The following is a 54297-nucleotide window of genomic DNA, read 5'->3' as shown; positions in this document are numbered from 1 at the left end:
TGGGCGAACCTGTCACCATGGCCGAACATATGCTGCAGGGCGCCACAATCGCAGAACAGAACGGCATGGCCGAAGAGATCATCGTGGGCGCGTTGCTGCACGATATCGGCCATTTCACCTCCGAGTTTGGCACGTATCACCCTGATGATACCGAAGACCGACACCACGAAGATGCCGGGGCCGAAGTATTGGAGCAGTTCTTCCCCTCGGTCATCACCGACTGCTGTCGCTACCACGTCGCGGCCAAGCGGTATCTCTGCGCCACCAAGCCGGAATATTTCAACCGGCTGTCAGCCGCGTCCATCCATACGCTGGAACTGCAAGGCGGCCCGATGAGCGCCGAGGAAGTGGCAGAGTTCGAGGCCAATCCAAACCTGAAAGAGATCATTCAGGTGCGCTATCTGGATGAGGCAGGCAAACGGGCCGATATGGAAACACCGGATTTCACTCATTTCGCGCCGATGGTGCAGCGCATGGTCGACCGTCACCTTAAGACCGATTGACGCAATCATAATCGACCACCGAGGGCAACAAACACTTGTCCTCGCTGGTGCTGCGCAGGGCTACAGTCCCAGAACATCCACCATGTCATACTGACCCGGTGCCTTGCCCTGCCCCCACAGCGCGGCTTTCAGTGCGCCTCGGGCAAAGATTGCGCGGTCGGTTGCCAGATGGCGCAGAACAATACGTTCGCCCGGTGCTGCGAACAAAACGTCATGTTCTCCTACAATGTCACCACCACGAATAGCGTGAAACCCGATATCGCCACGTTTGCGCGCCCCGGTGATTCCGTCGCGGCCCCGATCCGAGACATCGGCCAGCTTGACTCCACGCCCCTCAGCGGCGGCCTCGCCCAGCATCAGCGCGGTGCCCGAAGGGGCGTCGACCTTGTGGTGATGGTGGCCTTCAATGATCTCGATATCGAAATCCTCATCCAGCGCCGCCGCAACCTTTTTAGTCAGTTGCACCAGCAGGTTGACGCCGAGGCTCATGTTGCCCGCCCGCACGATGACTGCGTGGCGCGAGGCAGGTTCCAACGCCGAAATTTGGTCGTCGCTCATGCCGGTGGTACCGATCACGTGGACACAGCGCGCCTGTGCCGCCAATGCTGCGAATTCCAACGTCGCCTCGGGTGCTGTGAAATCGATTACGGCCTGCGCCTGCGCAAAGGCTTCCAACGGGTCATCGGTGACTGTGACACCCAGCGCGGGGCCGCCCATGGCCTCACCTACATCCTGACCGATCCAATCATGGCCCGCGCGCTCGACCACGCCGACCAGACGCGCCTGATCGCTGTCGCTGACGGTCTTGATCAGCATCTGCCCCATACGGCCCGAAGCCCCTGTGATAACGATCCCCGGAATATGGGTCATGGCGGTGTTCCCTTGCTGCAAACTGCTCAAAGCCTCCTACCCGGTTCGCGCCCGCTTGGCAAAGCCCTGCTTTGCGCTTAGATCGGGGTTTATGGCAAAGAACAAATTCCACGATGGCCCCGGCCCGTCCCAACGACAGCTGCGAGTCGGCGAACTGATCCGCCGCACCCTGTCCGAGGTTCTGGCGCGCGGAGATGTCCACGACCCCGACCTGAACCGCATGTCGATTACCGTGGGTGAGGTGCGCACTTCGCCCGATCTGAAGATCGCCACCGCCTATGTGCTTCCACTGGGTGGCAAGGGGCAGGAGGACGTGATCGAACTGCTCGCCCGTAACAAAGGTGAGCTGCGGCGCGTGATCGGTAAGAAACTGAACCTGAAATTTTCACCCGATCTGCGATTCCGTCTGGATGATACGTTTGACCGTCTGGACGACACCCGTCGCATGTTCGAACAGGACGCGGTGCGCCGCGATCTGGACGAGTGATCCGGTCACTGACCATTTTGGGCGCGGTTCTCTGGGCCGTGCAAGCGGGTGCGGTGACCTGTGAGAAGGTCACGCATCAGGACAAGCGCTATACGATCTGCGAGGTAGATGCCGCCAGCGAAGACCTGCGACTGTTTCTAAACGATGAAAACGGCGATCTGCTTGGGCACTTTTCCTCGGTCAACGAAGCGCTCGAACCCGGTGGCAAACGCCTCGTCTTTGCGATGAACGCAGGCATGTATCACGACGACCGGTCGCCCGTGGGCCACTATGTCGAGTATGGTCAGGAACAGATGCGCGTGATTGCCAATCCGGGCCCCGGCAATTTCGGTTTGTTACCCAATGGCGTGTTCTGCATCCGCGACGGGCGTGCCGATGTGTTTGAGACGTTGGAGTTTGTCGAACAGGCCCCGCAGTGTCGTTTTGCGACTCAATCCGGTCCGATGCTGGTGATCGATGGCGAACTGCACCCGCGCTTTCTGCCCGATTCCACCTCGGTCTATGTGCGCAACGGGGTCGGCACCAGCGCAGATGGGACGCGCGCAGTGTTCGCGATCTCTGATGACTACGTCACTTTTCACGAATTCGGCAGCCTGTTCCGGGATGTTCTGGAAACACCAAATGCGCTGTTCTTCGACGGCAATATCTCTCGCATGTATGAACGCGCCAGCAACCGGTCGGATGTCGGGTTCTCGTTGGGCCCGATCGTAGGCGTGGTCGAGGATATGCCTGTAAATTGACAGCGTCTGGGCGATCCGCTAACTCGCGCGCCTCGGCAAGATTCTAGGTGCAAAATGGGACGCAAACGCAAAGGTCGCGATATCTCTGGCTGGCTGGTGGTGGATAAGCCCGCGGGCATGACCTCGACCGCAGTGGTCAACAAGGTGCGCTGGGCGATGGACGCCAAGAAGGCGGGGCATGCAGGGACGCTAGACCCTGAGGCGACTGGGGTTCTGGCCGTGGCTCTGGGTGAGGCGACCAAGACCGTTCCTTACATCACCGATGCTTTGAAAGCCTACACTTTCACCGTGCGTCTGGGTCAGGCGACAAATACAGACGATGCCGAGGGCGAAGTGATTGCACAAAGCGATATGCGCCCCTCGGATGACGAGATCAAACAGGCGCTAAGCCCGTTTCTGGGCGATATCATGCAGGTTCCGCCCAAGTTTTCGGCCGTGAAGATCGATGGCCAGCGCGCCTATAAGCTGGCCCGCGATGGCGAGGATGTCGAACTTAGCGCTCGCCCCCTTTGGGTCGAAGAACTCATACTGGTCGATCGCCCCGACGATGACCATGTGGTGCTTGAGATGACTTGCGGCAAAGGGGGCTACGTCCGCTCCATCGCCCGCGATCTGGGCGAAGCTCTGGGCTGCCACGGCCACGTCAAAGAACTCCGCCGCATCTGGTCCGGCCCGTTTGAGGCACAGGATGGGCTGACCATCAACCAGATCGACGAGATGGCCAAGACCACCGCGCTGGACGACTACCTGCACCCGCTGGAAACCGGCCTGTCGGACCTGCCCGAACTGAAATGCACCCCCGAAGGCGCCACCCGCCTGCGCAACGGTAATCCGGGTATGGTTCTGGCCTCAGACGCAAAATACGGCGATGAGGCCTGGGCCTCGCTCGACGGCAAGGCCGTCGCCGTGGGCATCTACAAATCCGGGGAATTGCACCCAAGTCGGGTGTTCGTCGCCTGAGAGCCGTGCTAGGCGATGGGCATGATCACCCGAACGCATACCAAGGGCGACGCGCCCTCGACCGCCATCTATTCCGATTGCGAGAAGTATCGCTATAGCCTGACCCGTATCTGGGACCCGGCGGGTCGCAAGGCATTGTTTGTCATGCTAAACCCCTCGACCGCGACCGAGGTGCAGAATGATCCCACGGTTGAACGCTGTGAACGCCGCGCGCGCGCTTTAGGCTTTGGGGCGTTTCAAGTGACAAACATCTTTGCTTGGCGCGACACAGACCCGCACAAGATGCGCGCCGCTGTCGATCCGGTAGGCCCCGAGAACGACGCGACCATTCTGGAAGGCGTTCAGTGGGCCGATCAGGTCATCGCCGCCTGGGGCACCCATGGCGCGCATCTGGAGCGCGGACCAACAGTGGAAACCCTGTTGCGGAACACCGGGCACCCTCTATTTCATCTGGGCCTGACGAAAAACGGCCACCCGAAGCATCCGCTGTATATCGCATACACTCAACAGCCCGAAGCCTGGTGACAAAGGGTTAACCACACCTCCAGCTTGGCTTTGACCAGCCGACAGGCCGGATGGGATAGTCCATCCTCGGAGCAGTTTGCTTTCGGAGGGTTCCCATGTTTCTGGCCGGACTAATTGGATTGGCAGCCGTTGGTGGCGCAGCATATGCGATTGGCGATGTTCTGACCTCAGAAGAAGACGAGCGGGACGAAGACGAACCACAGGACAATATTGCCGACGACATCCCCGAAGGTGAGTTTCTGGAGGTCGGCGAAAATGTCGATCCACCCGCGACAGAATACATCCCCGACATTTCAACAGGTACGGTGATTTCCGAACATCTGGGCGATCTCGTGATCGCAGGAACGGATGGCGTGGATGAGATCACCGGGCAGGAGGGGAACGACCAGATCAATGGCTATGCCGGCGATGACCTGATCAACGGCGGATGCGGCAATGACGTTCTGCATGGCGGTGATGGGCAGGACGTGATGTCCGGCGGCCATGGAGAGGATACGCTGCACGGCGAAGACGGTGACGACCTGCTGTTCGGCAATCAGGGCAGCGACTTACTTGCGGGTCATTTCGGGAACGATGAACTGGACGGGGGTGCAGGCGATGATACGCTCTACGGTGGTCAGGGTGAAGACTCTCTGGCGGGCGACAAAGGCGATGACGCGCTGCATGGCGGATATGGCAATGACAGGCTGACAGGGGGCGCGGGCGCCGACACGCTGTTCGGGGGCGATGGCGATGATCTGCTGCTTGGCGGTGACGACGAAGGGTTCGACCAGACCGACTTTCTAAATGGGGGCGACGGGGACGATACCATCGTAGCCCATACATCAGATGTGGCCAATGGGGGCGACGGGGCCGATGACATTGTCCTGAGTTCGGAGGCCGAGGATGTCACCATCATGGGCTTTGAGCCGGGTGAGGATAAACTGTTTATCACCTGGGAAGACGAGACCAATCCCGACATTCAGATCGAACAGGATGAGGGCACTCCCAATCTGACCCGCATCGTTGTCGATGGAGAGGAGGTTGCCCAGGTCTTTGGCGCTGACGGCATCAGCCGTGATGACATTCAGCTGATCACCGAGGCCGAACTGGCCCAATATGGATCGATAGGCTAGGGCCCCAGAAACCCTTTGCCATTCCTTTCAAAAGCGCCTATACGCGCCCATCCGCATCGGAATCGGTGCGGTTTTCTCCATGGGCCTGCGCTGGACGACATCCCGGCCTGCGCCATTAACTCTAACCTTTGAAGGAGACCCCGATGTCGATCACTGCCGCTGAAAAAACACGCGTCATGAAAGAATTCGCAACCAAGGACGGCGACACCGGTTCGCCAGAAGTCCAGGTTGCCATCCTGACCTCGCGCATCAACACTCTGACCGAGCACTTCAAGACACACAAAAAAGACAACCACGGTCGTCGCGGTCTGCTGAAAATGGTTGCCCAGCGCCGTAAGCTCCTGGACTACCTGAAGGGCAAAGAAGAAGCACGTTATCAGGACCTGATCAAAAAGCTGGGCATCCGCCGCTAAGGTTGGATCTCACCGCTTGCAGAATTCAAACGCCCGCCACTTTGGCGGGCGTTCTTGGTTTCCGGCTTAGATCGCCTGCCACTTTTTGTAGGTATCAACCGCCAGCGCGGTGTCGATTACGAACATCGCCACCGCAGCCACCATCGCGACCATCGACAGCCAGAACGATCCGCTGGCCGAAGCCAAAGCCAGTGTCATGCCGCCCACACAGGTGGCAATCGCGGCCGCCTTTTCCAGACCGCTCATATCGGTCAGAACGATACCTGCCAGCTTGGTGAAGCCGACCGATGCTTTGGCCACGCCCAGCATGGTCTTCATCTTGGCGACATCACTGCCTGCTTTGCCAGCCTTTGCGATGGCACCTGCATGGCGGGCAATCGGTTTGCTACATTTGACAGCGATACCGGCACCTGCCTTTGTCACGGTTTTGCTGCCTAGCGCTTGATAGACCCCCAAGGCGGCCATCGCCATGGTGATGATATCGGCAAAGGCCTTTGCTGCCGCGCCGATAAATGTATTCAATGCAGCCTTTTTCTTCTGGCTTTTGCTGGACCCAAGAGGCGCGCCCAGCAGTGGCGTATTGCCTTGCATCAGGATTAGGCTGTCCGCTGTTTCTTCAATCGAGAAAGGCGCATCATCGATCGGGACAGTTGCGGCATCAGCTTCGGAGATCGGGTCCGGCGACAGGAAACGCGCCTTAATCTGTGCCTGCTGTTCTTCGGGAAGCGACCGGATATCGGCCCCCTCGTCAGAGTTATAAAGCTCATGCCACGCGCTTTCCATGATCGCGGCAATATCCGCGTCACTTGGCTCGGCGGTTGGCGCGGCGGTCATCAGCGGCATTTCAGGAGTTTCGTCTATATCAATATCCTCGACCGCATCTTCGGGAAGATTGTCGAGCATATCGACAAATGATTCATCGAACACATCGGGATTGAATGAAATGCCTGAGGCGGAATGAAGCTGCATGAGAAAACCTTTGCTAAACTATGAAACAACAACGCGGGTAGAATAGACGGGTTTTGGATTTTCTCTGTGGTTAACCTCACACATAAAAAACGCCCGCCAAATAGGCGGGCGTTTCATTTTCTCATGGCTTAAGGTGTTTTACATCTTCGCCTTTTCTGATTTCAGTGCCAGCCACAGGCAATAGCACATGATCAGAACCACCAGTGTAAACGGTATGCCCGTAGACACCGCAGCACCCTGCAGGGCGGACAGTCCGCCACCCAGCAACAGCGCGATGGCGACCAGACCTTCGAGCGTGCACCAGAAGACCCGCTGGATCACCGGCGCGTCCATCTTGCCGCCTGCGGTGATCGTGTCGATCACCAGCGAGCCCGAATCCGACGAGGTGACAAAGAACACCACGATCAGGACCAACGCGATGGGCGCGACGATCCCGTAAAGCGGCAGCTCTTTCAGGAAGCCGAACAAGGCACCTTCGGGCGCATAGCTGTCGATCACTGTGGCACGCACTCCTTCGGCTCCACCCGCGTTCAACATGTCGATGGCGGCGCCGCCAAAAGTTGACATCCACAGCGCGCAGACCGCTGTCGGAGCCAGTAGCGCGCACAGGATAAACTCACGCACCGTGCGGCCCTTCGAGATGCGGGCGATGAACATGCCCACAAAGGGTGACCACGCGATCCACCAGGCCCAGTAGAAGGTTGTCCAACCATGGAAGTAACTCGTGTCCTCGCGCCCGAAGGGGTTTGACAACGCGGGTAAATGCGTCACGTAATCCACCATGACGTTGAAGTACCGGGCGATGGCGGTGCCGACGCCGGTCACGACGATCACAAAGATGAACAAGCCAACGGCCATGATCATATTGATCTCGCTCAGCCGTTTGACACCTGCATCCATGCCCATCAGAACCGACCCCAAGGCGATCAGCGTGATCCCGATGATCAACAGAACCGTCACGGTCGGGCTGGGTTCGATGCCAAACACCTCGTTCAGTCCAGCCGCCACCTGTTGCGCGCCCAGACCCAGCGAGGTGGTCAGACCGAACAATGTGGCAAATACCGCCAGCGTGTCGATAAGGTGGCCCCACCAGCCCCAAACGCGCTCGCCTAGGATCGGGTAGAAAGCCGACCGCAGGGTCAGCGGCAGGTCCAGATTATAGGCAAAGATCGCAAGGCTCAGACCAACGGCTGCGTAAACCGCCCAACCTTCCAGGCCCCAATGGTGGATCGTGCCCACAATACCGGCGTATTCATTGCCCGGAACCGCGATGTCGATACCCAATGGCACAGCGTTTCCGCCTTCGGCAAAGTTGTAATAGACCGGTTCCATCACGCCAAAGAACAACAGACCGATGCCAATACCGGCGGCGAACATCATCGCAATCCATCCGGCATAGGAATAGTCAGGTTTGGCATCCTTGCCCCCGATCCGAACCTTGCCAACCGGCAGGACGATCAGAACAAGACAGAACAGGGTGATTGCATCGACTGAAAGCACCAGAAACCAGTCAAACGTACTGGTCAACCAGGGACGCAGCCAGCCAAAAAACGTAGCAGCGGATTCCTGATTGGCCAAAGCGATCAGAACGAACGCAAAGATCAGGATACTTGAGATCAAAAAGACAGGATTGTGGATGTCCAGACCGAAGGGGCGGACATTGTCCTGCCCCAGCTCGTATTCGGTCTCAAAATCATAGATCCGTGGATCCGGATCCAGCATTTTCTTGGTTTGAGCCATTCGACTTTCCCTCAGTTTGCTAGGTGCAAACGCCAAGGTCTTCGGTCGGAGGCGGCATCTGTTTTTGTGTTACCTTGGCGCGTTACCGTCCTCACGACCATAGGTCTTGTAGGCCAAGCCTACACTGTCACTAAATTTACACAAAACTATTCTGCTTTTCGAATGTATCTTTTGTCCTGTGGTATCGGGTTAAGGTGCATCGACAGCACCGCTGGACTTTCGCCCCAATGCTGCGCGTAACCGATCATGCAACGTTAGAAATTCATTGAATTGAACCTCCCCGCCGTCCAGAATCTCGGCCTCCTGAACCTCCATGCTGAAGGTTGCGAGCATCGGAACCTGCCCATCGATGACAAATATCTCGTATTCGGTTGGTGCTATCGCCAAACGACCCGTTAGACGCACATACTCATAGTAGCCGGCCGGGGCCCAGTGATCTGAAAGCAGAAGGCGGATCATCTGATTGGGCGGCGGCGGCGGCAGATGGCTGCACATACCGGGCTGAGGCACCAGATAGGCAACCGCGCGACCCTGTTCATCAGGCGCTACGGGGATCACGTAGCCCGCGATCGAAACGATCTGATCGTCGATCACAGGATTGCCTGTGGTATTGGCAGTCTCACGCCGCTGGATCACCGCCTCGCGCTGAGACATGAGCCAGTCGATATCGATTTGATCAGCGACCAGGGCGGCTTCGGTTTCGATCAACATCTCTTGCCATTGCTGTCGTTCTTCCGCGCTACCGACATCCTGTTGCAAGCGTGCACGCAACCGCAGCGCAAACCTGATGTCATCGGCCTGCTCATCATTCAGATCACGAAACGGATCTTCGAAGACCTGCGCTGCGGGGTCAGGCAAGGCGGACCACTCAATAGGTTGGACGGGCGCTGCCAGTGATGGAACGCCTGAAAGGGCCAATATGATGACGGTAAGAAACAGTCGGCAAAAGGTCATCGCACCCTCAGTTATCAGATATGTATGACCATTTATGCAATCCTACGCCGTTTGCCAATTTGGTCCATCCATTAACGACCACATACTTGCGAAGGTCATTTGTGGCTTAGATCCCCTGAAAGCGCCTTGCCAATCAATCTCCTTTAGGTAGATTGCAATCCAATCAACACTAAAGTTTTTTTAGCCATGCATCAGCTGTTTTCTTAAGGCCGCACTGTGATCCTAATTTTCAACTCACTTTTGCTTTCCATTGGCGTATTTCTACGCATGATTGTTCCCGTTCTTTTAGTCAGCTTGGCATCGATACCGGTCTGGTTCGCCTTGAGTTTGGTCACTCTGGGCATGGCCAGTCATGTTAGTGGACCAATCACCGCTGTGTTCATTAGCTTGTTGGGAATGCGGGTCGCCTTGGCATTCAAAGGGGATAGGCGAAGAACGGATTTCAAAACGCTCGCGTTGTATTCCGTTCTCTATGGTATCTGCTTCACGATCACGTTGGCCGCAATTGCCCTCGTCTCAGCTGTCATCGGCCTGATATTCACCCTGTGGCAATTGGGCGAGCCAATATCCCTTGATGCGCTTAAAGAGGCCGCTGAACGAGCTCCGCTTGGGTTCGCTTTTCTGGCTCTGGGCGGACAACTCGTCTTAGCCTATGTCCTGATCGCAGCGGGCTACTCTGCCATGGCCGTTCCAATGGCAAGCGCGGCACGAGGGGCGGGCCATGGCGCACCGAGCCGAGGGTTCTTTAACGGCTTCGGGCGAAACTTCATTCCCTTGTTCTGCATCTTCCTCGTGGCCATCCTACTACAATTCGCCTTCGAGGCTTTCACCTTTTTGCTTGCCCAAATTCCGCTCTTTTTGTCTATTTTTTCAGTCGTATTGACCGGGGATCTTCCCGACTTCGATCTTCAAGTCATTCTCAAAGGACTTGCCTCATGCGCTGCCCTTCTTTGGGTCAACGCCTTGATGTGGTCCGCATCTGCCTTGGCGTTGCTTAAGTTTGAAGGTAACGACACACCGGGCACACCAGCCACACCAGCGCCCGCAGCAAACGCGGAACCAGCACCAGATATTCGGGCTCTGCGCAAATCGCGCGAACGCTCGTTCTAAGGTCCCCCAAACCAAAATGTCGAATCAGGTCGTGTAGGGCCAATGCCCGCTCACGGATGTGAGAGCCCTTCCCTTCGGCCCCAATCTCCTGTATGCGCGCGCTATCTGAGACGTTGTGCCCTGACCCCGGCACTCGAATGGAAGATAAAGTGGGGTCGGCGGCAATGGGGTCGCCATGCAAACCGGAGACCCGCAGGGGCGGGAGTGCTCCGTTCTAGGATACGCATATGTTTGATGTAACGAAGAAATCAATGCAGTGGGGCGAGGAAACGCTGACACTGGAAACCGGCAAGGTTGCCCGTCAGGCTGATGGCAGCGTGATTGCCACGCTGGGCGAAACCAGCGTCATGGCAAACGTGACCTTTGCGCGGGCGCAAAAACCCGGTCAGGACTTTTTCCCGCTGACCGTCCACTATCAGGAAAAATACTATGCCGCCGGTAAAGTTCCGGGTGGCTTCTTCAAGCGTGAGGCGCGCCCGACCGAGAAAGAGACGCTGACCGCGCGTCTGATCGACCGTCCGATCCGCCCGCTGTTCGTTGACGGCTTCAAGAACGAAGTTCTGGTGATGTGCACCGTGCTGTCCCACGATCTGGTCAACGATCCCGACATCGTTGCAATGATCGCTGCATCCGCTGCCCTGACCATTTCCGGCGCGCCGTTCCGTGGCCCGATCGCTGGTGCCCGTGTTGGGTTTGAGGATGGCGAATACGTCCTGAACCCGACCGTCGACGACATGCAGGACCTGCGCCTGAACCCCGAACAGCGTCTGGATCTGGTTGTTGCCGGTACCAAAGACGCCGTGATGATGGTTGAATCGGAAGCCTACGAACTGTCCGAAGCGGAAATGCTGGGCGCCGTAAACTTTGCTCATGAGCAGATCCAGCCGGTCATCGACCTGATCATCTCGCTGGCCGAAGAAGCCGCGAAAGAGCCGTTTGACTTCCAGGCACCGGATTACTCCGAACTGTCCGCTGCCGTTAAGGCCGCCGGTGAAGAGCAGATGCGCGCCGCTTTCGCGATCACCGACAAGCAAGAGCGCACTGCCGCTGTTGCGGCTGCCCGTGAAGCGATCAAGGAAGCGCTGACCGAAGAGCAGTTGGAAGACGGCAACCTCGGTTCTGCGATGAAAAAGCTGGAAGCCGGCATCCTGCGCGGCGACGTCGTCAAGGGTGGCAAGCGGATCGACGGTCGTTCGACTACGGACATCCGTTCGATCGTTGCAGAAACCTCGATGCTGCCGCGTACGCACGGATCCGCCCTGTTCACACGTGGTGAGACTCAGGCGTTGGCCGTGACCACGCTGGGCACTGGCGACGATGAGCAGTTCATCGACGCGCTGCATGGCAACTTCAAATCGAACTTCCTGCTGCACTACAACTTCCCCCCCTATTCGGTTGGTGAAGTTGGCCGCGTGGGTGGCCCCGGTCGACGTGAGATCGGCCACGGCAAGCTGGCATGGCGCGCCCTGCAGGCGGTTCTGCCTGCGGCGACCGACTTCCCTTACACCATCCGTATCGTGTCGGAGATCACCGAATCCAACGGCTCCAGCTCGATGGCGTCGGTCTGCGGCGGTTCGCTGTCGATGATGGATGCGGGCGTTCCGCTAAAAGCCCCGGTTGCCGGTGTGGCCATGGGTCTGATCCTTGAAGATGACGGCGAATACGCCATCCTGTCGGACATTCTGGGTGACGAAGATCACCTGGGCGACATGGACTTCAAGGTGGCGGGCACCGAAAACGGCATCACATCGCTGCAGATGGACATCAAGGTTGCGGGTATCACGCCCGAGATCATGGAGAAAGCCCTGGCGCAAGCCAAGGACGGCCGGATGCACATCCTGGGCGAGATGGGCAAAGCCCTGTCCGAGACCAACGAATTCTCGGTCCACGCGCCGCGCATCGAGACCATGAACATCCCGACCGACAAGATCCGTGAAGTGATCGGCTCGGGCGGTAAGGTCATCCGTGAAATCGTCGAAGTGTCGGGCGCCAAGGTCGACATCAACGACGACGGCGTCATCAAGATCGCCTCGCCAGACGGGGAATCGATCAAAAAGGCCTATGAGATGATCCACTCGATCGTCGCCGAGCCGGAAGAAGGTCAGGTTTACACCGGAAAAGTGGTCAAGATCGTCGACTTCGGTGCCTTCGTGAACTTCTTTGGCAAACGCGACGGTCTGGTCCACGTGTCCCAGATCGAAAACCGCCGCCTGAACCATCCGTCGGATGTTCTGAAGGAAGGCCAGGAAGTAAAGGTCAAGCTGCTGGGCTTTGACGATCGCGGCAAGGTCCGCTTGTCGATGAAAGTGGTCGATCAGGAAACCGGCGAAGAAGTCGTGCCCGAGAAGAAAGAGAAGAAAGAAGACGCACAGTAAACTGCCCTTCTTTTGATCATCAAAGGCCCCGGTTTCGACCGGGGTCTTTTTGTATGGTCGCTTGTGGTAGCGCTCTTCCCTACAAGTGCTCAGTTCATTCCCGATTTCGGCTTCGAGCCCGAAACGACGGATGCTGCGGACCGCATGAATGTCTGTTTAATGACGCGAGCGTGGAGATTCGCTTTCCTCAAGAGCGTTGCGAACGGTGATCTTAGGTTTTCTTCACCATTGGTGAATAGAACCTGTACCGCACCTGCTCGGAGGCTCCATGCAACACAGTTTCAGCGATTTCCTCAGACATGGCGGCGACGGCCAATATGTGCTCGCTCGGCGCGACGGCCGCATCGTTGGTCGCTGCGGGGGGCTATCGCTCAAATCGAGTTTCCCAAACTACTCTGCTTTACGAGCCGATTTGAACGAACGTCTCGACCAGGTGATTTCCGAAAACACTCGGACGCTTCTGAACGCCCTCACATCGCCTGACACAGTACCAACTGTGTCCGCATCCGATCTGAGGGACGTGTCAGACGCAAAGGCAGAAGCACTTAGCGCGTGGGATGCACGTCTAGAGAGTATTTTCAACGAATACCAAAATCATCCGCAACGATTTCGGCCATTGCGAACAGCAATGGAAGAACGTCTCGTGCGGGCATTTGCAGGACTAATCAACCAGCTCCGGCAGGAAAACCTCGGGATTGAGCAATATATCTGGCGCTCGCAAGATGATGCCAAGGTACGTGATAACCACGCTGCATATGAGGACCGTGTTTTCCGATGGGACAATCCCCCAGAAGGCGGCCATCCGGGCGAGGCACATAATTGTCGGTGCTATGCCGAACCTGTTTTGCCGGGAGTACAGAGCAATGTGGTGCTTGCTGATTTTGCACCCGCTGCAAATGGTGTCCCTGCTCTCGACCCAACTGATGCGATACGCGGCTTGCGCGCTCTGACTGGCGTTGGCGCTGCGCTTCTTGCATCTGATGCCTTGCAAGACTGGACAGAAGCTATGCGTGATCGGCGTGTAGATGCGGCAGGGGCGCAACTCGGGGTCGATGTGGCAACTGTCGAAGGCCGCCTGGCTGCAACCGCATATGCCCTCGTGCAAGAAGGAATCAGTAGCGGCGGTTATCCAGTCTTACCCAAGAACCCCGAATTTGCGCGTATCGGCGCAGAGGCCACAGCGATTTACGAGTTGATGAATCCCGGCACCATTCTGGAAACAGGCATTGGCGGCGACCCCGCTAAGCAGCTCGATTTACAGGATTTTATTGAAGCCGCTGGCGAAGCATTTGCGCAAGGTGAATTAAGGCTTCAGGAAGGCGAATTAGCACAAGGCTGGGTCGAGGTGTTCCCCGAACTGACGGAAGATGAACGCCGCTTAGGGCAACTGCCAGGCTTCACTCCGGAACGTATCGAACAATGGCTTGAAACGTACCCGATTGAAGAGCTTGGTTTGCCTAATCACACCGGATCGCCGATCCCTGATGATCCGGCCGACAACATCATCTCTACTCCGATCCCTGCGGAAACAGGGCCGAACATTGTTGCGGTCAGGCCAGGTGATCCGACACCAATCAATCCCAATTCAGATGAGGCGACACAACGCGGGCATCAGCGAGAAAATGATTCTGCCCAGATTTTGGGGCAAAATGGCTTTGACATCATTCAGAACCCGGCGGTCGACGGGCCAAAAAACCCTGATTATTTGATCAACGGAGAGATTTACGATCACTACGCGCCGTCGACGGACCGCGCGCGAAACATCTGGTCAGAAGTCAAAGACAAAATTGATGAGGGTCAGACTGCAAACATCGTCATCGGCCTTTATGATAGCAATGTAGATGAAGACGCCCTTAGACAGCAGTTTGAGAACTGGCCCATTGAAGGGCTTGGCGATGTGATTATCGTTCGCCGTAACGGAACCATTGGGAGGCTGTGATGGCAATTGAGTACACGATATATACCGATCTGGACATCGAAACGTTGAAGAGTCGTACCGAAGCTGCTGCCAAAGGCACGCAGGACCTTTGGGCGGGCTGGTGGGTTTATGATGATCTAGGGCCGTTTCACGAGGAAATCATGGAGGATTACGGTGACCAGAAAGGGTACAAAACAAAAATGAGATCGCGCCATTTCAAGGGCCGAGATATAGAAGCACGCGCCAGATTAATTGAGTTTTTTGACTCTTTGCCAGGAAGGAAACTCATTTTGAACGGCGACAGCTTCGTCGAATATCGGGAGAGCTAAGAGCAGCCATTGGTGAGGCCGCGGCAAAAGGCGGGTTTGTCCGCTCTGCGTCGAACGCAACACTGGACGATGCGGATTCCCCTCACAGTCCCACCTACGAAACAACCGCACCGCGGATTGGTAAATCAATTGTTAACTCTTATCGCGTGTATTTGCTCAACCTTAAGGTTTGTTTTGTCGTTTCCAGGGATGCCTTTCGATCGTGGCCTCAGTTACCGTATTCGAAATCAGTGCGGACCCGTTCAGCAATCGTAGCGTCGACATCACGCAGGCGTATTCGGTTGAGATCATCGACAATGATGCCTTCCTCCAAGACCCTGACCCAGACAGCGCACAGCTTGATTTGACATCCCTGCCCGGGTTTTCGGGCTCGTCCCAGAACTTCAGCACGTTCGAAAGCTATACGGGCACAGTTAATGGGGCGCCGGTGCGCTTTACCCTGATCCAGTTCAGCAACCCGCGATACATCATCGTCACCTCGGGGCAGGCTGCGCTGGGTGACACAATCTCGGATACCGGCTTTGCTGGAACCGCTCAGTCGGCGGCGTATCAATCCCTGCCCTCCTTCGTGTGTTTCACGTCGGGGTCTCTGATCCTGACACCCAATGGCCTCCGCAAGGTCGAGACGTTGCAACCCGGCGATCCGGCCTGCGTTGCCCAAGGTCAAACCCGCGTCATCCGCTGGATCGGCCGACGTCGCCTAAGCCGCCTCGATTTGCAGGCCAACCCCCATTTATGCCCGGTTCGGATCAAGGCAGACAATTTTGGCCACGGTTGCCCGCGCCGCGATTTGCTGGTCTCTCCACAACACCGGATCGCCGTCACGTCCCCCGTAATGGAGCTGACACATTGCGAACCGCTCATGCTGGCCACAGCGAAAGCGCTGATCAACCAGAACACTATAACGCAGGAAACACCCGAGAACGGTGTTGAATACATCCACATCCTGTTCGACCGGCATGAGCTGGTGAATGTAGAAGGACTGTGGTCTGAATCCTTTTTTCCCGGCGATACAACCGTCAATGCAATGGCTCCTGCAACCAGCCGAGAACTGTTCGAACTGTTTCCGGATCTTTCGAAAGGGGCAGTAGGCTACGGGTCAACAGTGCTGCCTGTGCTGAAAAACTACGAGGCGCGAGCGCTGCAATCCGTTCTCACCGCGCCACAGTTGGAGATGCAGCACCACGCCCAAGAGAAAGCGGCGTAACGCATACGACACCAATTGCCCTGCACCGCGGAATCGACACACCTCCAATCGAGGGATGCAGGAACAACTTGGAACAGGAATTTATTCCCTCACCAGCTCCCAATTTAGAGTGATCCAACGTGAAGGCCCGCTGCCTTTTCTTCTGATCTTGCCCGCTCATATTGCTGCGAGAAACCAATCGGAACAAAGGACAACGATCATGGTCATTCGCGGTATTCTAGCATCGGCAACCCTGGCCCTTGCCGCAACGCATGCCTCAGCTCAAAGCCTGACTGATGGTGCATATATACAGGGGTTTCTGGGCTATAGTCAGCTTCAGGACAGCGACTTCTCGGGCACGATCGGAGGCGCAACACAATCTGTCGATACCGATTTCGATGCAGGATATGGTATTGGTATCGCGATCGGTAAAGAAATTCCGCAATGGTCAAATGACCGGATCGGCACTCGCCTGGAACTGGAACTGTCCTATCGCGACAATGATGTCGATGGCGTAAACTTCTCGGGCAACGGGCCAGCGCCAGAAGGCAATATTTCGGGCGATATCGCGCAAACCTCTTTGTTTGCCAATGTTCTGTTTGATTTCAAACAGTCCGGTAAGGTTACCCCGTTTGCTGGCTTTGGTCTGGGCGCTACCTATTCTGACATCGACTTTGCCTACGGCCCGGGCGTCGCTCTTAATGACAGCGATACCAACTTCGCTGCTCAATTGATCGCGGGTGTGGCCTATGAAATCAACGCGTCCACCGCCTTCACGGTTGATGCCCGTTATTCACGCGCTTTCGATGTGTCGTCGGCCCGCTTGGCCCCCAACGGCGCGCTGACTGGCACGGTCGAAGATGATCTGGATACGTTCAGTGTGAACTTCGGGCTGCGCTACAGTTTCTGATCCGCTAAAGTTCTGCGGCTGCGTGCACCCCAGAGGGCCCGAAGCCACTTGCTTCATCTGGCCACAAATATCCTCGGGGGGAGTCGCGCCACTAGGCGCGACGGGGGGCAGACAGCCCCCCTGACCCGGTCCCGCCTTACGACGGGGCCTTGGTCTTACGCAGATAGGGAAAGATCGTTTCAAACTCACCAAATTTCGCCTTGGCATCTTCGTTTGAAACGCTCGGCGGGATAATCACATCTTCGCCCGGAATCCAGTTGGCAGGCGTCGCCACACCTTTGGCCGACATCTGCAACCCGTCCAGCGCCCGCAGGATCTCGGCAAAGTTCCGGCCCACAGTCATCGGGTAGGTCATTGACAGTTTTAGCTGCTTGTCGGGCCCGATGATAAAAACAGACCGTACTGTGGCACTATCGGCCGGCGTGCGGCCATCGGGCAGGTAGGCTTCGGCAGGCAGCATGTCAAAGGCTTTGGAAACAGCCAGACCATCGTCGGCAATAATCGGAAAGCCGGGATTGGCCTTGCCGTATTCCTCGATATCCTTCTTCCACTTGATGTGGTCTTCGACCCCATCGACCGAGACACCAATCACCTTGGTGTTGCGTGCAGCCCATTCGTCGTTCAGCTGAGCCACGGCCGAGAACTCGGTCGTGCAAACCGGGGTAAAGTCCTTTGGGTGCGAAAACAGGATCGCCCAGCTGTCACCAATCCAATCGTGAAATTGAATGGTGCCCTGATCTGTTTCTGCGGTAAAATTCGGGACCGTGTCGTTGATGCGCAAACCCATGGGGCATCTCCTTCTTTGGTTACTGACCGAGTCGAATGCTGTGAACCTAACCACTTTGCGCCAGAGTTAAACCTTCCGCAAATCCAGCTTTGCTTTTTTCTGAGTAAGTACCCGTAGGAAATTTGATCAAATTCTCCTCTTGTCGCGCGCCGGGGTCGGTGACAGTGTGTGCGCAACCCCAGTTTAGGACATCACGATCCCGGAGGATTCGCCATGATCGAAAAGCGTAATTTCTATATCAACGGTGAATGGGTTGCCCCGTCCCAAGCCCATGATTTTGAGGTGATCAACCCATCGACCGAAGACCCCTGTGCAGTGATTTCACTGGGGTCCGAGGCGGATACTAACGCAGCGGTGGCAGCAGCCAAATCCGCGCTGCCCGGCTGGATGGCCACTCCAGTCGAACAGCGGATCGCGCTGGTCGAAAAACTGATCGAGATTTACCAGACGCGCAGCGAAGATCTGGCCCAAGCCATGTCGCTTGAGATGGGCGCGCCCATCGATATGGCCCGCACACAGCAGGCCGGTGCCGGAACATGGCATCTGCAAAACTTCATCAAAGCCGCCAAAGCCTTTTCGTTTGAACGGCCCCTGGGTGATCACGCGCCAAATGACCGCATCATTTACGAAGCAGTAGGCGTCGCGGCCCTGATCACCCCCTGGAACTGGCCGATGAACCAGATCACGCTCAAGGTGGGGGCAGCTGCAATTGCGGGATGCACCATGGTGCTGAAACCCTCAGAACAAAGCCCGCTGAACGCGATGATCTTTGCCGAAATGATGGATGAGGCAGGTTTCCCACCCGGCGTGTTCAACCTTGTGAACGGTGACGGGGTCGGGGTTGGCTCGCAACTTTCAGCACACCCCGATGTGGATATGGTCAGCTTCACCGGCTCGACCCGTGCCGGGACGGCCATCTCCAAAAATGCGGCAGATACCCTGAAGAAGGTCCATCTGGAATTGGGCGGCAAAGGCGCGAACCTGGTTTTTGCCGATGCGGATGAGAAAGCTATAAAGCGCGGCGTGCTGCATATGATGAACAACACGGGCCAAAGCTGCAACGCCCCCAGCCGAATGCTGGTGCAGCGCCCGATCTACGATCAAGCCGTTGAAACTGCTGCTGAGGTGGCCAATTCCGTATCTGTCGCTAGCGCGGCGGAGGAAGGCCGTCATATCGGGCCTGTGGTGAACGAACTTCAGTGGACCAAGATTCAAGATCTGATCCAGAAAGGTATCGACGAAGGCGCGCGCCTTGTCGCCGGTGGCACCGGGCGGCCCGACGGGCTGAACAAGGGCTACTATGTCCGCCCCACGGTCTTTGCCGACGCCAACAACCAGATGACCATCGCGCGCGAGGAAATCTTTGGCCCGGTTCTGACCATGATCCCCTTCGACACCGAAGAAGAAGCAGTCGAGATAGCAAATGACACACCCTATGGTCTGACCAACTATGTCCAGACACAAGACGGCGGGCGCGCCAACCGCATGGCAAGGGTATTGCGGTCAGGCATGGTTGAGATGAACGGTAAATCGCGCAGCGCTGGGTCGCCGTTCGGCGGCATGAAGCAATCCGGAAACGGGCGCGAGGGCGGCGTCTGGGGGTTGGAAGACTTCCTGGAAGTCAAAGCCGTCGGCGGCTGGGTTGCTGAGTAACTCAACGCGTAATTAGTCATGAAAGGGCGAGGCGCATCCAGTGCCTCGCCCCTTTTTATGCCGGTTGAACAACAAGCTGAGGCTCGCCGTCCGAGGTGCACCGGGTGGATCGGCCATCCCAACCGATCACACCTGTAACGCGCTGCCGGATCGCCGAAAAACTGTCGAACCGCACCACATCCACGGGCGCATCGAATTGCAGGGTCAACCGACGCTGCGCGCCATCGCCCAGAACAGTCAGACCGCGAATTTCGGCGGTGAAGGGCTGACCCAGGTACCGGCCCTTGACCCGGTCACCCACGCGCAGATGCATCCGGTTTCCCGCGATTGCCGTCAGCGTGTTCCAATCCCGTACACCGTGCTGCCGGGCCAGAAGCTCCAGCGCCGCACTGTGCGATACGAAAACCCCAGTGGTTTTCAAAGCCTCCCGCAGGCGTTTCGCTTGTGATTTTAGCTCCGTCACCGGAGCGATTGAGTCAGATCGTGTCATCATGTGCCTCGTTTTCTGTAACGGGCGCGAAATCAGAACGGGGTTCGCATTTCCATCCACGCGCCAGAAAAGGGCAACAGATGTTCATTCAAACGGGTTTCACCAAAGCCAAGGGCCGCGAACGGCAGGAGACCCGAACCTGTCGCGCCTTTTGGCGATGTTTGGATCACTTGTCAATCAGGCGTCAGCTTGCGCGGCTTCATAGGCCAGCATCGCCCGCTTGACGGGCAAGCCCCAGTGATACCCACCAAGGCCGCCTGATTTGCGTAGCGCCCGGTGGCAGGGGATCAGCCAACTTACCGGGTTGCGCCCGACCGCCGTTCCGACTGCACGAACGGCCTGTGGCGAGCCAACCCGCTGCGCAATTTCAGAATAGGTGGTGACTTGACCCGAAGGGATGTGCATCAGCGCCTCCCACACTTTGATCTGCAGGGGTGAGCCGATCAGGTACAATGGCGTCGGCTGCAAACGGTCGCTGACCGACCCAAAGGCGCTCAGAACCCAGGGCCGCAGGTGCATTGGATCCTCGACGAACGCAGCCTGTGGCCAGCGCGACAGCATATCCTCCATCGCCTCTTCCTCGCCAGTCTCGGCCCCGAAGGCCATGCCGCAGATGCCCTTGTCGGTGCCCATGACCAGCGCAGGGCCAAAGGGACTTTCGAACCAGCCCCAATAGATCGTCAGATCCGCGCCTTTGCGGGCGTATTCGCCGGGGCTCATGGATTCCCATTTCAGGAACAGGTCGTGCAGGCGACCGCTGCCAGACAGGCCGACGTTATGGGCGGTCTCCAACGTGGTGAACCGTTCCCGCAGCAACGCCTTGGCGTGGCCCAGTGTCAGATATTGCTGGTACCGCTTCGGCGACACCCCGGTCCAGCGCGAGAACAGGCGCTGGAAATGGGCAGGGCTCATATCCATCTGTTGCGCCAGTTCCTCAAGGCTGAGGCCCTCGCCGCCCTGATCGATCAGCTCGATTGCGCGTCGCATGACGTTGTAGTGATAGCCGCTTTCCGGGGTCTGGATGTTCATGGTTCTCACCTCATTCTGTGGCCTAAACCATAGCGCGCGAGACACGTCCAAGCGACCCGGAACTTGCGCATTGGCTTTGGGCTTGTGTCATTGGCCCTTGGGCGGCATTAAGGCTCGGATGGCAAAGCAACTCGATTACCACACGATCCGCGAGATCTTTACGCGCTTTCAGGAGGCCGACCCGGAACCCAAGGGCGAGCTGGAGCATGTGAACGTCTATACTCTGGTCGTCGCCGTAGCGCTGTCGGCGCAGGCGACTGATGCGGGCGTCAACAAAGCCACGCGTGAGCTGTTCAAGATCGCAGATACTCCGCAAAAGATGTTGGATCTGGGCGAAGAGGGCCTGATCGAGCATATCAAAACCATCGGCCTGTTCCGCCAGAAGGCGAAGAACGTCATCAAGCTCAGCCGCATACTGGTTGAGGACTATGATGGCGAGGTCCCCAACTCCCGCGCCGCGCTGCAATCGCTGCCCGGTGTCGGGCGCAAGACGGCCAATGTGGTGCTTAACATGTGGTGGCGGCAACCGGCGCAAGCGGTGGACACGCATATCTTTCGTGTTGGCAACCGCACTGGTATTTGCCCCGGCAAAGACGTAGACGCTGTCGAACGCGCCATCGAGGACAATGTTCCAGCCGACTTTCAACTCCATGCACATCACTGGCTGATCCTGCACGGGCGCTATCACTGCAAAGCGCGCAAGCCGCAATGCCCGACCTGCATCATCCGTGATCTCTGTCAATTCGAGGACAAGACCCTATGAAAACCTACCAACTGACCGGCATCGGAAATGCCGTTGTGGATGTCATTTCCCAGGCCGATGACAGTTTCCTGGAACTGATGGGCATTGAAAAAGGCATCATGCAACTGATCGAGCAGGAGCGCGGCGAAGTGCTCTATGCCTCGATGGAGGGGCGGGTGCAGACGCCGGGCGGCTCGGTCGCGAACACCATTGCGGGCGCGGGTGCGCTGGGTCTGGATGCAGCCTTTATTGGCCGTGTGCATGATGACGCGCTAGGTCGCTTCTATGCCGATGCGATGAACGAAGACGGCGTGGATTTCGTGAACCCGCCTGTGCCGGGTGGCGAGTTGCCGACCTCACGCTCGATGATATTTGTCTCACCCGATGGTGAGCGGTCGATGAACACCTATTTGGGTATTTCCTCGGAACTGTCGTCTCAGGACGTCTCGGATCAGGTTGCCGGACACAGCCAGATCATGTTCCTTGAGGGGTATCTGTTCGACAAGGAAAAGGGCAAAGCTGCGTTTCTTGAGGCCGCGCGCGCCTGCCACAAGGGCGGAGGCAAGGCCGGTATCGCCATTTCCGATCCTTTCTGCGTCGAGCGTCACCGGGTCGATTTCCTGCTGCTGATCGAGAATGAGCTGGACTTCGTGATCGGCAACGAGGCAGAGATCAAATCTCTGTTTGAAACCGACGATCTGGAAGAAGCGCTGACCAAAACGGCCGAGATTTGCCCGCTGGTCGTGTGCACCCGGTCGGGCGACGGCGTGACCGTGCTGCACGAGGGTCAGCGCGTGGATGTGGCGGTCGAAAAGGTGGTTCCGGTGGATGCAACCGGCGCAGGCGATCAGTTCGCGGCCGGTTTCCTGTTTGGCATGGCCACAGGTCGGGATTTTGAGACCTGCGCCAAGATCGGCAATGTCTGTGCCCGCGAAGTGATCAGCCATATCGGTCCGCGCCCTGAAGCGAATATGGTTGAGCTGCTTAGAAGCGAGGGATTGCTTTAAGCGGTTCTGCTTAGCGACCTTAATAAGGCCGGAGCGCACGCTCCGGCCTTTTCATATGTCCGAAAACAGCGCGAGCCAAATACCCACGAACATGAAGATCCCGCCGATATTCACACAGGTATGCCAAATCGCATAACGAAACGGCATGGTTTTTCGCGCATAGAAAACCGTTCCGATTACATAGCTGGCAGCCCCGGCCACGATACACCACAGGGTCGCCACCGGAACAGTCGTCATATCGGGCATCGCGCTTAATCCAATGGCCCCAAGCCCAAGATAGGAGGCGGTCGACCATTTGGATTTGATGGTTTCATTTGCGATCTTGTTCCAGACCGCCACAATGGTCAGACCCCAGCACAGCCAAAGCAAGGTCATGGTCCACGTCGTACCCGCCTGAACGAAGAAGGGCGTAAACGTTCCGCAGATACTGGGGTAGATTGCTGCATGATCGATCCGGCGCAACACCGGGCGAAGATCATGCCAGGGGGCGAAGTGATAGGCCCAGGACGCCAGGTTCGAGACCAACGCGCACAGAACATAGACCACAACCGCAAGAAACAAAGCCGTCTCAAGTCGGGCATAGGCATTGATCACAAGAACGCTGCCCGCTGACAGGATCAGCAGTAACCCGACCGCATGAACGGCCATGTCTGCACTACGGTGTGCCCGAGCGGTGCTTGGAAAGGTCGTATACGTCATGAGAAGCCCGAAAATGCCATCTCCGCGCTACCCATCAGCCCGGGAAATGTCCAACCTTCCCTAACGTTAGGCCTCACGCAAAGGGTGGGTTCAGGACAGATGCGTCTTGAACGCGCTCAGAACCTGTTCGTAGACATCTCGTTTGAATGGCACGATCTCGTTCACCAGTTGGCTGGGGGCTTGCCATTTCCATTGGGTGAATTCGGGATGATCCGTGGCAATATTGATCTGATCATCGGTCCCGATGAAACGCAGCAGGAACCACTTCTGCTCTTGCCCCCGATAACGGCCTTTCCAGATTTTCGGCACAATCTCGTGCGGCAGATCATAGGGCAGCCAGCCTTCGGTTTCGGCGATGATCTCGACCAGGTCAGCAGACACCCCGGTTTCTTCCCTAAGCTCGCGCAGGGCCGCATCGCGCGGGTCTTCAGCCTTGTCCACCCCACCCTGCGGCATCTGCCATGCGTCTTGTGGGCCGTCGTTTCGCATACCCACAAAAATCCTGCCGTCGGCATTCATCAGCATCAGCCCAACGCAGGGGCGATAGGGCAGTTTGGCAATCTCATCAGGGGTCATATGTGGCCTCGTCACTTGTCCGGCCAACCTCTAACAAGGGTACAAGCGCCCGCAAAGGGGGTGACGTTAGGTTTCGCGTGACAAAGGTGACGTGCAGGTCAATTTAGTTCGCAACTTCGGGAGGGAGAGTTTTGCCATGACTGCGTACCCAAACATGCTGGCCCCGCTGGATCTGGGCTTTACCAGGCTGAAGAACCGCGTGCTGATGGGCTCGATGCATACCGGGCTGGAAGAAACCGGTGACTGGAACCGCGTGGCCGAGTTCTACGCAGACCGGGCGCGCGGCGGTGTAGCATTGATGGTGACAGGCGGCATCGGTCCAAACCTCGAAGGCTCGGTTCTGCCCGGCGCATCGATGATGACTAATGACAAGGAAGTAGCGAACCATTCTATGGTGACGCAGCGCGTGCATGAAGCAGGCGGCAAAATCGCGATGCAAATCCTGCACGCAGGGCGCTATGCCTATGGCCCGAAATGCGTTGCCCCCAGCCCGGTGAAATCCCCGATTTCTCCTTTCCCCCCTCATGAGCTGGACGAAGATGGCATTGAGAAACAGATCAACGACATCGTGAATGCTGCGGTTCTGGCGCAAAAGGCTGGCTATGATGGCGTCGAGATCATGGGGTCCGAGGGGTACTTTCTGAACCAGTTCCTGGTAACGCACACCAATAAGCGCGAGGATCGCTGGGGCGGTTCTTATGAAAACCGTATGCGCCTGCCGATTGAGGTGGTGCGCCGCACGCGCGCGGCTGTGGGCACGGATTTCATCATCATCTACCGCCTGTCGATGATCGATCTGGTACCCGATGGCTCGACGCATGACGAGGTTGTGCAACTGGCGCAAGAGATTGAAAAGGCCGGGGCCACGATCATCAACACCGGCATCGGTTGGCATGAGGCGCGCATACCAACCATTGCAACCAGCGTACCACGCGCGGCGTTTGCTTGGGTGACCAAGAAGCTGATGGGCAAGGTATCGATCCCGGTTATTACCTCGAACCGGATCAACACGCCCGAAGTGGCCGAAGAGGTTCTGGCAACCGGCTGCGCCGACATGGTGTCGCTGGCCCGGCCCATGCTGGCGGATGCGGATTTTGTAAACAAGGCCATCGCGGGGCAGTCGGCGCAAATCGCGCCCTGCATTGCCTGCAATCAGGCCTGTCTGGATCACACATTCAGCGGCAAGCTGACGTCGTGCCTGGTCAACCCGCGCGCCTGCCACGAAACCGAATTGGTGATCGAGGAAGCCGAAGCACCAAAATCCGTCGCAATCGTTGGGGCGGGTCCGGCGGGTTTGTCAACCGCAATGACCGCAGCCCAGCGCGGCCACAGCGTCACCCTGTTCGACCGCGCGCCCGAGGTCGGCGGGCAACTCAACATGGCCAAACAGGTTCCGGGGAAAGAGGAGTTCTGGGGCCTTGTCGATTGGTACCGCACCATGATGGACGATCTGGGCGTAAACGTGGAACTGAACCGCGAGGTCAGCGTGGATGACCTGACCGGCTTTGATGAGGTGGTCATCGCCACCGGCGTCACGCCCCGCGATCCGGAAATCCCCGGTCAGGATCGGGACAACGTGCTCAGCTATATCGACGTGCTGCGCAACAATGCTGATGTCGGAAAATCGGCGGCTGTGATCGGCGCGGGTGGCATCGGGTTTGACGTCTCTGAATTCCTGCTGGAGGACGGGCACAGTGCGACCACCGATCTGCCGCTATGGATGAAGGAATGGGGCGTGACAGACCCTGCCGAACACCGCTCGGGCCTTGCACCCGAAGGACCACAGCCCGAAGCGCCAGCCCGTCAGATCACCCTGCTACAACGCAAGAAACAGGCGCATGGCAAGGGTTTGGGCAAGACCACTGGTTGGATTCACCGCGCGACGCTGAAGATGAAGGATGTCAATTTTGTTGGCGGCGTGAACTACGAGCGGATCGACGAAGATGGCCTGCATGTCAGCTTTGGCGAAGAGCGCGCCGACCCCACGGTGATTGCGGCGGACACGATTGTCCTGTGCGCAGGTCAGGTCTCGGACCGGAGCCTCGCCGATGCACTGATTGATCGCGGGATTACCCCGCATGTAATCGGCGGCGCTGACGTGGCGGCCGAACTGGATGCCAAACGGGCGATCAATCAGGGGACAAGACTGGCGGCAGCGCTTTAGGCGCTGTCAGTCAGATAGGGCAAGCTTGACCCCAAGCGCACCAAAAGTTGTGGCAAAGCAGCGTTTGATCCATGCCATGACCGATGGGCGGTGGACGATATAGTCACGTGCAAACGCAGCACATGCGCCATACACAACAAAAACAACAAACGTCATTACCATAAAGACGGCGGCAAGTTGAACCAGCGCCAGACCCGCATGGGCTGTGTCAGTTGGTACGAACTGAGGCAGGAAGGCTAGAAAGAACAGCGACAGTTTGGGATTCAACACGTTGATCAACGTGCCGGTCACGGCGATCTTAAGGTAGCTTCGGGTGGATTTATTGGCATTCACTTCCATCGCACCGCCGTCGCGGAAAATTCCCCAAGCCATATAGAACAGGTACAACACTCCAAGGTATTTGAGCACCTGAAAGGCCAAAGCGCTTGTATGTAACAGTGCCGCCAGACCAACGATGCTTGCCAAAGCCGCTGGAAGGATACCAATGGTACACCCAACCGCTGCCGCGACGCTGGCGCGGAACCCACGCCCAAGGCCAATCGCCAACGTGTAGATCACACCCGTACCGGGCAATAGCACAACGATCAAAGACGTGAATAGAAACTCAAGCGACATGGAACCCTCCGGCTGGTCTGCGCAGAGTTCATCACTTCTGATGGGATGTAAACAGTGGCCGCGAACGCGCCGCTTATTCCACGGTAATCGTGATCACCTCGGACACCACAGGTGGATTATGCGGCACGTGGCCCGCATCCCCCAGCACCAGTTGCAGCGTATGCTGCCCGGCAGGCAGGTCCAATGTCACCTCAGTCTGGCCGCCGCCAAAATGCATATGATTGTCGTCGGCGGGCAGGCCATAGGCCAACTCATCCGCGCCGTCTTCGCCCTCACCAATCGGTGGGCGGTTGATCAGCAGGTGGTGATGGCCTGTATTCTCAGCCTCAGTTCCTGCAGGCGCGACACCCATTCCGCTGAGGCCAAAGACCACCGTGACCGGAGATTGAACGCTGTCGCCATCCGCAAGATTCACAAAATAGACCTTGGCATCGGGATTCGAAGGGGTCTCACCCCCAGCCCAGACAAAACTTGCGCTCAGACAGAACGCGGCGGTGAATAGAAACGATTTCATTAACTCCTCCCAGGTCACAAAATTGCCATTCTAACCATAGCACAAACGCGAAATTATGTAGAATTCGGTGCTTATCGCCGATGCTGACGGATCGGAAACCACTGTTTCCGCGTTTCTGAACTGCAAACGATCCGATTCAAAACCCTGATATTATCCCATGTCTGCCCCGTTTCCGCCCAGATTCGGAACCAATATCACCTTCGAGAGCAAGACCTGGGGAACGAGTATGGATCGACTGACCGAAATGGAAGCCTTCGCCAACGTGGTGGACCAAGGTGGCTTCACCGATGCGGCCAAGAAGATGGGTATCTCCAAATCGGCAGTGTCGAAACACGTGTCGAGCCTTGAGGCGCGGCTGGGTGCACGGCTGTTGAACCGCACGACGCGCCGGGTTTCACCAACCGAGATCGGGCTGGCCTATTATGACCGCGCGCGCCGCGTTCTGAATGATGCGGGCGAGGCGGATGCGCTGGTCACTTCGATGCAATCGGCACCATCGGGCCTGCTGCGCATCAGCGTTGCGACCGATTTTGGCGTCAATCACCTGTCGCCTGTCCTGTCCGAATTTCTGTCAGCCTATCCCGACATCACCGTGAACATGGTTTTGAATAACCGATATGTTGAGCTGATATCCGAAGGCTTTGACGTGGCGGTCCGCATTGGAGAACTGGAAGACAGCACCCTTCGCGCCCGCAAGCTAACAGAAACCGTCAAACGCATGGTTGCGGCGCCCAGTTACATCGAAAAGTTCGGGCGCCCGCAAAAGATCGACGATCTGAACGAACACAAGCTGTTGCACTACTCCAGCCAATCCTCGGGCAGTGTGTGGAAACTGACCGCACCTTCGGGTGAAAAACGGCAGGTCCGCACCGCCGGCTGGCTAAGTGTGAATGACGGGCAGTCCCTTTTGAATGCCGCAATTTCGGGCTTGGGCATCGCCCACCTGCCCAGTTACCTGTATGCGGATGCGTTGAAATCTGGCCTTGTGCTGGATGCCATGCCATCGCTACCGGATGAGGTGCAGGGGGTATATGCGGTCTATCCTCCCGGCCGCTTTACCCAGCCGAAAGTGCGCGCATTCATTGATTTTCTGGTCGAATCCTTCAACGAGAAGGGTCCGATGGATTGGTAAGTTTCTCCCTGTGAACTGGAACGGCCCGTGCAGAAATGTGCGGGTCTTTTTTTGTCTCTGCCCAGGCTAGACCGAGCCTAATTGACAAGCAAAACGGCCTCGACCCGGCGGTTCAGGTCTCGCCCTTCGGGCGTCGCGTTCGAGGTTATCGGGGCAAGATAGCCCACGCCCTGCGCTTCAATCCGGTCAGCCGCGACGCCATAAGCTTCGATCAACCGGCTACGAACCGCCTCGGCCCGGCGTGTGCTGACCCGAATGTTGGCATCTAAATCGCCAGTGTCATCGGTGTTGCCAACCAGCGCCAAACGCAGGCCTGGATTATCTGTCAGAAATCCGGCCAGTAGGGCAAGCGAGGCAAACCGACCGTCCCCCAGCGCCACTTCACCCGTGCGGAAATGCAGGTCGTCCAGAATGACGTGCCCGTTTTGCTGCAGCTCGGCCAAGAGGCCTTGGGCCCCATCGACGGATTGGTCGACAACGATTGGCGCGGGTGCGGGCGCGTCAACAGGGTTGACGCGGATCATTTGCACATAGCCGTCGGGCGTGTCTCGGCTGACCAGCAGGCTTAGCACGGTTTGCCCTTTCTGTGCTGCCAGAAACCGGTAATCCTGAATCGCAACATACATGTCGGGCGTGGGGACGACCTCGGTTCCAAACCGAAAGTCAAAGCCGCCACAAACGCGCGCCTCGCATTCGAAAAGGATGTCATATCCTTGCGCTTCGATCTGATCCCGCAACGGGGCTAGCAACTGCAGGGTCGTGCTGGACCCGGCCTGCAGGCGCCATGTGTATCGCTCAACCTGCCCTTCAACGGTCCGTGATGGCACAGCCCCATCTGCAAACGGCCCGGTCGGCAGATCATAGCTGTCCAAGGCCGAACTGCGGTCACTGATCTGCTGTGCCGTCTGCGGCAAGGTCAGCTCTTGCGCAGCCAAAGGTCCGGCGAGGATCAAAAAGACAAATATCAGCGTTCGGATCATCGAAATTGCGCATGATATTCTGGGTTTGGTGCCATTGCGGTGGCGCTGGCGACCCGGTTGGACATGTTGAAGAAGCCGGCCACATTGGCGATGTCCCAGATGTCTCGGTCGCTAAACCCTACATCGCGCAAATGCTGACGGTCAGGTTCTTCAATCTCGGCGCTGGCCTTGGTCATTTTGGCCGCAAAATCCAGCATGGCACGCTGACGCGTATCCAGAGGCGCAACGCGATAGTTCATGGCCAACATCTCTCCCAATTGCGGATTACCAGACAATTGTCGCACCGCTGCACCATGGGCGACGAGGCAATAGAAGCATTTGTTGATCGACGACACGACAACCGCGATCATCTCACGTTCCAGCTTGGTCAACCCGCTATCGGCCAGCATCAGGTCATTATACATGGTGGTAAAGGCGTTCAGCTTATCGATATCGAACGCGTAAGCCTTCAGCACATTTGGCACCATGCCCAGTTTCTCGACACAGATATTAAAGTATTTCTGCGTCTCAGGCGGCAGCGGATCGACCATAGGCAGGTCCAGCGCGGTAGGCATATCTTGTTGTTTCACGGGGGGCCTCTCTTCGTCAGATAAGCTGACGGTAATGGTATTCGCCCACGATCTCCATCCCAAGCGCGCGGTAGAGACCATTTGCCCCTTGGTTTGCTTTGGTACAGATCACACTGAGCGTTTTCGCATCGTTGTCGCGCCCCCAGATTGCAGCGGCACGCATCGTCCATTCGCCCATACCCTGCCGTCGGTGATCTGGCAGAATTTCAAGCGCATGCAGCATGGCGATGTCATCATGCATCGCCACAAATGCAGCTCCGCAAGGTTGATCCGAATGACGCAAGAGCAGGCTGGTTTTGGGGCCTTTGGCACGTTCCATGATCGCCACCCGTTCGGGGCCGATGCCGCCGGTTGCCCAAATTTCCCGCATGATCGCTAAGGGTTCCCAAATCTGGAAAACCGTGACCAGTGGGATCGCGCGGTCTGTGAGTTGTGAGACAGGACAGACGTATATGTTAACCGGGTCCAGCACCTGATAGCCGCGCGCTGCAAGCTGGGCATCCAACGCCTCGTCACCCGGACGCAGGCAAAAGATACGCTTTTGCCCCATGGCCAGCATCGCCTGTTCTGCCGCATCAATATCCGCTTCACTGACCGGGCCGATGGCGCTGGCTGCCGAAACCCGCGATCCGCCCCCCTGCCCTTGGCGCAGTTGAAACGGACCTGACTGCTGATAACTGGCAGCAGGCCATGTGCCATCGACAACCTCAGCCCAATTGACGCTCACAATTCAAGCTCTTTTGCCAGTTGGGTCATGGCGGCGTCGATGCGCGTGCCCTCGGTGCCTCGGATCACGACATTTGCGCCAAAAACCCCGTTGATCTGGAACGGGTAGCAACCGATCGACAGGTCATCATAGCTTTCCGCCAAAGAGGCCAAAGTCGCCGCGATATCACCCTCCCCCCGGTCCACGCGCAGGGTCTGCGACAAAAGCGGGCTGCCTCCGGTCAGCTTAGGCAAAACGCTGGCCACCATGGCCTGAAACACCGACGGCACCCCGGCCATGACATGGACGTTTCCAATGGTAAATCCCGGCGCGGTTGAGACCGGATTATCAATCAGAACCGCCCTGTCCGGGATGCGGGCCATGCGCAGGCGGGCCTCGTTCAGTTCCAACCCCGATTTGTCATAATGCGCCTGTAACAGGGCGCGCGCATCATCCCGCACATCGATATGCGCCCCAAAGGCGCGCGCGATGCAATCGGCAGTGATGTCATCATGGGTCGGGCCGATACCGCCGCTGGTGAACACATTGTCATAGCTGTCGGACAACGCCTTGACCGCAGCCTCAATCGCCGGGGCATCATCGCTGACAATGCGCACCTCGTTCAGGTCGATACCGTGTTTGGTCAGTTCACCAGCGAGGTAGTGCATATTCGCATCGCGCGTCCGGCCGGACAGAATCTCGTCCCCGATCACCAGCATTGCGGCGGTTGGATTTGCCATGGCGCTTCCCCTCTTGATCGACCTTTGGGGCAGGTATAGGCCCAAGGCTATGCGATTTGAAACCCCACTTGTCCCCGCCCGCCTGATCCGCCGCTACAAACGCTTTCTGGCCGATTGCACACTGGAGGACGGCCGCGAGGTCACCGCCCATTGCGCCAATCCCGGTTCGATGATGGGGCTGGCAGAGCCCGGGCAGAAAATCTGGCTAGAGCCCAACGACGATCCAAAGAAAAAGTTGAAATACGGCTGGCGGCTGGTCGATCATGAGAACGGACATTTCACCGGGGTCGATACATCCGTGCCCAACAAAGCCCTGCGTCTGGCGTTGCAGTCGGGTGAGATTCCCGAACTGGCCGCTTATGATACCGTACGGGCCGAGTTGAAATACGGCCAAAACAGCCGCATCGATTTTCTGCTATCCGGGCCTGGCTTGCCCGATGCCTATGTCGAGGTCAAAAGCGTCACCCTGTCCCGCCAAACCGGTCTGGCCGAGTTCCCCGACAGCGTCACCGCACGCGGCACCAAACATCTGGGCGAGCTGGCCGAGATGGTTGGGCAAGGGCACCGGGCGATCATGCTGTATCTGGTGCAACGCACCGATTGCGAACGCTTCGCGCTGGCCGCAGATATTGATCCAGCATATGCGGCGGCGTTTGAGTTGGCTCAGGCGCAAGAGGTGGAACGGTTGGTCTATGGCACTCGGATAACGCCCGAGGGGATTTGGGTTGAGACAAATGCCTGCATCGGATCCGAAACCAAGATATGATCGCAGGATGTCGGCGAAACCTGTTCGAGGCAAAAGCCAGTGTGGCCAGCTAGGAGCCCCCTGATGGTAGAAGTATCAATTGAAACCTGTACCGAGTTACCGGAAAAGGACGCATTCAGTAGCATTTTATCGCAGTATTATCGCCTCATCGTCCAACGAATGCAGGATATGGGTTTCGACATTGACCCGGCCGCACCCGAAAGCGCAATGGCCGAATTCTGGGCCAATTCGAACGACTATCTGCCTCCGAACGGCTGCATCGTTGTGGCGCGAGATGCCACGGGTGAAATCATCGGATGTGGTATGCTGAAACGGCTTGATGACCAGACTGGTGAACTCAAGAGAGTCTTTGTTGTTGAGAGCGCAAGAGGAACAGGCACCGGAAAAGCACTGATCGAAGCCCGAGAAAAGGCCGCGCGCGCGATGGGTCTGACACGATTGGTCGCCGATACGCTTACACCCAATGTTGAAATGCGCAGCCTTTATCCAAAACTGGGCTTTGTCGAAGTCGATGAAGCAATTGAGACGACAACCTACAAAGACCAACCTATGCTGCGCCCGCATATGCACTACTTCGTGAAAGAAATTTAAGGCAACACGCCCTTGCTGGCGATACTTGAACACTGCGACACACCCGCCAATTTAGGAGCCACAGCCCCGCGCCCTCTGGAACTTTCTGCACAAGCAGCGTAAATAGAGTGCTGCGCGACACATTTGGAGCTTAGCGTCGATGAAAGAGCATCGCGGCCGTATGACGAAAGACGGCATCCGTATCTATGAACAGGGTGACTTTGCCGGCATGCATGCGGCAGGGGCCTTGGCTGCGCGGATACTCGACGATATTGCCGATCATGTGTTTCCCGGACAGACAACCGGCGCGCTTGACGGGTTGATTACGCAGATGGTCGAGGATGCAGGCGCGACCTCAGCAACCATCGGCTACAAAGGCTATCAGCACGCCAGCTGCATCAGTGTAAACCACGTGGTTTGCCACGGCATTCCCGGCGATAAGAAGCTGAAAGATGGCGATATCCTTAATATCGACGTGACCGTCGTTGTCGATGGTTGGTTCGGTGACACTTCGCGCATGTATGTTGCAGGAAAACTGCCTCGCAAGGCCGAGCGTCTGATTCAGGTCACCCATGACGCGCTGTTCAAGGGCATCGAAATGGTCAAGCCCGGCAACACGTTCGGTGATATCGGCCACGCCATTCAGGCTTATGTTGAGGCGCACCGGATGAGCGTTGTCCGCGATTTTTGCGGCCACGGGTTGGGCCGTGTGTTCCATGCACCGCCAAACGTCCTGCATTACGGGCGTCCGGGAACCGGTGCGGTTCTGGAAGAAGGCATGTTCTTCACCATCGAACCGATGGTCAATCTAGGCCGCCCGGAAACCAAAACGCTGGCCGATGACTGGACCGCCGTAACCCGCGACAAATCCTTGTCCGCGCAGTTTGAGCATTCAGTGGGTGTGACAGCCGATGGGGTGGAGATTTTCACCCTGTCACCCGGCGGGAAGTACCATCCGACCTATTCGTCCTGATCGACGGCCTGATCGCGTAGCAGCTTGAGCAACAGCGTTTCATCTCGCCAAGGGATTATCGCGTCGTGAATGAAAACAGGTGCGCGCATCGGCTTACGCTCGGGCGCAGGGGTGACGTCAGCATCCTGCGAAAATGACCAGATCGGTGGGTTCAGTACGCGGTCCATAACCCGACACTAGCACGGTTGTGTCAAATTCCCAAAAGACCCGGCACCTCGGTCATGTTGTGAAAAACCTCTGCCCCGATCTCCGCCAGTTTGACACCATGACCCTCTGGTACAAAGGCAAGGCACCGCATACCCGCGCGTACGGCGGCAGTCACACCACTCTGGCTGTCTTCAATCACGACGGGTGTGGATGCGTTGAACTGCTTCGCCGCCAACAGAAACATCTCTGGGTCCGGTTTTGCTGTCCCAAGCTGGTGGGCTGAGAACATGACACCCTGAAACCGGTCCCAAAGCCCGTTCTGCCCCAGCGTGATCGCCATCTTGTCCGGACTGCCATTTGATGCCACGCAGAATGGGATACCGTGGTGGTCGAGCCGATCAAGCAAGTCCCGAATACCCGGCATCAATGCCACGCCCTGACGCAGACGCTCGTAGGTTTCCGAATAGACTTCATCGATCCAGTCGTCGGGCAAATCAGCCCCCAGCGCACGTGCTTTGTCGCGCACGCCAGCCATTGTACCGCCCAAGAAAAAACCAACGCTGTCTTCCAGAGTCAGGTCCAGTCCATAGCGGGCAAGGTTGTCTACCAGAACCTGATTGGACAGCGGCTCACTGTCGACCAGAACGCCATCGCAATCGAAAATGACCAGATCGTGCATAAAGCCTCCGTCTGCTTTTTAATCGCCGTACCCGAGCGCAGGTTAATGCGCAAATCGGCAAGCGGCATCAATTCGCGCAGCAGGTTTCAGTTTGAAACATTGCGCCATATCAAGGAGATATGAGTATCTCCATACTTCCGGCTGTCGGACCGGCTGAACCCATCAGGCGCTGCCATGGGTGCGTTTTCCTCCCAGACCAACAAGGCGTCATCAGCCACCCATCCACCGGCGGTCAGGGCAGCCACCGCCTTTTGGCCCAGCGACTTGCCATAGGGCGGGTCCAGAAAAATCAGATCATAAGGGGCGTACGGGTTGTCGCCCAGCCGCGTCGCGTCCCGACGGACCAATTCGGTACGATCAGCACTGTGTGTCAGTTCGATATTCTTGCGGATCAAACCCTGTGCAACTCGACCGTCATCCACAAACGTGACATGCGCTGCCCCACGCGACAGCGCCTCAAGCCCCAATGCGCCGGTGCCTGCAAACAGGTCCAACACGCGCTGACCATCGAAGTCAATCTGATGCGTCAGAACATTGAACAGGCTTTCGCGCACTCGGTCGGTGGTGGGGCGCAGATGCGCGCCCGCATCGCCTTTGCCAACCAAGGCCAAGGCGCGGCCCCGAAAGTCTCCGGCAATGATCCTCACGCCTTAAGCAGCGGTTTCAGGTCCGCTTTCGGGTCCGCGACCACGGATGGATCAGCCGTCTTGCCCGCATCGATCAGGCGTTTGCCAACCATATAGGCGCGAGGGTCGTTCATGGCGTCGACCGCAATCAGCTGGTCGCCCTTGTAGTACCAGAAGGACACTGTCGCGCCTTCACCCTTGCGGGTTACCACACGGTCATACCCCGTATTCAGCCCGGCAATCTGCAGCTTGACGTCATACTGATCCGACCAGAACCACGGCGTTGCGGTGTAGTCCTTGGCGGCACCCAGCATGTTCTGAGCGACGATCTCGGCCTGATCGATAGCGTTTGGGACGCTCTCCAGACGAATACGCCCTTCGCCATGCGGGAAGGATGCACAATCGCCTGCCGCCCAGATCGACGGGTTAGAGGTGCGGCCATGCGCGTCGGTTTTAATCCCGTTGTCCAGTTCCAGCCCCGCCATCTCGGCCAGTTGCGTCGATGGGGCGATGCCAACACCGACAACAACGAAATCCACCTCAATCTCGGACCCGTCCGTCAAAACGGCTCCGATCACTCTGCCGTTGTCACCGACCAACCGATCCAACCCAAGGCCTTCGCGGATATCCGCACCGTATTCGCTGTGCAGCGCACGGAAGTAATCGCTGGTTTCCTTCGCAGCGACACGTTGCAAGATACGCTCGGCCATTTCGACCAAGGTCACTTTGACCCCCCGCTTGGCACAGACGGCCGCGGCTTCAAGCCCGATATAGCCGCCACCCACGATCAACGCGCGTGCGCCTTCAGTGACACGAGGCTCCATCTCATCGATATGCGCCAGATCGCGCACCACGTGAACGCCCCGCAGGTCACCGCCGATCGCGGCGGGAAGATAACGCGGGTCCGATCCGGTGGTCAGTGCCAACTCGTCGTAGGAAATGACATCATCGCCAACCGTCACGGTCTTTGCCTGCGGATCAATTGCGGTGACGCGCTGTCCCAAACGTAAAGTGATGTTATTTTCGGCGTAGAAGCTCTCGGGCCGCAGGAAAAGACGCTCCAATTCCATTTCACCCAGCAGATAAGCCTTGGAGAGGGGCGGGCGCTGATAGGGCAGATGCGGTTCAGCCCCGATCAGGGTGATGTCACCATCAAACCCGTCTTTGCGTAGCCGCGCGACAAGCGAAGCGCCTGCTTGTCCGGCACCGATCACGACAATATGGCTCATGTTCCTCCCACCCTGTCGAATTACCGTGGTCTCATCCACGCGACCACCTATATTGCGGCAAAGCCCGACTCTGCAAATCCAAACGACAGGAGGTAAAAAATGATTTCAACAGGTGACACGCTGCCCGATGCCACGTTGACCCAAATGGGTGCTGACGGCCCTGAAGAGGTGCGGATTTCCGACAAAACCAAAGGCCGGAAAGTGGTGATCTTCGCCGTTCCCGGTGCCTATACCGGCACCTGCACCACCGCCCATGTGCCCAGCTTTATCCGGACCAAGGATCAGTTCGACGCAAAAGGTGTAGACGAGGTGATCTGCATTTCTGTCAACGACCCGTTTGTCATGCATGCCTGGGGCGAATCCACCGGCGCTGCTGCGGCGGGGCTGACCATGCTGGGCGATGCCACATCGGAATTCACCAAAGCCCTTGGCATGGATTTCGATGCACCGCCCGTAGGCCTGATCGCGCGGTCCAAACGCTATGCGATGCTGGTCGAGGACGGCAAGGTGGTCGCGCTGAACCTGGAAGAAAACCCCGGGGTTTGCGAAGTCTCGGCTGGCGAGGCGCTGTTGGACACAATCTGAACCCATCTGGCCCCGACCCGTGTCGGGGCCAGATGAACCCTATTTAACTTGCGGCAACGCCCCGTTACGCGAATACTTGACGCATAAACACGGGAGTTGATTGATGAAACTCAGATTTTTAACCCTTTGCTCTGTCTGCGCAGGCGTTTTGGCAGCCTGCGGCCCGGCCCCGACCCCGCAACAACAAGCCGCGCGCCAGCACGAAATCGCCTGCCTTGGCGGTACATTGGGCGGCGCCCTGATCGGCGGTGCAATTGGCAATCAATTCGGGGGCGGCTCCGGCAAAACCATTCTGACGGCAGCAGGCGCTGCTGCGGGTGGTATCGAAGGGCAGAGGTTCGCATGTTGAAAGCACTGAAATTGAAACCGCTTGTTTTGATCGCGCCCGTTGCGTTTGCCGCTGCGGCCAATGCCGAGACCGTGGCCGAGCTACACGAAAACGAATTGCGTGCTATTGATGCCAACAATGACGGGTTCTTGTCCAAGGACGAATTCAACGCCTTTTCCGACTACGCGTTTCAGACGATGGACGAGGACAAGAACGGCACGCTGGGATTGGATGAGGCCAAGCCGTTTCTGGACATCAAACAGTTTCAAAACGTTGACCGGAACGGCGATAGCTTTATCTCAAGGGCAGAATACGACGCGCAGATGGGCAATGATTTCACCACTGCGGATCAGGACGGAAACGGCCAACTGGACTAGGCCAACTCTGAACAGGAGCGTGGTATGAACAAATGGATCGCCTTTGGGGCGCTTGCCGCCCTTTGCGCATGCGATGTGCCCCAAGCCCCAATCATAACGGGGCCGGATGGCCAAGCACGCATTCAGATCAATACCAGTGGTTTGACCTGCTACAATACAAAGTGTCTGGATATTAAACCCGCGGCGCGTAGCGTGCGTCAGGTGGGCAACCGCACAACCGGAATTCCGGGCAACATCAATGTCAGTGATGGAACCGTGACACCGGCCGAGTTCGAACAGATGGGCGTTGCCGCCTCATTGGCTGGTGGAATGGGATCGCGCGGGGATCGCGGCTAGACTAGGCTGTCCATCTTGCGCGCCAGTTTGGCATCCAGAGATGACAAACCGCCCACATCGTGGGTGGAAAGCACAACTTCGACCGTTCGGTAGACGTTGAACCATTCCGGGTGATGGTTCCATTTCTCAGCCCAGATCGCCACCTGGGTCATCCAACCAAAGGCGGCAACAAAATTGTCGAAACTAAAGGTTTTTGTGATTGCATCGCGGCCCTCGACCATCGTCCAACCGTTGCTAAACAGCGGATCCAAAAGGGGGCCTCGGGTCTCGGTCGACAAAAGCTCGGTCATTGCTGTTCCTCCGGGTTCGACTTTCTGAACGGTCCGTAGTCCGTCAGAATCTCAATCTCTTCTCCTACGGCGCGGCCTTCGGCGTCCAGATATCTTTTGACAGCATCAGCAAAACCCGGATCACCGATCCAATGCAAGCTGTGCGTGCGCGTCGGCAGATAGCCGCGCGCCAATTTGTGCTCACCCTGCGCCCCTGCCTCGACCCGCAACAAGCCCTGGGCAATCGCAAAATCAATGGCCCGGTAGTAACACAGTTCAAAATGCAGGCAGGCGTGGTGTTCGACACAGCCCCAATACCGACCAAAAAGCGTTTCGCGCCCGATAAAATTCAGCGCCCCTGCAATCGGATAGCCATCGCGCATGGCAAGAATCAGCGCCATGTCATTCGCCATCGTGTCCTGCGCTATGTCAAAGAAGTGCCGCGTCAGATAGGGTGAGCCCCATTTCCGCGCACCGGTGTCCTGATAAAACCGCCAGAACGCATCCCAATGCTCGGGTCGCAGCTCTGACCCGGTCAAAGTGATGATCTCACCACCAAACCCGTTCGCTTGCGCCCGTTCTTTGCGGATATTCTTGCGTTTGCGCGACGACAGAGCAGCGAGAAACCCGTCGAAATTTGCATACCCGTCGTTCAACCAGTGAAATTGCTGCGAGCTACGCAGCATCAGGCCCATCTGTTCGCCCGCCAGCGCCTCATCCTCGGTGCAGAAGGTTGCGTGCAGAGAGGAGACCTGATTGTCGGCCGCCAGTTGTACCGCACCCTGCACCAGCGCGGACATGCCAATCGCCTCATAGCCCGGTCGCACCAGAAACCGCCGCCCGGTTGCAGGCGTGAAGGGAACGGCAATTTGCAGTTTGGGATAGTACCGCCCGCCCGCATTTTCATAGGCATGCGCCCAGCTATGGTCGAAGATGTATTCACCCTGACTGTGCGACTTGGCATACATCGGCGCGGCAGCGATCAGCATTCCGTCCAGATAGCTGGTCAGGTATTGCGGGTGCCAGCCAGTTCCCGACCCGACCGACCCGCTGTTTTCAAGCGCCAACAGAAACCGATGAGTGGTGAACGGATCCAGAGGGCGCCCGCCATCTGCCGCCTCGGGGCAAGCGCAGCCATCCCACTCTGCCGCAGAAATCTGCGACAGTGAGTTCAGTACCTGAACTTCTATCTGCGCCTGATCCATGTACCCTCCGCGTCTGTTCTTTATCTGTGACAGTGCGGGTCAGGTTCAACCCGGATGAGCGGCCAAATACCCCTCGAAGGTCACATTGTCGGCAACGGCGCGGGCCTGTGCCTCTTGTTCAGGCGAACACACGGTCCAGCACAGAATCGGAACGCCCTGTGCCTTTAGCTCGGCAACACGGGGGCGGTTCAGGTCGTGAACCTCATGGCTGATGAAGCTGGCCCCCACGCGGTCAAAATCCGGAATACTGCGCAGATGATCGCAGATGCTATCAGACAGAGGCCAATCCTGCGGATCATATGAGCTGGTCACGATCCCGCGTGGCAAATGCGGGGCCAAACGCGCCAGTTCGGCCACGCTGTTGGGGTTGAAGGACATCAACGCCACCGGGCCTTTGTAGCTTTGCAGGGCCCGCACGGTATCAGCCTCAAGCGGGCCAATATCGGTGCCCATTGCGCCATCCTGATCCTTGAGCTCGATCAGCAAAGGCACCTTGCCGGCGACCATCGCAAGCACCTCATCCAGCGCTGGGATACCATCATCGCCATGCAGCAAGGGGATTTCCACCGCTTGCTCGGAGGTGATCCGTCGGATCGGACCGGCCTGTCCGGTCAGACGCGCCATATCATAGTCATGAAAGACCATGGCGCGGTTGTCCGACGTCAGCTGCAGATCGATCTCAATCCCGTACCCGGCATCCACCGCGGCACGAATGGCCGCCCGGCTGTTTTCCGGACGGCGATCCGAGATGTCGTGCAGGGCCCGATGCGCGATCGGGGCCCGCAGAAATTCGGCAGGCAGTTTTGGGGTCATTGGACCTCGAAAATACCTTCGATTTCAACCGCAACGCCCAACGGCAGCGATGCCGCACTGACAGCTGAGCGCGAATGACGCCCCGCATCACCCAGCGCCTCAACCAGGAAATCGGACGCGCCATTGATCACCTGCGGCTGCGCGGTGAAGTCAGCGGTCGAGTTCACAAAGCCTGTCAGCTTGATCACCCGCACCAGTTTTTCGATATCGCCACCACAGGCTGCTTTGACCTGTGCCAGAAGGTTGATAGCGCAGACCTTCGCCGCCGCGGCGCCCGCCTCGACATCCATGTCGTCGCCCAGCTTGCCTGTGATCAGATGATCCGCCTTGGAAATCTGGCCTGAAATGTAGACAATATTGCCCACGCGCACGAAAGGCACATAGTTCGCGGCAGGTGCAGGGGCGTCGGGCAGGCTAACGCCCAGGCTTTCCAGTTTTGCGGTGATACTCATGCGATGATCCTCATCCCTCATTTGACTCGGGCGGACGCTACCCCCTTGGGCGCGACAGGGAAAGCAGGAAACTGGCATTTTTGAACGTGGCGCTTATCTGGGCATAACTTCTCTTATTCCGCAGTGTTGAAGCGATGTCACTTTACCGCGCGCAGGCAGACGCGTTAAACGCTGGATGTTTCAATTTGGACCTGAAACATTTATGTGACCAAGACTTGTGCCAACGCGGCACTATTATCGATTTAATATCTGGCAATCATGGGCCGGATTACTTTGGAGTAGCAAAGACCGTGTTGAGCAGATTGCGCCTGAAACACCTTGTTGTGCTGTCCCTGTTGCCGATCCTGACCGCCTGCGCCACGCAGCCCCCGGAACAGGCCGCCCGGGGTGAGGTGTTCGATCCTTACGAAAAGACCAACCGGGGCATCCACAAGTTCAATCTGGGTGTTGACCGGTTCCTGTTCCGCCCGGCCTCGAAAGGCTATGTCAAAATCGTCCCTGATCCGATGGTGACCAGCTTCAGCACCTTTGCCGAGAATATCTCGCTGCCGGGTCAGGCCGTCGACTATCTGCTGCAAGGCAATCCAAAACAGATGGGCAACGCCCTGTTGCGTTTTGTTGTGAACATGACAGTAGGCGGGTTTGGTCTGTCCGCACCCGCTGATGAGCTGAACCTGCCGCCCGTGGATACGGATTTCGGCGAAACGCTACATGTCTGGGGATTTGGTGAGGGCGCCTATGTCGAGCTGCCGTTCTACGGCCCCTCAACAACCCGCGATGCGGTAGGCGTTGTGGTCAACCTGTTCTCGAACCCGATCAACTTTACCCCCACACGCCCCGCCGACAACCTTGGCGTTTATGCCGAGATCGTGCGCCGCATGGGCGACCGGGGGCGGTTCTCGGATACGGTTGACTCGATCCTGTATGAAAGCGCCGACAGCTATGCACAGGCCCGCCTGATCTATTTGCAAAATCGCCGCTTTGAACTGGCGCGCGATGATGAGGATGCCTATCTGGATCTGTACTCCGATCCCTATGCTGAAATCGGAACCGACCCTGTCAGGGACCCCTATCTAGACCCTTACGAGGACCCCTATGCCGAGTAAATCTTTGAACCGACGTCATTTTGTTTTCACCGGCCTGACCGGATTGGCGCTGACTGCGCTACCTGGATCCGCCTTTGCCCAGACCGAAGCAAGCGCCAAGGCGCTGGTGAATAGTGTTGTGGCCGAGATCAACCGCGTGATCGCGTCCGGCAAATCTGAAAGCGCCATGCTGCGCGATTTCGAAAAAATCTTCGTGCAATATGCCGATGTTCCGATCATGGCACGCTATGCCCTTGGGGCCGATGCGCGCACTGCTAGCCCAGCACAGCTGAAACAGTTCACCAACGCCTTTCAGGGCTATATCTCGCGCAAATACGGTCGCCGATTCCGAGAGTTCATCGGCGGCCAGGTCGATGTGCGAAACGCCCGCAAAATCCGCGCCGGTTACGAGGTCAGAACACGGGTGAAGTTGCAGGGTTCCTCCCCGTTCGAGGTTACCTTTCTGGTGTCGAACAAATCCGGGCGCGACAAGTTCTACAATATGTTCATCGAAGGCGTGAACCTGCTGTTGACCGAACGGACCGAGATCGGGGCAATGCTGGACGCGCGTGGTGGCAATCTCAACCAGCTGATCAAAGATCTGAACCGGACCGCTTAAATTTCGGTTTCGTATGCAAGGGGCCGCGTTACCCGTGGCAATGCGGCCCTTTTGTTATGATTGACACCGGGCCCTTCATTTTCCAGGCCCGCCTAGGGCATGTAACTACGCACAAGCGCACTGGCGATCAGCGCCCAACCATCTGCAATCACAAAGAACGCCAGCTTGAAAGGCAACGAGACGATGGCCGGGGGCACCATCATCATACCCATCGACATCAGCACCGCCGCGACAACCAGATCAATGATCAGAAACGGTAGGAAAATCAGAAAGCCGATCTGAAAGGCCCGCGCAATCTCGGACAACATGAACGACGGCATCAGGACAGACAGCGGAGCCTCAGGCGATAACTCCATCGCTTCACCCCCTGGTCTCAGCGCCGCCATGGCTTGAAATGTATCTACATCCAGACGCGCAGCCATGAAGGCCCGAAACGGTTGCAAGGCGCGTTCGAGAGCGGGTTCCACTTCCATCGTTTCGTCGATCATCGGGCGTATTCCGGCGCTCCAAGCTTCGGTAAAGACCGGGTCCATGATGAAGTAGGTGAGAAACAGGGCCAGGCTGACAATCAGCATATTCGGTGGTGATTGCTGCAATCCGATCCCCTGCCGCAAAATCGACAACACCGTGATCAGGAAGGGGAAACAGGTGATCATGATCGCCAGTCCCGGCGCAAGGCTGAGCACCGTGATCAAAAGGATCAATTGGATGGTGCGCGCCGAGATCGATTCTCCGTCACCCAGCGACAGGCTCAGGTCTTGCGCGACGACCAGCGACGGTGTCAGCACCGCTGCAACAAGCACCAGCCCGATCAGAAGGCGCATCAGCCGATCCCGTTCTGCAAATCTGCGATTTCCGTCAGGCGTACGGCCAGTTGTCCGGCCTGATCACCTTCCATCTCTTCCAGCAGGCCGCGCGCAACCAGTTGATCGCCAACATACAAATCCACCGGGTCTTCGATCCGTTTATCCAAGGTCAAAACAGCGTTTTCGCCCATGTTCAGCAAATCGCGGATCAACGGACGGGCACGACCCACTGAGACCGTAACCTCAATCGGGACCGCGTCGAACGGGCTGGCTTTTTCGGGTTTCTGAATCTGGGGATCACTCATTTTCCAATGCCTCTCTGGCTTCAAATAGATATGCTTCAAAGGCTCGCGCGACCGAGGCAAGAACCGCGCCGCAATCCACCTCACTGCGCGAGATACCTACTTGCAGGCGGGCCCGTCCCGGCTGCAAAGCGGGATCTTCGATGACTTTTGGGGGCGAGCTGAGAGCTGCCGGCAACATCGCTTCAACCTCGGCTGCGCGGCCCTCGGGAACCATGATGTGCATGGGCTGACCAACCTGCGCGCGGGCCATTTCGGTCAAATGCTCAACAACTTGCGCAGCAAATCCACGATCGATCATCTCGGGCAAAACCAGCCGCGTCAGGCTGTCGAACATCGGTTCCAGAGACAGGGACATCCTGGTGACCGCTTCGGTGTAAGTGAACGACATGTCTTCAAGTGATTTCCCCAATTCAGACGAGATTCGCCCACGGCTTTGTTCCTGCGCCTGCGTCGCGTCCTCCCATCCCGCACCGTAGCCTTGTTCGAAGGCCGCAAGGCGCTGTTCTTCCAGGGCGTCTTCGTCCAGCAGATGAACCTGACCGCCTCCGGCAAGTATGGTGAAATCTTCAAGAAGATGGGCGATCGACATCAGACACGCTCCTCACCTTCTTCCAACCAACTGCGCAGGATCTCAACCGTTTCCTCCTGCTTGTCGCCAATCATCGCGCGCAAACGATCCACAGGGTCTTGCGATTGATCTAGGCCGATTGCGGGCACGTCGGCTTGCGCAGCCAAAGGTGCGAACTCTGACATACCATCAGGGGCAATCTCACCCGTCAGCACCTGCGCATTCTCGGCCTCAACATCCCCGCTCGCCGGCAGCAAGGCGGGCACGACCGCAGGTTTCATCAGGATCGGGCGAATGACAAACAGGGCCAAAACCAGTGAGACCGCCGCCAGAACCGCCATTTGAACCAGAGACATCGCATCCAGATGAACGTTCTGAAACATCGATGCGGATACCAGGGTGCCTTGCGGTTCAACCACCGGTAAATCCAGCGATTTCAAGGTGATGACATCTCCGCGCTCGGCGTCGAAGCCCACCGCCGACGCAACAAGTTCCTTCAATGCGTCCAACTCGGCCTGCGGAAGTGGCGCAAAACTTTCGGCCCCTGCAGCATCGACCACGCGTGTGCCATTGACCAGCACAGCAACCGTCAGGCGTTTGACAGCGCCGGGCGCGGTATGCACTTCAAGCTCGGTTTCTGAAACCTCGTAGTTCACCCGCTCACGGGTCTGAGTCGCATTCGAGTTCGATTCGTCGCCACCAGCGCCATCACCATCGGGCAGGTTCGAGGCCACCGTTACATCCGACGACTGGTTGCGGGCGCTGTCCGAACGCTCTTCAACATCGGTGCTGATAGCAACGCGGCCTTTGGGATCAAAACGTCGTTCGCGGATCGATTCGGTTTTGGTCACGGTATCCACGCTGACCTCGACAACCGCGTTGCCCGCGCCGACGCGCGCCTCAACCAGGCGCAAAACACGCTCACGAAGCTGACGCGATTTGTCATCGGCCGTTTCCGCAGCCACAGCAGTCTCCTGCCCTCCGATCACCGCGCCCTTCGAATCGATCACCGCCACGTTTTCCGGGGCCAGCCCGCTGACGGCTGAAGAAACAAGAAACCGGATGGCCTTGGCCTGATCACCGGTGATCTCAGCCCCGGTCGACACCAGATAAACCGATGCAGTTGGGGCCACGCTGCGTTGAAACGGGTTTGCGGATCCGTTGGCAATATGTACGCGCGCTTGGCTGACATGGGGGCTGCCGACAATCGTGCGCGCAAGCTCACCCTCTTTGGCGCGCCAATAGGCGGCATCAAACATCTGAGAGGTGGTGCCAAATCCGCTCAGCGAATCGAGCAATTCGTACCCGCGATTGCCATTTGCAGGCAGGCCTTCGCTGGCCAGGGTCATCCGCAGCTCATCCCGTTGCCCGCCCGGCACATAGATGGAGCCCCCGCGAATCTCATACGGTACGCCGCGCTGATCCAGCGAGCGGACGATATCACCCGCTGCCCCGCTTTCCAGCCCTGCATAAAGCAGGGTCATCGACGGCGCGGATGCCAACCGCGACATGCCCAATATCCCCAGAAACACCAGTACAACTGCACCAGCAACGATGATTTGTTTTCGCCTGTCCAAACTTGCCCAGACAGTTCCGATCTGCTGCACGCTCACCTCCGACTCGCCGACATTCTGCCCGGCGCGTTCTCTGTTTGGACCATTGCCCTTAACAATCGGTTAGTCCCTGGCGGGTTATGACGGATTCACAACGGATGGATGAGGACGCCATGACCGACGCAACGGCAGAAGAGGCAGAAGCGCCTGAGAAAAAGGGAAAAAAGGGCCTGATGATCGGGCTGATTCTGGCCGTCGCCGGCGCGGCGGGTGGATATTTTTTGACCACATCAGGCATTCTACCTTTCGGTGCAAAATCCGAGGAGACATATGCCGAAGGTGACAAGGGCGACACCAAGGTCGAACCGCTTGCGGATGTGGGATTCGTAAATCTTCCGCCCGTGGTCATCTCTTTGACCGAAAGCCAGGCGCGTCATTTGAAATTTCACGCACAGCTCGAAGTTAACGCTCCGTACATCGCTGATGTGGAAAAAATGCAACCACGAATCATGGATGTGCTGAACGGCTATCTACGCGCGGTCGAGGTATCGGATCTGGAGGATCCGATGGCTTTGACCCGGATCAGAGGGCATCTGCTGCGGCGCATCGAAATTGTCACCGGGGAAGGTCGGGTACGCGATGTTCTGGTCATGGAATTTGTGCTGAATTAGGAGGCGAAATTGGAGCTCATTGCGGATATTTTGCTGGTCGCGGGTGCGCTGGGTGCAGGGCTGTATTGTTTTGTTCTGTCGCGCCGGCTCCGACGGTTTACCGATCTTGAAAAGGGCGTAGGCGGCGCTGTTGCGGTGCTGTCTTCGCAGGCAGATGAGTTGAAGAAATCCCTCGACAGCGCGCGCGAAGCTTCGGATCAGTCAGGCGAGTCGCTGAAGGGGTTGACCGAGCGTGCCGAAAGCGTGGCGCAACGCCTGGAGCTGATGATGGCATCAATGCACGATGTGATTCCTGCGGAGGATACCAAGCCCGAGGTGGCTGACATTGCGGAACCGCCGGTTGGGTCCAGGCCGCAGTCTGAAGCGGAAGACGATTCCGCCGAAGCCATCGTGGAGTCGTCTGACGGGCAGCCCGAAGACAAACCGGACGAGGCCCCAACCAAGGCGCCCGAAGGGCTGATGTTTTTCCGCCATGGCCGAAACATGAATGAGGCCACCTGATGCGCGCCAACACTACGGATAAAGGGCAAAATCGCCCGCGCGCGGGGGTGTTGACGGTCATCTCGCTGTTGATGATCGGATCAGCGGTTATTCGTGTCGGGCTGGAAGCCGGCCCAGCGCTGGCAAAGTCCACCAACGCCGAACAGGCCGAAAAGAAACCCGTAAAGACTGAGACGCGCGATGTTGAAATTCTTCTGGCCGAACTATTGCGCCGTGAAGAACGCGTAAAACAGCGCGAAGACAAGATTATGGAAAAGGAAAAGGCGCTGGAAATTGCCAATGAGGCCATCGACATGCGCCTCGCCACTTTGCAAGAGGCCGAAGAGTCACTGCGTGCGACCCTGGCTGTGGCAGACAAAGCCGCCGAAACGGACCTGACCCAGCTGACAGATGTCTATCAGAACATGAAACCGAAAGACGCAGCCGCGTTGTTTGAGACAATGGACCCAACCTTTGCGTCCGGCTTTCTGTCGCGCATGCCGTCCGAGGCTGCGGCGAGCATACTGGCCGGTCTCAGCCCGGATGCAGCCTATACCATCAGCGTCGTGATGGCGGGTCGCAACGCGACCGCACCACAGGAATAGACCCCATGGACAGCACATCTGCCCGGAACATGTCTGGAGATCGCAAATGATTGGAATTGTTGGAATTGTCGTCATTTTTGTGATGGTTTTCGGTGGCTATCTTGCAGCCGGTGGCAAGATGACGATCATCCTGAAATCGCTGCCCTACGAGATGATGATGATCGGCGGTGCCGCTGTCGGGGCCTTTCTGATCAGCAACGATGCCGGTGGCATCAAACACACGATCAAAGACATGGGCAAAGTCTTCAAAGGGCCGAAATGGAAACCTGAGGATTACCGCGATCTGCTCTGCCTTTTGTTCTCGCTCATCCGCATTGCGCGCGCGAACCCGGTTGAGGTGGAGCAACATATCGAAGACCCCGAAAGCTCAAGCCTGTTTTCTGCCTACCCCAAGATTCAATCCGACAGAGAGGCGGTGGACCTGATCTGCGACACGATGCGCTCTGCCGCCATGAACTATGACGACCCGCATCAGGTGGAAGAAGTGCTGGAAAAACGGATGGAGGCGAATTTTCACCACGCCATGCATTCGAGCCACGCGTTGCAAACCGTTGCAGATGGCCTTCCGGCCTTGGGCATCGTTGCTGCGGTTCTGGGGGTCATCAAGACCATGGGCTCGATTGATCAACCCCCCGAAGTGCTGGGTAAGCTGATCGGCGGCGCGCTGGTTGGAACCTTTTTGGGCGTCTTCCTCGCCTATGGTCTGGTGGGGCCGTTTGCAGGCAAGTTGAAAAACGTGGTCGAAGAGGACAACCATTTCTACCAACTGATAAAAGAGGTTCTTGTCGCCAATCTTCACAACCACAACGCAGCCATGTGTATCGAGGTCGGACGGCAGAACACGCCTACACATAATCGCCCCGATTTCACCGAGTTGGAAGATGCCTTGAAAGAGTTGAAGCAGGCGGCGGCATGACCCGGCTTGTCACGCTGGTATTCGCACTGATCGCCTGGGGGACCTGGGCATCGTCACAAGAGGTGACTGTTCGCTCTGGCGAGCATGATGGATACACACGCCTTGTGTTCACTGTGCCACCAAACACAGGTTGGGTTGTGAAGCACCGCAAAGGCGGGGCACGTTTGATCGTCGATCTGGACGATGTGACCTACAAGACCGGAGGTGTGTTCAGTCGGCTGACAACAAACCGCCTCGCCTCTTTGTCGCAGAAACAGCCGGGCGATGGGCTGGAACTGGATTTTGGCTGCGACTGCGTTGCTTCTGCATTTCTCTATCGCGACTCGATGATCGTTCTGGATATTGCACCCGGCGCGATACTGCCGCCTTTGCTGGCCAATATCCCGCCACCCCAATCCATACCGAAGCCTGACCTTTCGTCCCACCCTAACGCGCCAGAAGTCATAGAGTTGCCTTCGCTGCCCCTTGGCGGGCAGAGTTTCAAAGACCAACTCTCGACGCGTCTGTTGCAAGGGGCGGATCGGGATGTGCTGGATCTGAATCTTGCTACTATCGGGCCAAGGCGACAGCGCGCGCTGCAGGCACTGCCTTTGACGGGTGGTTTGAGCTCGAATATGGAGCTTTCAACCGCATTGGATGAACTCAACGCGCTGCTGGGTTCCGAATTCCCGCAGATCGAAGCCAAACCTGCCTGTTTCACAAGCGTTGAGCTTGGATTTGAAACCTGGGCAAATGACCGACCTTTCCAGGATCAGGTCGCACAGCTGCGCGTAGAGCTGTTTCAGGAGTTCGACAGGCTGGACGCAGATCGCGCTTTGGCTTTGTCCAAGCTTTATGCCTATTACGGTTTTGGCACGGAATCCCTTCAAGTGCTCGGTCTTTCGGGCTTGCAAAGTGATGAGGCTCAACAGGTTGCAGCAATTGCAAACATCGTTGACGATCAACAGTTTCCCCAGCGCAGCCCATTTCACGGCCTGCAGCGATGCGACAGCGATGCCGCGCTTTGGGCTGCACTTGCAGAGCGGGAACTGACAACCGATGCACGCGTTGAGGCAATCGAACAAAGCTTTGTCCGCTTGCCCGACCATCTGCGCCGCAGCCTGGGGCCCCGGCTATCCTCTATTCTGGTTGAAGCAGAACAACTTGAAGCCGCGCGGCGGGTCTTGCGGTCGGTAGAGCGTGTTGAACTGGAGGCAACTCCTTCACTCTCCAACGCCAAGGCCGAGGTGGCTTATGCCGAAGGGGATGGCCCATCAGAAGAAAGCCACTTGTCGGACGTGATCAGGGCACCCGAAGCCTCGACCGAGGCGCCGCTGGCCTTGGCGCGATTGGTTGAAAAACGATGGAACGATCGAGGGGCTGTTTCTCTGCAGGAACTGGATCTCGCCGCCGCCTATGCGATCGAATATCGCCAAACCGAAATGGGGCCAATGATGGCCCGAACACATGTGGTTGCACTTGGTCTTATGCAGGAATTCGAACAGGCCTTTGAGCTGATCGACACATTGTCGGATAGCACAGAAGATCCTGCCCTGCTGGACCGACATCTGCAATTACTGGCAGAACGCGCCGATGACTTAACATTTTTGCGGCAGAGCCTCTCTCTCTCACAGCCACAGAAGGATGCGGTTTCGACCGATACAGCCATCGCCCTGTCCACGCGGTTGACAAAGCTGGGGTTCGGCACTCAGGCGGCGGCACTGGCCAACCGCGGCCAAGACCGCGCGAGGCGCGCGGAACGGGCGCTGCTAAGGGCGCAGGCAGCGTTGCAGGTTGGTCGCCCCTATCAGGCGGTGCTGGAGTTGGCCGATGATCCATCAGAGGCCGCCAATGCTTTGCGGATCGAGGCGATGATCGCCAGCCGCGATTTTGCCAACGCCGCAGCTTTGTTGCAGGAGGTCGGCGATGTGCAGGCCGCAAACAGATATTACTGGTTGGCAAATTTGCCAGACCGAGCCGATGTGGATTCGAACGGAAAGTTCGCTGAGTTAAATGCGACAACGCAAGCACTGGCGGACGCACCTGAACGCATCGAGGACAAACCCTTGGCAGATGCTGTGAACCTGCTGGATGAAAGTGCTCAGGCACGCGCAAGAATCGCTGCTTTGCTTGAGATCGTTGAAACAGAATAGACCAACGCAGCGACGCCAATTGCGGTCTTAATTCTATGAGCTTAGGAAATAGACTATGGCGCTGGTGGTTCATACAGAAGCGCAGCCAAATCCGAATAGCGCGAATGCGGATCGGTCCAGCTCAATATCGCGTCGCGGATGGCCTCGGCGCGATCCATGCCCACCACAGGCTTAGCGAATTCCATGTATTTCGCAATTACGTCTGATCGCGAAAACGGCGCTTCGGGGCCGCCCCGGGCATGGATATCACCTGAATGAAGAAGCCGCCCATCCATCGTGGCAATCTCAACATCGGCCCAGCGCCCCTTGGGGAAACGCGCGGTGTGCCGCTCAACTTCCGCAACCTGAATACGGGACATGAACTCAGCAACCTCTGGATCAGAAAGGCCGGGCCCTGAAATATGCTCAACCCCGATCCGACCATGGAGTGCATAAACAGCCACCGCAAAAGGCAAAGAATACTGTGCTTGAGATGTCGTCTGAGGGATGCTCGAATACAGACAGGCCGCCTGATGAAAGCTGTTCACCTGTAAGGTCGCAATTTGGTTCGGGCGCAAATCGTGTTCGATCATCACCGCTCGCGTTGCATCGATGGCCGCATGGGCCCATCGGCAGATGGGATAGGGTTTCACATATTGATGCTCGACCTGCCAGAAGGTCCCTAGATCTGACCAATGCGATGCCGCTTCATCGGATTCGATGGTGATGGCCGGGGCTCCGGTGAACCCGCGCTCGGCCAGCACGGCGGCGGACAGACCAACCAATGCGCCCCAGCCTGACCCGTCATGCAGCATGGTTGGGTTTGCAATCTCGCGCATCATCTGGCTGCGGGGTCCATGGTATTCGGCGATGCCCATGGCTTGCCGCAGTTGTTCAGCACTTTGCCCCCGCATGCGCGCGGCCATGGCCGCGACACCCAAAGCATTCCACGCGCCTGATGTGTGATAGTCAGTGACGCTGTCATGCAGCGATATTCCGGCCCGACCGGCAATTTCATAGCCTGTGATCACCGCTGCCAAAGCCTCGAGGCCTGACAGATCGGGGCGATGTTCAGCCAAAGCCACCAGAGTGGGCAAAACGACCACGCCAATATGACCCTTGGTAGGGTTATAGCCATCATGGCCGTCCAGATTATCGGTTTGAGTCGCGGCCGCATAAGCCGCACCTGCCAGACTGACCGCGCGGCCATCAAACATCATGCGGGCGCTGAACGCTGGATCAGTGCTGGCATACAATAGGGCCGCGGCATCGCGCGCGATCACGCCCGCCTCCATCGGTCCCGCCGCGATCAGAATGCCCATCGTGTCCAGCATCATCAGCGCCGCAGCCTCTTGCGCGCTGTTCGGCATGTCGGCAGCCGCCCGCATCAGCGCAAAATCGGCAACGCGGGCGAAGCTGTTGGTCACGCCGCGCCCTCCATCACCGGTTGTACATCACGCAGTCGGCGGCCTGCCGGGTCAAACGGGGGCTCTGACAGGATCTTCGCTTTGTGCGGTTTGCCGAGGATGAAAACCTCAACCGTATCGCCTGGCTTGGCCACTTTCGGGTTCGCATAGCCGATCGCCAGCGACTTCCCGACCGAATAGCCGTATGCGCCCGAGGTCACGCGGCCCACCGGCGTGCCATCCGGGGCAAAGATCGGCTCACCCCCGCTGGCGTCGGCATCTGCGGCGTCAACCTCGAAGTTCGACAGGACCTCACGCGCGGCATTGTCCTTGATGGACAGATACGCGTCTTTGTGCAGGAAGTCCTTGTCCAGCTTAATCAGGCCCGCAAGGCCAACCTCTTGCGGCCAGTATTCCTGAGAATATTCGCGCCCCCAGGAACCATAGCCCTTTTCGATCCGCAGCGACCCCAGCGCGCGGCCGCCAACCGGGCCGCCGCCATGGTCCTTCGCGGCCTCCAAAAGCGCTGAATAGAGCCTGATTTGGTCGGATTCAGCACAATGCAGCTCCCACCCCAGATCGCCCGTAAAGCTGACACGGATCGCCAGGCAGGTAACGCCTGCGACTTCGATGGTTTGCGAGCGCATGAAGCGGAACGCCTCGTTCGACAGGTCCGCGTTGGTCAGGCGTTGCAGGACATCGCGGGATTTCGGACCGGCCACGTTGAATCCGGCGATCCGGTCGGTCGCGACGTCCAGCGTGGTACCGTCGGGCAGGTCGACCATGTTGAAGAAACGCTGGTGATAGCGCTCGGCCATGCCCGAGCCGATCATCATATATTCGTCTTCGGCAACCTTGGTGATGGTGAAATCCCCGGCCACACCACCGCGCACCGAGATCAAAGGGGTCAGGCAGGACCGCCCGACCTCGGTCGGGACACGATTGGCGACCAGACGATCCAGCCAATCATAGGCGCCGGGGCCCTTGATCACGTAATTGGCAAAGTTCGAGATATCGATCACGCCGACCGCGTCCCGCAACATCTGAACTTCACGCCCGACCGGCTCCCACCAGTTCTGGCGGGTGAAGCCGTTGGTTTCGACCGTGCCGGGCTGGTCGGCAAACCACAGCGGATGTTCCCAGCCGCAGTTCAGGCCGAACACGCAGCCCATATCCTTTTGCATCTCATAGGCCGGGCGCACGCGAGCGGGGCGACCGGCGCTGCGTTCCTCGTTCGGGAAGTGGATGGCAAAGCGATGCGAATACTGATCTTCGACCCGCGCCTTGGTGAATTTCTTGTCGGCCCAATCGCCAAAGCGGGCCAGATCCCAGGCAAACATGTCATATTGCGGCTCACCCTCGATCATCCATTGTGCTGCCAGCAGGCCCAGACCGCCGGATTGCGAGAAGCCGGGGATGATACCGGTGCAGCAGAAATAGTTCTGTAGCTCGGGCACCGGGCCCCAGATCGCGTTGGAATCCGGCGACCAGATCATCGGGCCGTTGATGACGCGTTTGACGCCCGCGGTGGCGGCAACCGGAACACGTTCGGTGGCGCGGATCACGTTTTCCATGATCCGATCCAGATCGTCGGGGAAAAGATCATGCGCGAAATCCAGCGGCGTGCCGTTTTCGGCCCAGAACCGCATGTCTTTCTCATAAGCCCCGATCAGCAGGCCATTGCCTTCCTGCCGGAAGTAATACTCGCCATCCCGGTCGGCGATTGAGGGCAGACGGCGGCCCATACTGGCCACTTCGTCGATGGATTCCGTGACAAAATACTGGTGCTCGGTCGGTTGCAGCGGCAATTCGATGCCCGCCAAAACCGCGACCTCGCGCCCCCACAGGCCCCCGGCATTGACCACCCATTGCGCGCGGATGTCACCCTTTTTGGTCCTCACGATCCAAGAGCCGTCGGGCTGCTGTTCCGTCCCTATTACGGGGCAAAACCGCTCAATCGTGGCTCCCATGGCACGCGCCCCAGCGGCATAAGCCATGGTCACACCGGACGGATCGACGTTGCCGCCTTCGGGTTCGTACATGATGCAGCGGATATCATCGAACTGCGCCAGCGGATGCAGTTCTTTTGCCTGTTCCCGGCTGATTTCATAGAAGTTCAGACCGTAGAACCGCGCCTTAGCCTCTTGCAAGCGCAACTGATGTTCGCGGTCTTCGGTTTGGGCCAGGTACAGCGAACCCGGTTGAAATACACCGCAACCCTGGCCGGTTTCCTTCTCCAGCTCTTTATACAGATTCATCGTATAGTGCTGGATGCGCGTGACGTTGTTATTATCATGCAGCCCGTGGATA

61 protein-coding genes (2 of these 61 cut by a window edge) are annotated in these 54297 nt (G+C 57.7%); 32 read left to right on the top strand and 29 right to left on the bottom strand.

Going from position 1 to position 54297, the window contains the following annotated elements:
* On the top strand, positions 1 to 503 hold the 3' portion of the coding sequence (gene tmpB / locus ACR0JE_RS07475) for a (R)-1-hydroxy-2-trimethylaminoethylphosphonate oxygenase (protein ID WP_480863703.1). 88 nt of this gene lie to the left of the window's left edge; only the last 503 of its 591 coding nucleotides appear in the window; its start codon lies beyond the left edge, outside the window; it ends in the stop codon at positions 501 to 503.
* A 60-nt stretch (positions 504 to 563) separates the two neighbouring features.
* Here the strand turns inward: tmpB and dapB are convergent, their stop codons facing one another.
* Positions 564 to 1373: a 4-hydroxy-tetrahydrodipicolinate reductase gene (dapB, locus tag ACR0JE_RS07470; protein ID WP_480863702.1), complete on the bottom strand. Its 810-nt coding sequence runs from the start codon at positions 1371 to 1373 to the stop codon at positions 564 to 566.
* Between the two features lie 91 nt (positions 1374 to 1464).
* On the opposite strand from dapB, the gene rbfA reads away from it, so the two are divergent.
* From rbfA to rpsO, 6 genes are all read left to right on the top strand, one after another.
* The gene (rbfA, locus tag ACR0JE_RS07465) at positions 1465 to 1860 is read left to right on the top strand and encodes a 30S ribosome-binding factor RbfA (protein WP_170453633.1); all 396 of its coding nucleotides are present in this window, start codon (positions 1465 to 1467) and stop codon (positions 1858 to 1860) included.
* Entirely contained in the window at positions 1857 to 2600 is a 744-nt protein-coding gene (locus ACR0JE_RS07460; protein ID WP_480551105.1) for a phosphodiester glycosidase family protein, read from the top strand. Before rbfA ends, ACR0JE_RS07460 begins: the two co-directional genes overlap by 4 nt.
* A gap of 54 nt (positions 2601 to 2654) precedes the next feature.
* A complete protein-coding gene (truB, locus tag ACR0JE_RS07455) occupies positions 2655 to 3560 on the top strand; it encodes a tRNA pseudouridine(55) synthase TruB (RefSeq protein ID WP_480863701.1) in 906 nt (301 codons plus the stop codon).
* Between the two features lie 21 nt (positions 3561 to 3581).
* Positions 3582 to 4085, top strand: coding sequence for a DUF1643 domain-containing protein (locus tag ACR0JE_RS07450; RefSeq protein WP_480863700.1), 504 nt, complete (start codon positions 3582 to 3584; stop codon positions 4083 to 4085).
* 95 nt (positions 4086 to 4180) lie between these two features.
* Positions 4181 to 5200, top strand: a complete 1020-nt coding sequence (locus tag ACR0JE_RS07445; protein ID WP_480863699.1) for a calcium-binding protein — start codon at positions 4181 to 4183, stop codon at positions 5198 to 5200.
* Between the two features lie 143 nt (positions 5201 to 5343).
* Positions 5344 to 5613: a 30S ribosomal protein S15 gene (gene rpsO / locus ACR0JE_RS07440; RefSeq protein WP_170428415.1), complete on the top strand. Its 270-nt coding sequence runs from the start codon at positions 5344 to 5346 to the stop codon at positions 5611 to 5613.
* 66 nt (positions 5614 to 5679) lie between these two features.
* Here the strand turns inward: rpsO and ACR0JE_RS07435 are convergent, their stop codons facing one another.
* The 3 genes from ACR0JE_RS07435 to ACR0JE_RS07425 form a co-directional block, all read right to left on the bottom strand.
* Positions 5680 to 6582, bottom strand: coding sequence for a hypothetical protein (locus tag ACR0JE_RS07435; RefSeq protein WP_480543337.1), 903 nt, complete (start codon positions 6580 to 6582; stop codon positions 5680 to 5682).
* A 138-nt stretch (positions 6583 to 6720) separates the two neighbouring features.
* Positions 6721 to 8322 (bottom strand): BCCT family transporter, encoded by a 1602-nt coding sequence (locus tag ACR0JE_RS07430; RefSeq protein WP_480543339.1) that lies wholly within the window; start codon positions 8320 to 8322, stop codon positions 6721 to 6723.
* Positions 8323 to 8511: 189 nt separating this feature from the next.
* A complete protein-coding gene (locus ACR0JE_RS07425; protein ID WP_480863698.1) occupies positions 8512 to 9276 on the bottom strand; it encodes a DUF3299 domain-containing protein in 765 nt (254 codons plus the stop codon).
* A 216-nt stretch (positions 9277 to 9492) separates the two neighbouring features.
* On the opposite strand from ACR0JE_RS07425, the gene ACR0JE_RS07420 reads away from it, so the two are divergent.
* The 6 genes from ACR0JE_RS07420 to ACR0JE_RS07395 all read left to right on the top strand — a co-directional run bounded on the left by ACR0JE_RS07420 (position 9493) and on the right by ACR0JE_RS07395 (position 17104).
* Positions 9493 to 10386: a hypothetical protein gene (locus ACR0JE_RS07420; protein ID WP_480863697.1), complete on the top strand. Its 894-nt coding sequence runs from the start codon at positions 9493 to 9495 to the stop codon at positions 10384 to 10386.
* 227 nt (positions 10387 to 10613) lie between these two features.
* Positions 10614 to 12761: a polyribonucleotide nucleotidyltransferase gene (gene pnp, locus ACR0JE_RS07415; RefSeq protein WP_480863696.1), complete on the top strand. Its 2148-nt coding sequence runs from the start codon at positions 10614 to 10616 to the stop codon at positions 12759 to 12761.
* Positions 12762 to 13029: 268 nt separating this feature from the next.
* On the top strand, positions 13030 to 14700 hold the full coding sequence (locus tag ACR0JE_RS07410) for a CdiA C-terminal domain-containing protein (RefSeq protein WP_480863695.1): 1671 nt from the start codon (positions 13030 to 13032) through the stop codon (positions 14698 to 14700).
* Complete coding sequence (locus tag ACR0JE_RS07405) at positions 14700 to 15008, top strand: hypothetical protein (RefSeq protein ID WP_480545173.1); 309 nt, start codon at positions 14700 to 14702, stop codon at positions 15006 to 15008. The genes ACR0JE_RS07410 and ACR0JE_RS07405 overlap by 1 nt, the downstream gene beginning before the upstream one ends.
* A gap of 202 nt (positions 15009 to 15210) precedes the next feature.
* On the top strand, positions 15211 to 16215 hold the full coding sequence (locus tag ACR0JE_RS07400) for a Hint domain-containing protein (protein ID WP_480863694.1): 1005 nt from the start codon (positions 15211 to 15213) through the stop codon (positions 16213 to 16215).
* 199 nt (positions 16216 to 16414) lie between these two features.
* Positions 16415 to 17104, top strand: coding sequence for an outer membrane protein (locus ACR0JE_RS07395; RefSeq protein WP_480863693.1), 690 nt, complete (start codon positions 16415 to 16417; stop codon positions 17102 to 17104).
* A 136-nt stretch (positions 17105 to 17240) separates the two neighbouring features.
* On the opposite strand, the gene ACR0JE_RS07390 is transcribed toward ACR0JE_RS07395, so the two are convergent.
* Positions 17241 to 17891 carry a peroxiredoxin gene (locus tag ACR0JE_RS07390; RefSeq protein ID WP_480863692.1) on the bottom strand — a complete coding sequence of 217 codons (651 nt, stop codon included), beginning with the start codon at positions 17889 to 17891 and terminating at the stop codon, positions 17241 to 17243.
* Between the two features lie 213 nt (positions 17892 to 18104).
* Between ACR0JE_RS07390 and ACR0JE_RS07385 the strand changes: the two genes are divergently transcribed.
* Positions 18105 to 19544, top strand: a complete 1440-nt coding sequence (locus ACR0JE_RS07385) for an aldehyde dehydrogenase family protein (protein WP_480863691.1) — start codon at positions 18105 to 18107, stop codon at positions 19542 to 19544.
* A gap of 55 nt (positions 19545 to 19599) precedes the next feature.
* On the opposite strand, the gene ACR0JE_RS07380 is transcribed toward ACR0JE_RS07385, so the two are convergent.
* Together ACR0JE_RS07380 and ACR0JE_RS07375 are read right to left on the bottom strand one after the other, a co-directional pair.
* Positions 19600 to 20034, bottom strand: a complete 435-nt coding sequence (locus ACR0JE_RS07380; RefSeq protein ID WP_480863690.1) for a glyoxalase superfamily protein — start codon at positions 20032 to 20034, stop codon at positions 19600 to 19602.
* Positions 20035 to 20211: 177 nt separating this feature from the next.
* Positions 20212 to 21063: a methylated-DNA--[protein]-cysteine S-methyltransferase gene (locus tag ACR0JE_RS07375; protein ID WP_480551083.1), complete on the bottom strand. Its 852-nt coding sequence runs from the start codon at positions 21061 to 21063 to the stop codon at positions 20212 to 20214.
* Positions 21064 to 21181: 118 nt separating this feature from the next.
* Between ACR0JE_RS07375 and nth the strand changes: the two genes are divergently transcribed.
* Together nth and ACR0JE_RS07365 are read left to right on the top strand one after the other, a co-directional pair.
* Positions 21182 to 21826 (top strand): endonuclease III, encoded by a 645-nt coding sequence (gene nth / locus ACR0JE_RS07370; RefSeq protein WP_480863689.1) that lies wholly within the window; start codon positions 21182 to 21184, stop codon positions 21824 to 21826.
* Positions 21823 to 22812, top strand: coding sequence for an adenosine kinase (locus ACR0JE_RS07365; RefSeq protein WP_480863688.1), 990 nt, complete (start codon positions 21823 to 21825; stop codon positions 22810 to 22812). Before nth ends, ACR0JE_RS07365 begins: the two co-directional genes overlap by 4 nt.
* A gap of 51 nt (positions 22813 to 22863) precedes the next feature.
* Here the strand turns inward: ACR0JE_RS07365 and trhA are convergent, their stop codons facing one another.
* Both trhA and ACR0JE_RS07355 read right to left on the bottom strand, forming a co-directional pair.
* Positions 22864 to 23511: a PAQR family membrane homeostasis protein TrhA gene (gene trhA, locus ACR0JE_RS07360; protein WP_480863687.1), complete on the bottom strand. Its 648-nt coding sequence runs from the start codon at positions 23509 to 23511 to the stop codon at positions 22864 to 22866.
* Between the two features lie 90 nt (positions 23512 to 23601).
* Entirely contained in the window at positions 23602 to 24087 is a 486-nt protein-coding gene (locus ACR0JE_RS07355) for an RNA pyrophosphohydrolase (protein ID WP_480863686.1), read from the bottom strand.
* Positions 24088 to 24223: 136 nt separating this feature from the next.
* Between ACR0JE_RS07355 and ACR0JE_RS07350 the strand changes: the two genes are divergently transcribed.
* The gene (locus tag ACR0JE_RS07350) at positions 24224 to 26251 is read left to right on the top strand and encodes a 2,4-dienoyl-CoA reductase FMN-binding domain-containing protein (RefSeq protein WP_480863685.1); all 2028 of its coding nucleotides are present in this window, start codon (positions 24224 to 24226) and stop codon (positions 26249 to 26251) included.
* A gap of 6 nt (positions 26252 to 26257) precedes the next feature.
* On the opposite strand, the gene ACR0JE_RS07345 is transcribed toward ACR0JE_RS07350, so the two are convergent.
* Together ACR0JE_RS07345 and ACR0JE_RS07340 are read right to left on the bottom strand one after the other, a co-directional pair.
* Positions 26258 to 26866 carry a LysE family translocator gene (locus tag ACR0JE_RS07345; RefSeq protein ID WP_480543366.1) on the bottom strand — a complete coding sequence of 203 codons (609 nt, stop codon included), beginning with the start codon at positions 26864 to 26866 and terminating at the stop codon, positions 26258 to 26260.
* 73 nt (positions 26867 to 26939) lie between these two features.
* Positions 26940 to 27380 (bottom strand): DUF4399 domain-containing protein, encoded by a 441-nt coding sequence (locus ACR0JE_RS07340; RefSeq protein WP_480543368.1) that lies wholly within the window; start codon positions 27378 to 27380, stop codon positions 26940 to 26942.
* Positions 27381 to 27606: 226 nt separating this feature from the next.
* Here ACR0JE_RS07340 and ACR0JE_RS07335 point away from each other — a divergent pair, with 226 nt between their 5' ends.
* Positions 27607 to 28512, top strand: a complete 906-nt coding sequence (locus tag ACR0JE_RS07335) for a LysR family transcriptional regulator (protein ID WP_170533810.1) — start codon at positions 27607 to 27609, stop codon at positions 28510 to 28512.
* Positions 28513 to 28589: 77 nt separating this feature from the next.
* Here the strand turns inward: ACR0JE_RS07335 and ACR0JE_RS07330 are convergent, their stop codons facing one another.
* The 4 genes from ACR0JE_RS07330 to ACR0JE_RS07315 are packed head-to-tail and all read right to left on the bottom strand — an operon-like array spanning position 28590 to position 31507.
* Positions 28590 to 29492, bottom strand: a complete 903-nt coding sequence (locus tag ACR0JE_RS07330; RefSeq protein ID WP_480863684.1) for an OmpA family protein — start codon at positions 29490 to 29492, stop codon at positions 28590 to 28592.
* A complete protein-coding gene (locus tag ACR0JE_RS07325) occupies positions 29489 to 30046 on the bottom strand; it encodes a peroxidase-related enzyme (RefSeq protein WP_480863740.1) in 558 nt (185 codons plus the stop codon). The genes ACR0JE_RS07330 and ACR0JE_RS07325 overlap by 4 nt, the downstream gene beginning before the upstream one ends.
* A 31-nt stretch (positions 30047 to 30077) precedes the next feature.
* Complete coding sequence (locus tag ACR0JE_RS07320; RefSeq protein ID WP_480863683.1) at positions 30078 to 30788, bottom strand: GNAT family N-acetyltransferase; 711 nt, start codon at positions 30786 to 30788, stop codon at positions 30078 to 30080.
* Complete coding sequence (locus ACR0JE_RS07315) at positions 30785 to 31507, bottom strand: competence/damage-inducible protein A (RefSeq protein WP_480863682.1); 723 nt, start codon at positions 31505 to 31507, stop codon at positions 30785 to 30787. The genes ACR0JE_RS07320 and ACR0JE_RS07315 overlap by 4 nt, the downstream gene beginning before the upstream one ends.
* A gap of 49 nt (positions 31508 to 31556) precedes the next feature.
* Between ACR0JE_RS07315 and sfsA the strand changes: the two genes are divergently transcribed.
* The 3 genes from sfsA to map all read left to right on the top strand — a co-directional run bounded on the left by sfsA (position 31557) and on the right by map (position 33816).
* On the top strand, positions 31557 to 32273 hold the full coding sequence (sfsA, locus tag ACR0JE_RS07310) for a DNA/RNA nuclease SfsA (protein ID WP_480863681.1): 717 nt from the start codon (positions 31557 to 31559) through the stop codon (positions 32271 to 32273).
* Between the two features lie 63 nt (positions 32274 to 32336).
* On the top strand, positions 32337 to 32864 hold the full coding sequence (locus tag ACR0JE_RS07305) for a GNAT family N-acetyltransferase (protein WP_480863680.1): 528 nt from the start codon (positions 32337 to 32339) through the stop codon (positions 32862 to 32864).
* 139 nt (positions 32865 to 33003) lie between these two features.
* Positions 33004 to 33816 (top strand): type I methionyl aminopeptidase, encoded by an 813-nt coding sequence (gene map / locus ACR0JE_RS07300; RefSeq protein ID WP_480543380.1) that lies wholly within the window; start codon positions 33004 to 33006, stop codon positions 33814 to 33816.
* On the opposite strand, the gene ACR0JE_RS07295 is transcribed toward map, so the two are convergent.
* The 4 genes from ACR0JE_RS07295 to ACR0JE_RS07280 all read right to left on the bottom strand — a co-directional run bounded on the left by ACR0JE_RS07295 (position 33804) and on the right by ACR0JE_RS07280 (position 36497).
* Positions 33804 to 33983, bottom strand: a complete 180-nt coding sequence (locus tag ACR0JE_RS07295; RefSeq protein ID WP_480543382.1) for a hypothetical protein — start codon at positions 33981 to 33983, stop codon at positions 33804 to 33806. The two genes, map and ACR0JE_RS07295, sit on opposite strands and share 13 nt — an antisense overlap.
* A 23-nt stretch (positions 33984 to 34006) precedes the next feature.
* Positions 34007 to 34642 (bottom strand): HAD family hydrolase, encoded by a 636-nt coding sequence (locus ACR0JE_RS07290; RefSeq protein WP_480863679.1) that lies wholly within the window; start codon positions 34640 to 34642, stop codon positions 34007 to 34009.
* Positions 34643 to 34728: 86 nt separating this feature from the next.
* On the bottom strand, positions 34729 to 35289 hold the full coding sequence (rsmD, locus tag ACR0JE_RS07285) for a 16S rRNA (guanine(966)-N(2))-methyltransferase RsmD (RefSeq protein ID WP_480863678.1): 561 nt from the start codon (positions 35287 to 35289) through the stop codon (positions 34729 to 34731).
* Entirely contained in the window at positions 35286 to 36497 is a 1212-nt protein-coding gene (locus ACR0JE_RS07280; protein ID WP_480863677.1) for an NAD(P)/FAD-dependent oxidoreductase, read from the bottom strand. Before ACR0JE_RS07280 ends, rsmD begins: the two co-directional genes overlap by 4 nt.
* Positions 36498 to 36596: 99 nt before the next feature.
* Here ACR0JE_RS07280 and ACR0JE_RS07275 point away from each other — a divergent pair, with 99 nt between their 5' ends.
* The 4 genes from ACR0JE_RS07275 to ACR0JE_RS07260 all read left to right on the top strand — a co-directional run bounded on the left by ACR0JE_RS07275 (position 36597) and on the right by ACR0JE_RS07260 (position 38123).
* Positions 36597 to 37082 carry a redoxin family protein gene (locus ACR0JE_RS07275; RefSeq protein WP_480863676.1) on the top strand — a complete coding sequence of 162 codons (486 nt, stop codon included), beginning with the start codon at positions 36597 to 36599 and terminating at the stop codon, positions 37080 to 37082.
* 103 nt (positions 37083 to 37185) lie between these two features.
* Positions 37186 to 37431 (top strand): glycine zipper 2TM domain-containing protein, encoded by a 246-nt coding sequence (locus ACR0JE_RS07270; protein ID WP_480863675.1) that lies wholly within the window; start codon positions 37186 to 37188, stop codon positions 37429 to 37431.
* Positions 37425 to 37787: an EF-hand domain-containing protein gene (locus tag ACR0JE_RS07265; RefSeq protein WP_480863674.1), complete on the top strand. Its 363-nt coding sequence runs from the start codon at positions 37425 to 37427 to the stop codon at positions 37785 to 37787. Before ACR0JE_RS07270 ends, ACR0JE_RS07265 begins: the two co-directional genes overlap by 7 nt.
* A 24-nt stretch (positions 37788 to 37811) precedes the next feature.
* Positions 37812 to 38123 (top strand): hypothetical protein, encoded by a 312-nt coding sequence (locus ACR0JE_RS07260; protein WP_480863673.1) that lies wholly within the window; start codon positions 37812 to 37814, stop codon positions 38121 to 38123.
* On the opposite strand, the gene ACR0JE_RS07255 is transcribed toward ACR0JE_RS07260, so the two are convergent.
* The 4 genes from ACR0JE_RS07255 to ACR0JE_RS07240 are packed head-to-tail and all read right to left on the bottom strand — an operon-like array spanning position 38120 to position 40862.
* Positions 38120 to 38413: a 4a-hydroxytetrahydrobiopterin dehydratase gene (locus tag ACR0JE_RS07255; RefSeq protein ID WP_480826285.1), complete on the bottom strand. Its 294-nt coding sequence runs from the start codon at positions 38411 to 38413 to the stop codon at positions 38120 to 38122. The genes ACR0JE_RS07260 and ACR0JE_RS07255 overlap by 4 nt on opposite strands.
* Positions 38410 to 39597, bottom strand: a complete 1188-nt coding sequence (locus ACR0JE_RS07250) for a GNAT family N-acetyltransferase (RefSeq protein ID WP_480863672.1) — start codon at positions 39595 to 39597, stop codon at positions 38410 to 38412. The genes ACR0JE_RS07255 and ACR0JE_RS07250 overlap by 4 nt, the downstream gene beginning before the upstream one ends.
* Positions 39598 to 39642: 45 nt before the next feature.
* Positions 39643 to 40410: a glycerophosphodiester phosphodiesterase family protein gene (locus ACR0JE_RS07245; protein WP_480863671.1), complete on the bottom strand. Its 768-nt coding sequence runs from the start codon at positions 40408 to 40410 to the stop codon at positions 39643 to 39645.
* The gene (locus ACR0JE_RS07240; protein ID WP_480863670.1) at positions 40407 to 40862 is read right to left on the bottom strand and encodes a RidA family protein; all 456 of its coding nucleotides are present in this window, start codon (positions 40860 to 40862) and stop codon (positions 40407 to 40409) included. Before ACR0JE_RS07240 ends, ACR0JE_RS07245 begins: the two co-directional genes overlap by 4 nt.
* A 290-nt stretch (positions 40863 to 41152) precedes the next feature.
* Here ACR0JE_RS07240 and ACR0JE_RS07235 point away from each other — a divergent pair, with 290 nt between their 5' ends.
* Positions 41153 to 41968 (top strand): MlaA family lipoprotein, encoded by an 816-nt coding sequence (locus ACR0JE_RS07235; RefSeq protein WP_480543752.1) that lies wholly within the window; start codon positions 41153 to 41155, stop codon positions 41966 to 41968.
* Complete coding sequence (locus ACR0JE_RS07230; protein ID WP_480826282.1) at positions 41958 to 42566, top strand: MlaC/ttg2D family ABC transporter substrate-binding protein; 609 nt, start codon at positions 41958 to 41960, stop codon at positions 42564 to 42566. The genes ACR0JE_RS07235 and ACR0JE_RS07230 overlap by 11 nt, the downstream gene beginning before the upstream one ends.
* A 92-nt stretch (positions 42567 to 42658) precedes the next feature.
* Here the strand turns inward: ACR0JE_RS07230 and fliP are convergent, their stop codons facing one another.
* Genes fliP through fliF form a run of 4 tightly spaced genes read right to left on the bottom strand, consistent with a single transcriptional unit; the run spans position 42659 to position 45852 of the window.
* On the bottom strand, positions 42659 to 43390 hold the full coding sequence (fliP, locus tag ACR0JE_RS07225; protein ID WP_480543405.1) for a flagellar type III secretion system pore protein FliP: 732 nt from the start codon (positions 43388 to 43390) through the stop codon (positions 42659 to 42661).
* Positions 43390 to 43677, bottom strand: a complete 288-nt coding sequence (locus ACR0JE_RS07220; protein ID WP_353008733.1) for a FliM/FliN family flagellar motor switch protein — start codon at positions 43675 to 43677, stop codon at positions 43390 to 43392. Before ACR0JE_RS07220 ends, fliP begins: the two co-directional genes overlap by 1 nt.
* Positions 43670 to 44266 carry a FliH/SctL family protein gene (locus ACR0JE_RS07215; protein ID WP_480863669.1) on the bottom strand — a complete coding sequence of 199 codons (597 nt, stop codon included), beginning with the start codon at positions 44264 to 44266 and terminating at the stop codon, positions 43670 to 43672. The genes ACR0JE_RS07220 and ACR0JE_RS07215 overlap by 8 nt, the downstream gene beginning before the upstream one ends.
* Positions 44266 to 45852, bottom strand: a complete 1587-nt coding sequence (gene fliF, locus ACR0JE_RS07210) for a flagellar basal-body MS-ring/collar protein FliF (protein ID WP_480863668.1) — start codon at positions 45850 to 45852, stop codon at positions 44266 to 44268. Before fliF ends, ACR0JE_RS07215 begins: the two co-directional genes overlap by 1 nt.
* A gap of 119 nt (positions 45853 to 45971) precedes the next feature.
* On the opposite strand from fliF, the gene ACR0JE_RS07205 reads away from it, so the two are divergent.
* The 5 genes from ACR0JE_RS07205 to ACR0JE_RS07185 are packed head-to-tail and all read left to right on the top strand — an operon-like array spanning position 45972 to position 50602.
* Entirely contained in the window at positions 45972 to 46469 is a 498-nt protein-coding gene (locus ACR0JE_RS07205; protein WP_480863667.1) for a flagellar basal body-associated FliL family protein, read from the top strand.
* A gap of 9 nt (positions 46470 to 46478) precedes the next feature.
* On the top strand, positions 46479 to 46970 hold the full coding sequence (locus ACR0JE_RS07200) for a hypothetical protein (RefSeq protein ID WP_480863666.1): 492 nt from the start codon (positions 46479 to 46481) through the stop codon (positions 46968 to 46970).
* A complete protein-coding gene (locus ACR0JE_RS07195; RefSeq protein ID WP_480863665.1) occupies positions 46970 to 47554 on the top strand; it encodes a MotE family protein in 585 nt (194 codons plus the stop codon). The genes ACR0JE_RS07200 and ACR0JE_RS07195 overlap by 1 nt, the downstream gene beginning before the upstream one ends.
* Before the next feature lie 46 nt (positions 47555 to 47600).
* Positions 47601 to 48470 carry a flagellar motor stator protein MotA gene (gene motA, locus ACR0JE_RS07190; RefSeq protein WP_480863664.1) on the top strand — a complete coding sequence of 290 codons (870 nt, stop codon included), beginning with the start codon at positions 47601 to 47603 and terminating at the stop codon, positions 48468 to 48470.
* Entirely contained in the window at positions 48467 to 50602 is a 2136-nt protein-coding gene (locus ACR0JE_RS07185; protein ID WP_480863663.1) for a hypothetical protein, read from the top strand. The genes motA and ACR0JE_RS07185 overlap by 4 nt, the downstream gene beginning before the upstream one ends.
* A 53-nt stretch (positions 50603 to 50655) precedes the next feature.
* Here the strand turns inward: ACR0JE_RS07185 and ACR0JE_RS07180 are convergent, their stop codons facing one another.
* Both ACR0JE_RS07180 and ACR0JE_RS07175 read right to left on the bottom strand, forming a co-directional pair.
* Positions 50656 to 52008, bottom strand: a complete 1353-nt coding sequence (locus ACR0JE_RS07180; protein WP_480863662.1) for an MmgE/PrpD family protein — start codon at positions 52006 to 52008, stop codon at positions 50656 to 50658.
* On the bottom strand, positions 52005 to 54297 hold the 3' portion of the coding sequence (locus ACR0JE_RS07175; protein WP_480863661.1) for a GcvT family protein. Its footprint extends 149 nt past the window's final position; the window shows 2293 of its 2442 coding nt (coding positions 150-2442); the start codon falls outside the window, past its right edge; the stop codon is at positions 52005 to 52007. Before ACR0JE_RS07175 ends, ACR0JE_RS07180 begins: the two co-directional genes overlap by 4 nt.

Source organism: Ruegeria sp. H3 (genome assembly GCF_056533095.1).
The sequence above is the reverse complement of the archived record's forward strand: the minus strand, read 5'-3'. Positions and strand labels throughout refer to the sequence as shown.

What these genes read in the sequence shown, in the direction of transcription:
- ACR0JE_RS07330 (WP_480863684.1), bottom strand. Translation starts at nt 29,492, where the DNA reads ATGATCCGAACGCTGATATTTGTCTTTTTGATCCTCGCCGGACCTTTG.
- ACR0JE_RS07280 (WP_480863677.1), bottom strand. Translation starts at nt 36,497, where the DNA reads ATGAGCCATATTGTCGTGATCGGTGCCGGACAAGCAGGCGCTTCGCTT.
- map (WP_480543380.1), top strand. Translation starts at nt 33,004, where the DNA reads ATGAAAGAGCATCGCGGCCGTATGACGAAAGACGGCATCCGTATCTAT.
- ACR0JE_RS07385 (WP_480863691.1), top strand. Translation starts at nt 18,105, where the DNA reads ATGATCGAAAAGCGTAATTTCTATATCAACGGTGAATGGGTTGCCCCG.
- ACR0JE_RS07365 (WP_480863688.1), top strand. Translation starts at nt 21,823, where the DNA reads ATGAAAACCTACCAACTGACCGGCATCGGAAATGCCGTTGTGGATGTC.
- ACR0JE_RS07295 (WP_480543382.1), bottom strand. Translation starts at nt 33,983, where the DNA reads ATGGACCGCGTACTGAACCCACCGATCTGGTCATTTTCGCAGGATGCT.
- ACR0JE_RS07195 (WP_480863665.1), top strand. Translation starts at nt 46,970, where the DNA reads ATGCGCGCCAACACTACGGATAAAGGGCAAAATCGCCCGCGCGCGGGG.
- ACR0JE_RS07395 (WP_480863693.1), top strand. Translation starts at nt 16,415, where the DNA reads ATGGTCATTCGCGGTATTCTAGCATCGGCAACCCTGGCCCTTGCCGCA.
- ACR0JE_RS07375 (WP_480551083.1), bottom strand. Translation starts at nt 21,063, where the DNA reads ATGAACATCCAGACCCCGGAAAGCGGCTATCACTACAACGTCATGCGA.
- ACR0JE_RS07185 (WP_480863663.1), top strand. Translation starts at nt 48,467, where the DNA reads ATGACCCGGCTTGTCACGCTGGTATTCGCACTGATCGCCTGGGGGACC.
- ACR0JE_RS07325 (WP_480863740.1), bottom strand. Translation starts at nt 30,046, where the DNA reads ATGCCTACCGCGCTGGACCTGCCTATGGTCGATCCGCTGCCGCCTGAG.
- ACR0JE_RS07425 (WP_480863698.1), bottom strand. Translation starts at nt 9,276, where the DNA reads ATGACCTTTTGCCGACTGTTTCTTACCGTCATCATATTGGCCCTTTCA.
- ACR0JE_RS07205 (WP_480863667.1), top strand. Translation starts at nt 45,972, where the DNA reads ATGACCGACGCAACGGCAGAAGAGGCAGAAGCGCCTGAGAAAAAGGGA.
- fliP (WP_480543405.1), bottom strand. Translation starts at nt 43,390, where the DNA reads ATGCGCCTTCTGATCGGGCTGGTGCTTGTTGCAGCGGTGCTGACACCG.
- pnp (WP_480863696.1), top strand. Translation starts at nt 10,614, where the DNA reads ATGTTTGATGTAACGAAGAAATCAATGCAGTGGGGCGAGGAAACGCTG.
- trhA (WP_480863687.1), bottom strand. Translation starts at nt 23,511, where the DNA reads ATGACGTATACGACCTTTCCAAGCACCGCTCGGGCACACCGTAGTGCA.
- ACR0JE_RS07315 (WP_480863682.1), bottom strand. Translation starts at nt 31,507, where the DNA reads ATGGCAAATCCAACCGCCGCAATGCTGGTGATCGGGGACGAGATTCTG.
- sfsA (WP_480863681.1), top strand. Translation starts at nt 31,557, where the DNA reads ATGCGATTTGAAACCCCACTTGTCCCCGCCCGCCTGATCCGCCGCTAC.
- ACR0JE_RS07240 (WP_480863670.1), bottom strand. Translation starts at nt 40,862, where the DNA reads ATGAGTATCACCGCAAAACTGGAAAGCCTGGGCGTTAGCCTGCCCGAC.
- ACR0JE_RS07270 (WP_480863675.1), top strand. Translation starts at nt 37,186, where the DNA reads ATGAAACTCAGATTTTTAACCCTTTGCTCTGTCTGCGCAGGCGTTTTG.
- ACR0JE_RS07250 (WP_480863672.1), bottom strand. Translation starts at nt 39,597, where the DNA reads ATGGATCAGGCGCAGATAGAAGTTCAGGTACTGAACTCACTGTCGCAG.
- ACR0JE_RS07230 (WP_480826282.1), top strand. Translation starts at nt 41,958, where the DNA reads ATGCCGAGTAAATCTTTGAACCGACGTCATTTTGTTTTCACCGGCCTG.
- ACR0JE_RS07335 (WP_170533810.1), top strand. Translation starts at nt 27,607, where the DNA reads ATGGATCGACTGACCGAAATGGAAGCCTTCGCCAACGTGGTGGACCAA.
- motA (WP_480863664.1), top strand. Translation starts at nt 47,601, where the DNA reads ATGATTGGAATTGTTGGAATTGTCGTCATTTTTGTGATGGTTTTCGGT.
- rbfA (WP_170453633.1), top strand. Translation starts at nt 1,465, where the DNA reads ATGGCAAAGAACAAATTCCACGATGGCCCCGGCCCGTCCCAACGACAG.
- ACR0JE_RS07445 (WP_480863699.1), top strand. Translation starts at nt 4,181, where the DNA reads ATGTTTCTGGCCGGACTAATTGGATTGGCAGCCGTTGGTGGCGCAGCA.
- dapB (WP_480863702.1), bottom strand. Translation starts at nt 1,373, where the DNA reads ATGACCCATATTCCGGGGATCGTTATCACAGGGGCTTCGGGCCGTATG.
- ACR0JE_RS07435 (WP_480543337.1), bottom strand. Translation starts at nt 6,582, where the DNA reads ATGCAGCTTCATTCCGCCTCAGGCATTTCATTCAATCCCGATGTGTTC.
- ACR0JE_RS07215 (WP_480863669.1), bottom strand. Translation starts at nt 44,266, where the DNA reads ATGTCGATCGCCCATCTTCTTGAAGATTTCACCATACTTGCCGGAGGC.
- ACR0JE_RS07305 (WP_480863680.1), top strand. Translation starts at nt 32,337, where the DNA reads ATGGTAGAAGTATCAATTGAAACCTGTACCGAGTTACCGGAAAAGGAC.
- ACR0JE_RS07380 (WP_480863690.1), bottom strand. Translation starts at nt 20,034, where the DNA reads ATGACACGATCTGACTCAATCGCTCCGGTGACGGAGCTAAAATCACAA.
- ACR0JE_RS07255 (WP_480826285.1), bottom strand. Translation starts at nt 38,413, where the DNA reads ATGACCGAGCTTTTGTCGACCGAGACCCGAGGCCCCCTTTTGGATCCG.
- ACR0JE_RS07410 (WP_480863695.1), top strand. Translation starts at nt 13,030, where the DNA reads ATGCAACACAGTTTCAGCGATTTCCTCAGACATGGCGGCGACGGCCAA.
- ACR0JE_RS07290 (WP_480863679.1), bottom strand. Translation starts at nt 34,642, where the DNA reads ATGCACGATCTGGTCATTTTCGATTGCGATGGCGTTCTGGTCGACAGT.
- ACR0JE_RS07275 (WP_480863676.1), top strand. Translation starts at nt 36,597, where the DNA reads ATGATTTCAACAGGTGACACGCTGCCCGATGCCACGTTGACCCAAATG.
- ACR0JE_RS07355 (WP_480863686.1), bottom strand. Translation starts at nt 24,087, where the DNA reads ATGACCCCTGATGAGATTGCCAAACTGCCCTATCGCCCCTGCGTTGGG.
- ACR0JE_RS07345 (WP_480543366.1), bottom strand. Translation starts at nt 26,866, where the DNA reads ATGTCGCTTGAGTTTCTATTCACGTCTTTGATCGTTGTGCTATTGCCC.
- ACR0JE_RS07390 (WP_480863692.1), bottom strand. Translation starts at nt 17,891, where the DNA reads ATGGGTTTGCGCATCAACGACACGGTCCCGAATTTTACCGCAGAAACA.
- nth (WP_480863689.1), top strand. Translation starts at nt 21,182, where the DNA reads ATGGCAAAGCAACTCGATTACCACACGATCCGCGAGATCTTTACGCGC.
- ACR0JE_RS07350 (WP_480863685.1), top strand. Translation starts at nt 24,224, where the DNA reads ATGACTGCGTACCCAAACATGCTGGCCCCGCTGGATCTGGGCTTTACC.
- ACR0JE_RS07405 (WP_480545173.1), top strand. Translation starts at nt 14,700, where the DNA reads ATGGCAATTGAGTACACGATATATACCGATCTGGACATCGAAACGTTG.
- rpsO (WP_170428415.1), top strand. Translation starts at nt 5,344, where the DNA reads ATGTCGATCACTGCCGCTGAAAAAACACGCGTCATGAAAGAATTCGCA.
- truB (WP_480863701.1), top strand. Translation starts at nt 2,655, where the DNA reads ATGGGACGCAAACGCAAAGGTCGCGATATCTCTGGCTGGCTGGTGGTG.
- ACR0JE_RS07430 (WP_480543339.1), bottom strand. Translation starts at nt 8,322, where the DNA reads ATGGCTCAAACCAAGAAAATGCTGGATCCGGATCCACGGATCTATGAT.
- ACR0JE_RS07265 (WP_480863674.1), top strand. Translation starts at nt 37,425, where the DNA reads ATGTTGAAAGCACTGAAATTGAAACCGCTTGTTTTGATCGCGCCCGTT.
- ACR0JE_RS07450 (WP_480863700.1), top strand. Translation starts at nt 3,582, where the DNA reads ATGATCACCCGAACGCATACCAAGGGCGACGCGCCCTCGACCGCCATC.
- ACR0JE_RS07220 (WP_353008733.1), bottom strand. Translation starts at nt 43,677, where the DNA reads ATGAGTGATCCCCAGATTCAGAAACCCGAAAAAGCCAGCCCGTTCGAC.
- ACR0JE_RS07340 (WP_480543368.1), bottom strand. Translation starts at nt 27,380, where the DNA reads ATGAAATCGTTTCTATTCACCGCCGCGTTCTGTCTGAGCGCAAGTTTT.
- ACR0JE_RS07245 (WP_480863671.1), bottom strand. Translation starts at nt 40,410, where the DNA reads ATGACCCCAAAACTGCCTGCCGAATTTCTGCGGGCCCCGATCGCGCAT.
- ACR0JE_RS07260 (WP_480863673.1), top strand. Translation starts at nt 37,812, where the DNA reads ATGAACAAATGGATCGCCTTTGGGGCGCTTGCCGCCCTTTGCGCATGC.